Here is a 55,449-nt window from a genome sequence, read left to right as displayed (position 1 = left end):
GCCGAGAACAAGGTCCTCACCCTTGTCGACGTCGTCGTGTTCCTGGTCCTCAACGGTGTCCTCGACCGGGGCTGCGTCGCCGTCCGGCGACGCTCCTGGGGAGTCCTTGGGCTCCTTCACCAGGGACAGCCCGGGCTGCGCAGTCGGCGCAGGGTCGGGCGTCACGGGGATGGGTTCGGGCTGTGCGGTCACCGGTGTCACCTCAGCCCGCCTTCGCCAGGACCTTGTCGGTGACCATGCCGATGATGTCCCAGAGGGAACCGCGGCCCGCTCCCGCGCAGGTGATGTAGAGGAAGAACGCCCAGAAGGCGATGGCACCGGGCTTGGGGCGGGTCAGGGCAAGGACGATGACCGCGAGGAGGGGCGGCACCGCGGGCCCCATGTCGCCCATGCCGAGGTCCTCTCGCATGATGTCCGCCGGGATGTTGGCCAGGCTGGTGAACAGGTCCCAGAACCCGCCGGCCTTGGCACATGCAGCGGCGAACAGGATGCCGATGATGATCACGGCACCGGGCTTCTTCTTCAGCTTGCCCGCGAGCTTGGTCTTCCCCTTCTCGCTGAGACCCAAGTAGAGGATGGCGCCGAGGAGGAAGGCGACGCCGCCGGCGCCGATGCGGCCGACAACGTCGGTGATCGCGGAAGAACCGGCGGCGAGTGTGGTGGTGTTGCTGATCAAGGTGGGCGTCCTTACACGATGGGGGCGGTGTAGAAGATCAAGGCGAGGCCGATGGCGGCGGTCGGGGTGCGCATCGCGCACGCGAGCGGCGGGAACCAGTGAGCCGTGCGCCGGTCGATGAACCACCAGGTCAGTGCACCGGTCAGGAGCGCCGAACCCATCGGGGTGGCGATGGCCGGGTCCCATCCGTGGGCGGTCATGTAGTCGACGACGTGGGTGCCGCCCTCGGCATAGCCGACCCCGGCCACGACGAACGCCGCGGCGGCCAGGAGCGGGCTCTTCTTCCTGACGGCAAGCCAGAGACCGCCGCCGAGCGCGGTCAAGCCGATCAGGGAGCCGATCAGCTGCCCGGGGGCGACGTAGCCGGCTTCCATGAACGCGATGACGCGCCGGTGCCAGCCCAGCCCCCAGGCGAGGGCCGTACCAGGCAAGTACAGGAGAGCTGCGCGCCGGCGCCCCTCCACCCGAGCAAGGGACTGCAGCGCCTTGGCCTGCCGCCACGCGCGGGCGATCGCGCCTTCGTCGTCCGGCGCCTGATCGGCATCGACGACGCCCTGGTCGCCCTCGTGGTCGCCGTCGTCGTAGTTGTCGTCGTCGACCTTCTCGACGTCGCTGTCGGCGGCGGGAGTCGGGGCGAGCACCGGCTCCGGGGGGACTTGCGATACCGGCCCGGCCGACGGCGGATCATCGCTGATGTTGCCGGTGTTGGTGTCCCAGTGGGCCTTGTCGTCGTAGTAGACGCTGTCCCACCAGTCATCCTCACGGGGCTTGCGCGGAGCGGGCGTTGGGGCCGTCTGCGGGGCTGCTGGGGCCAGCGGAGCGTCCTCTGGTCCCTCAGGGCCTGACGGCACCTCATCGGCCGCTACAGGGCTCTCAAGGGCCTCCTCAGGCTCCCAAGGAACCGCCTCGGAGGGCTCATCCGCCTTGCTGGCCCGGCTGTCGGCTTCTTCGAGCGTCTTGTCGATGCCGGCGAGGACGTCATCGACGGTCTTGGTCGCCTCTGCCTGGTTCGGGGTCATGTGGCGGGTTCCTTCTTCCACCCGTGGCGGGCGATCGCGTCGACCATGCGCCGGCGTGCCTGGAGCTCGTCCTGTCCGAGATCCGACAGGTCCACGTGCTCCGGACCGGGTCGGACCGGGCCGCTGGCGTGGTCCGGGTTGCTGGTCGGGGTGGTTTCTGCTTCCTCATCAAGGGCGTGCGGGCCGCCGCGCGGCAGGCGCCGGGGCGGGAGCCGGACCTGCACCTCGTCGGGATGGGCCGCGGGCTCATGCCGACGCATCAGGGCAGCAAGACGCGTCCGGAGGGTCCAGAGCATGGGAACTCCACTCGAAAGTCAGTGAGGGAAAGGCGGTTGGAGCCGGAGATCGAGCCGCGAAGAGGCGTCGCCGCGGACGCTGGCAGCGACGGCGTACGCCCTCTCCCCCGCGGCGGCCGTGGGGGGCACAGTGGGCCAACTACCGCCTCTACCTGCCCCTACCAGGCGATCTACCTGCGGTTTCGTCCGGCTCGAAGGATGCGGTCCCGCCGAGGCGCAAGAGAGGTGGAGCCGCCGGCGAAACGGTGGCTCCACCCCTGTGCGACCGACGGACGCGGCTAGACGCCGGCGGGAACGCGGTCCTCGGCGACCAGGGCCTTGGGCTTGGCTCCAGCCGCCAGCTGGACAGCGATGTACGCGGCTCGGTCGTTCGCGATCGTGCCCTCGAGCTCGTGGCGAACAACCCGGCCGATGTTGGCCTTGCTCACGTTCTCCTTGCGCTCAAGGAGCAGTTCGACGGCCCGGTACTCGACAGCCTTGAGCTCCAGCTCGGCCCGGTCCGCCTTCTCGGCCCGGTCCGCCTTCTCGGCCCGGTCCGCCTTCTCGGCCCGGTCCGCCTTCTCGGCCCGGTCCGGCTCCTCGGCCCGGTCCGGCTCCTCGGCCCGGTCCGGCTCCTCGGCCCGGTCCGGCTCCTCGGCCCGGTCCGGCTCCTCGGCCCGGTCCGGCTGCGATTCCTTGGGGTCGTCGGTGCTGTGGCCCGTCGGCCCGTGGGCCGGATCGGGCTTCGGCCCGGGCCGCGCTCCCTCCTCGGCCTGGGCCGGATCGAGGTGGGAGAGGTCCGGCCCGGACTGGGCCGGATCCGGCCCAGTTGTGGCCCGGTCCGGCTCGGCAGCCTCGGCCCGGGCCGCGAGCTGGTCCGAGTGCGCGGCCCAGTCGACGGCCCGGGCCGTCGAGGTGATCGGACGGAGCATCGGGATCGCGGCCGGGCCGAAGTCGGCGATGCCGACTCGGGGGACGACGATCCGGTGGCGGAGCAGACCGGCCCGGCGGTCGGCCCGGTCCGCGGCCCGGGCGGTCCGCTCGGTGGCCCGGGCCGCCTTGCGGACGGCCTGAGCCGCAGCCCGCACCTTCATCTCCTCGGCCGCGGCGTCCCAGGCCTTGTCCAGCGTGGTGAGCTCGCTGTTCGTGATCATCAGCGACCACGCGGTCCAGGACTGCACCGGGTAACGGGCCCAGCGGATCAGTCCGACCCGCGGGCGCGCCAACGCCAGCTTGCCCTGCTCACGCAGGTACTGACGGTGCATGAGCAGCGCGTACAACTCCCACAGGACCATGCCGACGAGGCTCATCGTGGCGAAGGCGACGGCCGGCTGCGTGGGCTGGCCGTCCGGCCCGCAGTGGTGGGCGTAGTTCATGGCGGCAGCGCCAGCGGCGAACACCCAGGTCATGACCCGGTACAGCAGGCCCGAGTCGCCCATGCGGCGGGCCTGGTGGTACATCCAGCCGACGAAGGCCGTGGTCAGCTCCCAGGCCGCGGCGAACCCGAGGGCGAAGATGGTCCACCAGCCGAACGCGGTTCGGGCGTAGTCCGTCTGCGACCACCAGGCGACGGCCATCGGGGCCAGGATCGGGCCGCCGACCAGGACCCGTCGGGCCTGGTTGCGGATCAGGGTCCTGCTCCACTCGCCGAGCCTGGCCATCCGGGAGCCCAGAGTGACACGGTCAGCGCGGAGTTCCCGGCGCCGGCGGCGCCGTTCCTGGCGGCGCTCGAAGCGGGACATCGCCTTGTTCCATGCCTCGTTGGCTTCCTTGAGGGTCGCCTCGGCCTGGGTGGCCGCATCCTTGAGCATGGTCTCGGCCCGTCCGGTGGCCTCCTTGAGGGCGACCTCGGCCTCGAGCAGCTTCTCCTCCGCGGCCTTCTCGCGGGCCTCGGCGCGGACGAGCGCCTCGGCCAGCCGCTCTTCGCTCTCTTGAGCGTCGTGCTGGGCCTTGGCGGTGATGCGGTCGGCTTCTTCCCGTGCGCGGGTTGCCGTGCGGGTGCTGTCCTCGTCGGCCTGACGGCGTACCTGCGCGGCGTCGTCCTGGGCCTGCTGCAGCAGCCGCTCGGCGGCATCGCGCTTGCTCTGGACATCACGCTCGGCCGTGTCACGCAGTTCCTTGGCCCGCTCAGTGATCCGGGTGGCCTCGGCCTCGGCGTCACGGCGCAGACGATTGCCCGCAGCAACCGCGTCGTTCTTCACCCGCTCGGCCTCGGCCCGAAGTTCCTCGGCCCGGTTCTTGGCGTTCGCGAGGAGGGACTGGGCGCGCTTGTTGGCGTCGGCGAGCACCCGTTCGGCGCGGGCCTCGGCCTGCTGGCATACCTCGGCTGCCTTGCCTTCGGCCTCGGTGCGCAGTTCCTCGGCGTACGCGCGGGCCCGCTCAAGGATGCGGTCGGCGTCCTGCTCCGCGGCGGCGAGGAGCGCGGCGGTCTTCTCCTCCGCCTCGGCGGTCGCCCGCGCCACCAGGTCCTGGGCGGAGGTCTCCGCCGTGTGGAGGAGCTCGGCGGCCTGCCGGTCGACTTCAGCGACCCGCACGTCGGCCTGGGCCTTCGCCTGGCCGGTCTGCTCTTCCGACACCGTGTGGCCGGCCAGCTCGTTTTCCGCCGCCCGAGCTGCCACGGTGGCCGTCACCCGGGATCGGCGGGGCTGCCGCTTCTTGTTGTTCTTGCGGCTTGTCACGCCGCGACTCCTTCCTACATGCAAAGGCGGGCCGGGCCCCGGTGAGGGGCCCGGCCCGTTGCCGGCCTGGCTCGACGGCCTTCCGATCAGCTCCCGGTCCGCGGCCCGGCGGCCGCCGTGGGAGTTACCTCTTCCGCCGGGGCGGTGTGGCCCAGGAGCAGGGCGAGCCGGGTCGGGGCCGGTGGCGTGCTGAACGGGCGCCGGCGGCGCGCGCGGGCCTGCTCGACCAGTGCGTCGACCTCGTCCGGTGTCAGCGGAACGGTCGAGCCGTCCTCGCACGTGCGGTAGAGGCTCAGGCGGCCGCCGGAGATCCTCCCGGCCGCCACATGGCGGGGCAGCGGAGATCCGGTCATGTCCGCCTCCGGCCGCGCAGGATGCCGCGCCGGGGAGCCGGGTAGTAGAAGCCGCCGGTCTCGTCCGTCTTCTCCCAGCCCGCGCGGTCCGCGTCGGCCGCGCTCTTGTGGGGCTTGCCCATCTTGTGCGGGCCGCTGCCGTGCCTGGAGGGGTCGGCGAACATGAACGCCAGAGGGTTCTTCATACCGTGCCTCCCTTGGCGGGAGTCCGCTCGGCGCCCCTGCTGCTGCGAGCGGTGTTCAGGTGCTCGGCCTTGGCGCGGGCCTGGTCGGCGGCGGCTCCGGCCTTGAGGGCCTCACGGGCGTGGTACCTCCACGCGGGCTGGCGTGTCATCAGGCCGCCTCCCCGATGAGGGCGTGCGCGCGCCGGCGGCCCGCCAGGGCCTCGGGCTCCTCCTCGTAGCCGACCCCGTCGTCCTCGGCGGCGATGTCGTCGATGGCGGAGCCGTGCGCCGGCACGGTGATGCTGTGGAAGCCGGTGGGGCTGGTGGTGCGAAGAAGGGGCAGCGAGGGGGTGGTGTTGGCGGGGTCAGTGTCCGGCTGCGGTCGGACATGGGGCATGGTGGTACGCACGCGATCAACTCCGTTGCGAGATCTGTGTCGAGATCGGTGAGTTGGTTGGCCAGTGGCCCCGTCGGCGCCTGGACCGCGCCACGGGGCCGCGCCTATGAACTGGGCGCAGGCGAAGTGCTGTTGGCCGCCCCTGTGAGGGCGGGAAGGAAGCCGCGTCGTACGGCGGCGCACGGGGTGCGCCGGAACCTCCGGCGGGCAGGGGTCGTTCAGCGAGAGGCGGCACGGGCCCGGTTGCGGGCGGCCCGGCGCTTCATCGCACGGCGCTCGTCCTCGCTGAGTCCGCCCCAGACGCCAGAGTCCTGACCGGACTCAAGCGCCCACTGGAGACAGATCTCGATGACGGGGCACCTGCGGCAGACGGCCTTGGCCTCCTCCGCCTGGATCAGGTAAGGGCCGGTATTGCCGATGGGGAAAAAGAGCTCGGGGTCTTCCTCCCGGCAAACCGCTTGATGGCGCCAATCCACGGCAAAACTCCACAAGTTGGTGAGGGCGATGGCGAGCCGTTTGATCAGGCTCTCCGGGGGCGGGAGCGACGCGGTGCGAGCGCCTCACGGGGGGAAACGGGCCGGCCGGGCCCTTGGAGGGCCCGGCCGGATTCCGTGGCGACTGCTCGCCCCGACGTGTCAGACCGGCACGGTGGTCCGTGCCGCCCTGGCAAGGGTCGTGATCGTCAGCAGGGGAGCTGGCTGGGCCCCATGGTCGCCGCGGCGGTGACGTAGCCCTGGTACGCACCCCAGCCGCCGTGGCCGTGGGTGATCTGGCGGACCAGGACGTAGCGGTTGTTGCTGGGGTGGCAGCCGAGGAACTGCGCCTGGTCACCCTCGCCCATCAGGCCCTTGATCGAGCCGTCGGCGTTGCGCAGGTACAGGCCGCCCGTGCCGGGCGCCGGCGCGACAGTGACCGAGGTCGCCGGGGTGACGGTGACGTCCTCGTACTCGGTCACCTTGGCCGTCTCCAGCTTGCCGGTGACCGGGTCGTGCCGCTGCTCGGTGTAGGAGCGGGTCGGCTGCGGGTCCGTCGGGGACGCCTGCGCCGGGACGGCGGTGGAGGCCAGCATCCCGATCGCGCCGGCGGTCGCGGCGGCAGCGGCTATACCAGCGGAGCACTTCATGGCTTCTCCTGATTCATGCTGAGAAATGTTCTGTCGGGCGACAGGGGATGGTTGAACGTTCCTGTGTGATCGGTTGGAGCACCCGGAGGGTGCGGGCCGGCTTGGCGGCAGTGGCCACCAGTGGCCGAGGCCGTCGGCGCTCGCCGTGGTGAGTGAGCGCCGACGACTGCGGTTACTGGTGCGTGCGCGGCGCCACCGCGCAGGGATCTCATCTAGACGCGGGCCGCTTAGTGTCCGGTCGGGCAGTTCCTTCCGGACCACCCCGGGGGGATCTATCCCGGGACGTCATCGCGAGCTGAAGGTGTAAGCCGCGTCGGTCTTAGAGCCGGTTGCGCGATACGTCGTGGGCGGCAGCCCTTTCTCGGCCGGCTGGTCTCCACTCGCTCCGGCCGATTCATCCAGGCCGGCCTTCTGTACTTCTGCGGTGGATCACTCTCTGAAGTTCTCGAGGTTCAGCCGCTTCCTTCGGTCTCCAGATGTGTGCGGAGACGTCCGGGCGGTTGACCGCCCCATCGGGGCGGTGCCGGTCCTTGCCGGCTGCTTCGCACCGGCGGTGTTTGCCGTCAGTACGCCGGCAGCACATGCCGACTTGCGGGGAACCATGCGCTACCTTGTGCACAAGGTTGATCCATGTGCACAAGGTTGTCAAGGAGGGATCTTCAATGGCGGAAGGAGTGGTTCGCCTGGTAGCGACCCGCGAGCTGTGCTGGACTATGTGCGGCATGCACATCAAGGTGCACATAGACGCACAAGGAAGGCGCGGAGTGGGCGGAAGCAGCGGCCGGACCGAATACGGCCGGGTCATGGCGGCCTTGGAACAGAGAATCGCCGACCCCGACGACCTCAAGGTCGGAGACAAGATCCCCTCGACGCAGGGCCTCATGGATCAGTACGGCGCGTCGTCAACCGCGGTGCGCCGCGCCGTAAAGGAACTGGTCGCGAAGGGGCTTCTGGAGGGGATCGCCGGCAAGGGTGTCTTTGTCACCTCCAAGCCCGAGAATCTGGGGGAGGAAGACGAAGCTCCCTGGAGCCGACTCGATCAGCGGCTCGCCGCGATGGAAGACAGGGTCGAGGAGTTGGACAAGGCAGACAGGGAACAGCTGCAAGAGCTTCGGAAGGAACTGCGTGCTGTGCGACGGTCCGTCGGGGCCTTGCACACTCACCTGATCGAACTGTACGGACGCCTCGGACAGCCCTTCCCCGACGAGCTTCTTGCAGCGGGCGTATCGGCTTCTGACGAGTCCGACGACGTGCGGCGGGCGGCGGGCGCGTGACCAACAGTCCTCGTCATCTCAGCAGTGCCGCCGAGGCAGTTCAGGGCGCGGTCGTGTCCTTGCAGGACCGGCGGTCCTACAAGCCGAACCTGCGCGCTCTGGCACAGGGACAGCTGCGGGCCGCCCGCGAGGCGAAAGGCCAGAGCCGGGAAGAGTTCGCGGACCTGCTCTCCACCATGCTCGGGTGGCCGGTCAACGCCGAAGCGGTCGAGGGGTGGGAGTCAACAGCGACTCCACCAGGAGATGTGCTGGTCGCCGCGGAGCTGATCACGCGCCAGGCGCGTCCCGGGTTGGTCGATGGTGATCCGGGGGACGCACTGAGCCAGATCGTGGGCGACCAGTTCGCGGATCTCGTAGGCGTCTTCGGCAGCCGATCGGAGTTCCACTCGAAAATGCCGATCTCTGAGCTCCTGGACAATGCCAAGGAAATCCAGGCGTGTGGGCTGAGCCTGAACTTCTTGTGCCAGACCTACTCCGAGGCCCGCCTCCGAGAGCTCATCGAGAATGGAACGACGCTGCACGCCCTCTTCCTCAAACCGTACGGGCGCAGCATCGCCGAGCGAGAGCGAGAAGAGGGGCACCCTCCCCAGTTCCTCTCCGCCCTGACAGCGATGAACCTGACGATCGTCCAGGAGCGAGTGGCCGACCGGCTCTCGCCCGAGGCCAGGCAACGGTTGAAGTTTGCTGTGTACGACGAGCCGATCCGCTTCAACGTGCTCATTGTCGACAAGCAGGTGTGTGTGGCCCAGCCCTATCTCCCCGACGTCCGAGGAGTCGACTCTCCCACCTTCCTCGTTCGCAAGCGCCGCGTATCAGGTGGCCTCTATGCCACCTTCGAGCAGATCTTCACAACTTTGTGGGACAGGCGTGAGGAACAGTGACTGACCTCCGCCTGCTCCAGCAGATCGCCGGCCATGCCGTCGACCGTGCCGCAGCGTTGTTCACGGCGAAGGCCGTTGGGACCGTCACATCCAAGGGCGACCGCGACATGGTCTCGGAACTCGACGTTGCCGTCGAGGAACAGGTCCGCGCCTTCCTGCAGAGGGAGACACCGGAGGTCGGTTTCTTCGGCGAGGAACAAGGTGGCCACAGCCTCGAAGGAGACCTCACCTGGTCGCTCGACCCCGTGGACGGCACAGCAAACCTGGTCAGCGGGCTGCCCCTGTGCGGGATCTCCCTTGGGTTGTTCCGCGGCAGTCGATCGGTCCTCGGAGTGATCGATCTGCCCTTTCTCAGCGAACGCTTCCAGGCTGCCGAAGGCCACGGAGCGTATTGCAATGGTGAGCGCCTGCGTGTCCGAGGCACATCAGCCCTGCGCGAAGCCATCGTCGCCATCGGCGACTACGCGGTGGGTGAGGGCTCGGCCAAGCGGAACCAACGGCGGCTGAAGATCACGCAACTGCTCACCGAACGTGCCCTACGGGTGCGCATGTTCGGCTCGGCCGCGATCGACCTCGCATGGGTGGCAGCTGGCAGACTCGACGCGACCATCACCCTGAGCAATCACCCCTGGGACATGGCCGCCGGAGTAGCAATCGTGCGCGAGGCTGGCGGTTGCGTCATGGACGCCGATGGGAGATCACACCAGATCACCTCGCGGGCCACGATCGCCGCCGGCCCTGGTCTCCGCGACGAGGTTCTCTCCCTGCTGGAGGCCGCGAACGAGGACTAGTTCCGCTTGCGCCTGCCGCTCTCCGCAGCTTTCTGGTGACAAACCTTTGCGTCTAGAAGGGCCCGCACGCGACATCGAACCAATGGGCTACCTCTCGTTAAAGCGAGGGGTAGCCATCCCTCTCAAGTATCAGGTATCCGTTGCTCGGTTGTGTGAGACTAGTCAGCTTCGTGAACAGGTCCAGCCTCTAGGTAAACGCTGTAAAGAACTCGCCACCGATATTCACCGGGCTCGCGCCACATCTCGACCAAGTCGGCCCGGTCAATGGTCAGAGTGGCGGGCGGTAGGGCTCGGAGTGGTAGGACGGCGTTACGGGCGAGCGCTGCTGGCAGGGTTCGGTTCGCATACCCGATCCCTATGTGGGGCCGGAGTCGCGCGGTGGGAGCCATGGGCGGAAGGCCGCATGTGTTGGAGGCTGCGACCAGGAGCTGATGGAGTTCGAGGATCGGTGTCCATGGGGCCACGCTATAGCGAAGCGCACCGCGAGATCCGGTCAGTGGGACGGCGGTTAAGGCGAAAGACGGCGGCGCCTGTGCCTGGACCGTCGCCGCGACTTTCTCTAGCTGTCCCCTGTCGTTCAACATGTCGATGAGCCCGACGCGCCCCAGGGTGAGGTGAAAGCCATCAGGGGCTATCTCGTCGAATTGAAGGTGCCGAATGAAGCTCTGACAGCGGCGGGCGTGGGCGATGAACGCCGAATCGGAGATGGTCAGCAGCCAGTAGACAGCCCTCGTCCTATCAGACCAGCCGGATCTGTCCCAGTGATTGTGCATTGCAGAGACAGCGTTGAAGGCGGCCCAGTCGTGTGCGGCGACCGTCGCAGGATTGTCGATGTCGATGGGCGGGACGCTGGGGAACGAATCAGGGTGCGACCCGGAGAGAGGCATGCTCAACTCCCGTATTCGTCCGGATCAAGTGTGTGGCCACCCAGTCGGCGCCTCTGAGGAGTTCCATGCGGGGACGCCGTCTCGGAGGTACCGGGGGATTCCGTCACCGAGGGCAATGAGTGCTTGGGTCGCTCGTGCGCGTTGCCGATTGGGGAGCAGGCGGAGCGCTTCGTCGGGCGGAAAGAACCGGAAGCCACTGAGCTCGTCGTCCTTGATGGACAGCTTCTCGACTCGGGCATTCGGTAGGACACCGCCGTCGAAGACGAAAGCGAGGAGGTCATCCCACGGGCCGTGAGGGCCCACCCAGTCCACGCAGAGCAGGCCGCGCATCTGGACGCAGTCGGCGTCGAGCCCGAGTTCCTCGCGGAGCTCCCTCGCGACAGTGTCGAGGGGTTCCTCGTTGGCCTCAGCCATGCCGCCAGGCAGATCCCACCCCGCCTTGTAGGCCGGGTCGACCAGGAGCACGTGTCCTTGGTCGTTTCGGATCAGGGCGTCCGCGACCACGCGTTTCCGGGCCTGCTTGGCGTTGCCCTCGGCAAGGTACACATCACGACCGGGATCTCCCGGTTGAGGTGCGTTGCTCACACCTGGGACCCTTCCGTGACGGTGAGGCTGGCCAGCAGCAATCTACGGTGCCGGGCCACGACAGTCATATGGTCAAGGACTTCTTTGACCTGTCTGGAGCTGGCGTATGGCTCGAGTGCGGTCCGAAGATCCGCAAGGTCCCGGCTGATGCGGATGGACCCCAGCGATTGGCAGGTTTGCAGTAGGTCGTGGGTGACGGCGCAGGCCGCGTCCACCTGGTCTTGCGCGATCAGTGACTGGGCGAGCGTGATCTGCCCGAGGCTACGGCTACGGGCCCGGCTCGCGTCGCGGAGCTTGAGGGCGCGGTTCGCCTCGTCGGTGGCCGCCGGAAGGATTCGTAGGTCGAGCAGGATGGATGCGGCTTCGCTCGCTAGTGCCGCGGCGTCGAAGGGGGCCACCCAGTCCGGCACGAGCGCCGTGTCGGCAGCGGCCAGTTCCTCGCGTGCGGAGTCCAAGCACTGCTGTGCCTGCTTGGCGTAGCCGCCGCGCGCGAGGGCCCGGGCCTTGATGGCGTGGAGTCGGGCTGCCAGCACCGGCACAGGCTCGGCGGCACGGAGCCGGTCCAGCCCACTGCGTGCAAGTTCGACCGCTTGGTCGGCGTGGCCTCCTTGGAGGGCCAGGTGGCTCATGCCGGCTTCCACATTGGCGGCGACAGACGGGTCGCCGGCTGCTTGGCCGAAGCGCAGGGCACTGAGGAAGTGTCCCTGGGCAACGGTGTCGCGCCCCGAGTCGTGTGCCATCCAGCCAGCCATCTCCGTCAGCACTGCCGCGTCGCGGAACGCCTCTGCGCCTTGGACAGCGCCGAGGCCGATGAGGCTGGTGGTGACTTCGGTGCGGAGGTAGAGCAGAAGGGAGTTATAGACGTGGCCGCCGCCGAGTTGGCGGTCGGCGAGTCGGAAGGACGCCATCGCGTCGAGGTGAGGCGACAGCGCCTTTTCCTGCTCCTCGCGTGGTGGAGCGGGGCGCGGCGGGCCGAACAGGACCTCTGCGGGTTCGCCCAGGAGGTGCTCCAGGACTCTGCAGGTGTCGGCCCGCGGAGTGCCCTGGATGTCTCCGTCCATCCATCGGTCCCAGGCGCTCCGCGAGACCATCGCCGTCGCGAGACGGGGGTTCTCGTCCAGTTGGGCCACTTCATGGGCGGCGCGTACAAAGTGGGAGCAGAACGACTCGAAGAGGTGCAGGCGTCGTTGGTGGACCACCTGACGAAATCGAGTAGCTCTGCGCATGGCCGTCGCTGCCGTTAGTGGTGAGGGCCGAAGCCGAGGATGGGTACTTCCCCACCGAACAGTTGTGGGTCCCGGCTTCGCGTCAGTGCCGGCCGATCTGCGGCTCCGATCACTTCCACCACGGGGATCTCGCAGATGAACTGGACGGTGGCGCCGAGAAGGTGGGAGACGCGCCCATCGGCGGAGGCGTCCTTGATGCCTGCTGCGACATGGATGTGCGGCGCCAGCTGGCCCTTTTCGGCGTCCCAGGCGAGCGTGCCACCACCGAGGGCTTCTAGATGCTCTACCTCGACCTCTTCCCACAGGGGAGCGTCCGGGTTCTCGAGGGGCTTGCAGTCCCCGACGAGTCGCGCAGTGCGGAAGCCCCCGACGAAGGAGGGGATGTAGCCAGACCGGATGTCGTGCTTGGCACAGGCTTCGGCCAGGCCGGTGTAGAAGTCCTCTCCGTGCTCGAGGACGACCATGATCTGGCGGCGGACGGTGAGCTCAGTGGAGCGCATGACGGAATCTCCGAGGGGTGCGGTCGTGGGTCACCGGCAGGCGGCGAAGGCGGCTTCGATCTCAGCGCGGGAGCTGTTCGCAGCAAGGTGGGCGCTGAGCAGCAGCCGGGCCTTGAAGGGGTCGAGAGTGCCGGCACCGATCAGTCCCCTGGCGAGCAGGTCGCTTTCCGATCCAGCAAACCCGTAGGTGCTCGTGAGCACGGAACCGGTGCCGATCCGGGAAGCAAGGACTACCGGAATCGTATCGGCGAGCTCTTCGAGCCTGTCGCACCAGGAGGCCGGGACGTGGCCTACACCGAAGGCGGCGATCACGAGACCGTGGACTGTGTCCTTGAGTGCGTCAAGGAGAGCGCCGTCGCTTCCGAGCGCGGCGGTGACCACCTCGACACGGGGCTGCGGGCCGCCGGGCCAAGGAATGGATGGGGTGCGCTTTCCGCGGTTGTGGATGCGAGGGGTGCCCTCCACAACGTGTCCGATGGGTCCGGCGTTCGGAGACGCGAAGGCGGTGATGCTGGTCGTGTGCATCTTGCGCACGTGCCGGGCGGCGTGGATCTCATCGCCGAAGACGACCAGGACTCCGAGGCCGCGTGCCTCTGCTGAGGCGGCAGTTTGTACTGCGGCGAGGATGTTGGCCGGCCCGTCGGCGCCGGGGAGACTCGCATGGCGCATGGCGCCGGTGAAGACCACGGGGATGTCCCCTCGGTAGTACAGGTCTGCCAGGAAGGCGGTTTCCTCGATCGTGTCGGTGCCCTGCGTCACCACGACGCCTCGGACGCCCTCTGCCTCGGTCTTTGCGATGTGCTCCACCAGCGCAACGATGTCTGCGGGAGTCAGTGAGGCGCCTGGGAGCTGCCGGAAGTCCTCGACGATGATCCGCGAAGCGCTCCGCAGCTCAGGAACGGCGTCGACCAGGTCGGCTCCGGTTAGGCTCGGCGTTGCGCCCCCCGCCTGGGAGCTGCGTGTCATGGCGACGGTCCCGCCGAGAGTGATCACTTCGACGGGGTCGTTCGTGCTGGAGGAGGCTGGCACAGGAGCCCTTTCCGGGTCGCAGGGGCGGGAGAGCGTAGATCGTTTCAGATTCTGGGGGCGAAGGTGCCGAGGAACGACAGGGCATCGTCGAGGCCGTCGCTCGTCAGCAGACGGCTCCGCGTGCGGACGAGGCCGGCGACACCGTGCTCGGCCACCTCTCGGCATCGTGTGGTGATCCACCCCCAGTCGATGTCCAAGTAGCGAGCGAGCTCTTCCAGGCGCCCCTTCGGGTCGGGGCTGATGAGGATGTTGATCTCCTCGGCATCGCCGAAGGCGGTGCGATACGAGCGGAGATCCCCGCGGCTGCTGGTGGTGCTGGCGGCCCACAACGCCTCTCCGGTACGGACCCAGTTGGCGACGACGGCCTTCTGGCCAGGGATGAATGCGACACCGTCCATGTCGGCGTACGCGGGGTTTGTCACGAGGCGGACGCGGATGCCGTGGCGTTCCATGAGGGCAATAGCGAGCAGCAGCAGGATGCGTTCGTAGCGCTCGGTGCGGGCGACAGCAGCCTCAGGGACGCAGAAGACACGGGAGGTCGTCTGGCCGCCCTCGACGAAGCGGCCCATGCGCCGCAGATAGTCGATCTTGTGGGAAAAGATCATCCACGGTGCTGCCTCGGCGCCGCGTTGTTCGCGCGTCCAAAATGCGGGAATCTCTCCGGCGCTTTGGAGTTCCCGCTGGATGTAGTGGGCGCAGAATGCTGACCCCCACCAGCTGGACCCCGCAGAGGTCAGTTCCAGCAGCTGTCGGTTGGGTGCGGAGCGCGGGAGCGCGAGGTAGGTGTCCAGGTTGTGGCTCTCGGCGTCGAGGGCCTGGTCGTCGGCGAGGAGACCGTCGTCCAGTTGTGTGAGGGACCAGAGAATTCCGTAGGTAAGGTCGTCGAGGAGGTACGCCTTGGGGATGGAAATGGGATTGCTGCGGGGGGAGGCGACAGCCTGGGCACGTCTTGCCGATGCGGCGTCAAGTACGTACAACCCGTAGTCCTCGGCATGCTCGGCCACGCCGAGGAGGAAGCCGCGGCGGGCGGCGGGCCGTAAGAACTGTTTCAGGCCTTCGTCGGAGTCGAGGACGCGTACCTCGTCGCCGTCCTCCTCGTGTACGGCGGTCATGACCTGGACAGCGGCGGCGGTACCGGCCAGGGAGTCCCGGCCGGTGAGCTCCCACATCCCAGCGGCTCCGGTAGCCGGCACGATGAGGCGCGATGTGGAGGGCCAGCGGTCGTCAATCACCGCCGCCGCTTCGGTGGTCGGCTGGCGAAGCTCGGCAGGTGTACGGGCCGGGCTGAACAGTTCGTCCGTGGAGTGGCCGAAGATGTGTTCCAGGATTTGCGCCGCTTCTGACCGCGGCCGGCCACAATAGGTGGGCTGCGCCCAGCGTTCGAACGTGGTGCGTCCGACGCTTGCGGTGGCAAGGCGACGCTGGCCCGTAAGCTCCGCCAAAGCCCGCCCGCCAGCCGTGAAGTGGATGCAGAACTCTTCCCAGCTGTCCCAGCCACGTCGCTTCAGCTCAACGTGGAACAACGTGGGGCGGCCCATGGTGCGGCCCTCCTCGGACGAAGGCGGGGGACGAGCTGAGACCGGCACAGCCAGCGGCACATGCCACAAGCCGCGACGGATCTCGTACGCATCGTGACCCTCGCTAGGATGCGCCTGTCGACCGGGAGTTAGCAACATGAGTGAGCAAATTGCTGAAGAGATTTGTTGTCGGGAGCCCGGCGAGAAGGCACACTAACCGGCATGTCGCCCGGTAACGAGGCACCGTCGTCACTGACGCTCCGTGAAGTAGGCGCGCGCATCGAGGAGTTGCGCGAGCGTCATGGCTTCACGCTGGCCAAGGTCTCCGCGCTGCTCCTGGAACAAGAACCGCCGCGCAGGCTGGGGCCCAGTCAGCTGAGCCGTATCGAGCACGGCCAGCGCAAGCGCTTCGCCCAGGAGGCAGCCCTGGCGCAGGCGATCCTTGATTGCATCGGAGCGGAGCCCGCCGAGCGGGACGAGATCCTCGCGCTGCTGAGCTCCGACAGCCCCTCCACCCGTCCGCGGCCGGCTCTTTGGCGACGCAATGCCGGAGTCCTCGGGCCGATGAACTTCGAGGGGTTCCTCGCCCTGGAGCAGAAGGCGACCCTGTTTCGCACCTACCAGCCGCGGATCGTCCCCGGCCGGCTTCAGACCCGGCAATACGCGCTTCACGTCATCGGGCGCATGCGTCCCGATCTGCGCCCGGCCGACGTGAAGGCACTCGTCGACATCCGCATGGACCGCCAGAGGCGAAACGCCGGGAGCGCACTCAGCGACTTCCAGGCCCTGATCGACGAGGACTGTCTGCGGCGCACCCTCATGGACAAGGCCGTCCTGGAGGAGCAGATGGAACGGCTGGTCGACGAGTCCGAGCAGCCCGGATGCATGATCAGGATCCTGCCCGCTGTGGACGCCATCGGTGTCCACCCCGGCGTCGCGGGCGGATTCGTACTGATGGATTTCCCCGGGCCTGCGCGGTCCGTCGTATGGCTCGAGAACATGGTCAGCTCGGGGTATATCGACGAGGAGCTGTACACGGACCGCTACGCCGCGGTGTTCACCGACCTCTGGAACCAAGCACTGGAGCCAGACGAGACCCGCGTGCGCCTCAAGAAAATCATGAAGGAGTTGTAGTGACCGTGCAGTCGCAGAGGCCCGACCTCTCCAAGCTCGATTTGTCCCGTCTGGAGGGGACGGTGTCGTCCTACAGCGGCGGGGGTGGAGACTGCGTGAGGGTTGGCCGGATGGGCGACTGGATCCTCGTCAGCGACACCAAGTGCACCGACCGTCCGCCCCTGCTGTATCCCCTGGATGGAGCTCGGGCCTGGATTCAGAGCCTGAAGGACGGCGCGTTCGACCCGATCGCTGGCTCGGACTGACCTACGAAGTGCTCCCCTGGGGCTGGCCGCCTGCGCCAGTTGAGGCCGGCCCCATCGGATCTGTGCTCTTCTCAACGGCAGGAAGACCGACCCTTTCAGGCCGACGGTCGATCGAACACCGTGTCCGGCTCAGCTGAGCCCTCCAACTCGCTCATGCATGGCGGGTCGGCCCGCCATCATCTGCAGGCTGAGCCTCATGCGGGCGAAGACGGCATCGATCTGATCAACCTCGACTTGAGAGAGCGAGCCGGGCAGGGCGTCGAAGCACTGCTCGATCAGGTGTTCTTCCGCGACACCGACGGCGACGAGCGCATGGGGGGACTGCTGGAGGCTCGACCGCAGCACGAGCGGGGCCAAGCTACCGTGCCCGCTCCCAAACTGCCCGGCTAGCTCCCGCAGTCCGCCCTCCACGACGGCGGCAGCCGCCTCGGGACAAACACCTTGCCCGCAAAGTGCCTCCAGAGCCCTGCGGTTGCGCTGGCCGGCGAGCATTCCGTGCCCGAGCGGCGAAGCAACGACCAGACCCAGGCCCTTTCGCGCGGTGAACTCGCTCAGGCTCTCGCCCTCCTCCAGGACGGCGGCGGGCAGGAGGCCACTTGCCTGGGCCCACACCACGTCGGGCTGGATCTCCTCGACCAGCCAGAGGAAGCGCCGTATCTGGTGGGCACTGTCAGCGCTGGTGGGGCCTCGCAGGCCGATTGCCCGGATCTGCTCAAGGTCGCGCATGGCGTGCATCTGCGCGATGACGGGGCCAAGGTACATATCTCCGGGGCCGAAGTCGTATGAGTCCAGCACGTAGACGGCCAGATCGTCCCGGTACAGATTCTCCAGCGTCTGCTCCAGCTGGTGGCGGACCCTCGGGCCGGCGTACGGGTGTGGGGCGGAACCGCGGAGCCGCCCGACCTTGCTGATGGCGTGAACCCCATAGTGCCGGTACTCCCGAAATACCTTCCCGACCAGCCGTTCAGCATGTCCGTTGCCGTGGGCATCGGAGGTGTCGACGAACGACGCTCCCAGTTCAATCGCCCTGCGTAGCCCTCTGAGGATCTGCCCGTCATCGGCGATCTGCTCAGGGAAGTCCCAGCGCGTGGTCCCTGTGCTGACGCCCAGCGGGGCGAGACTCAGTCCGGGGGTGAGGGCTCTGGGGCGCAGGTCGCAGCCCTTCATCGCCCTCCTCCGGCCGGCTGGTGAAGAAACAGGGCCACGACGCTCTTGCCCGTGTCAGTCGGCCGCACGCCCCACGAGCTGGCCAGAGTGTCAATCAGGAAGAGGCCGCGCCCTCCCTCGTCCTCAAGTGCCGGCTCCTTGGGCTCACACGAAATGGCGGTGATGTCGCGTCCGCTGTCTTCGACTTGGACAACTGCCCCCCATTCGTACAGGTCCACCGCCATCCCTATCGGCTTGCCGGCCTCGACGTGCTGGTGAGCATTTCCCACCAGCTCGTCGGCGACGAGGACGATGACGTCCCTCCACGAGTCGTCCTCGTCGGCGAGTACCTCGTGGACGAGGTGGCGGGCGAATCCCTGGGGGGCCGATAGACCAGTGAGGTCGGCATCGGCGTGTGCGAGGGGCTCGCCACGCAGGCCGGCAGCGCTCGCCGAGGTTGTAGCGGGGATGGGCATGCCCTCGTCTCCTGGTTGCTCTGAGACGCCCGGGGGCGTGGACCGGGGTAGTCCTCTGGACCACGTTGGCTCATGACAGATCGGCGCGGTACACGAGAAGGCACCCCACTTCACCCCACTTGGATGAGTGCGCTGGGCCGCCGCCTGGCCACCAGGCAGACGAATTGGCCCAATTGCCTGGTTTTCTCGCGGTCGGCGCACATGCGGCGGCGTGACCGGAGGTCGACACCCTTGGGCACGTCGCCACTCAGCCGCAGAGCTCACCCACCTGCAGCGCCAGGCCCCCTCAGGCGGGATCTGACCAGCCACAACGCCACGCCTGCACACCGCATCCCGGACCCGCTCCGCCGCATCCAGAAGGCCAGGAACACACAACGACCCATGCTGTCAAGCCACTTCAGCGAAGTGGGGTGAAGTGGGGTGCCGGACTCATCAGGTGGCCGGGTGCCCGATCCAAACGGGGAACGCTCGACAGAGTGTCCCCCTAAGGGCATAAATGTCCCCACGTCCGCCGTGCATACACGAGCAGTCGAACGCTCTGATCGCTCGCCCCAAGTGGGGTGAAGTGGGGTGCGGATTCATCTACCGACGGCGCTGGTGACCGGGAAGGCTTTGGTGCACGACCTCGGCTCATCCGAAGCGGCCGCCTGCTGCCCTTCGTGCACAGGACTCGGTTTCCCCTCAAGGATCTCGACTAAGGAACCACCACCGTGGCGACTCACCCCTCGCAGATCGGCGTCCTCGGCGCGCTCCCGTCCGGCATCACCACGCTGGTGTGCTGTCGCGAGGCCGTCCTGAAATCGGGCTCGGCGGCATGAAGAACAACGCACTCGGCTTCCTCGGCTCCCGGGCTCCATAAGCCGCCGCTGGGGTACGTGAGCGGCGGCCTCGTCCGTCGACCTCGCACTCATCGACCTGGGCACCCGTTTCGGCACTCCCCCGTATGCCGCTCGGGCTGCCCGACCTGGGCTCCGACTTCCGTCGCCTGGGGATCGCCAGGGCCCTCGATCCCCGGAAGTTGAGAGCGAGACCCAGCGCAGCCTCGCGCTCGGTCTCCCGGCTGCCGCCGGCGCGGGGATCCACTCCGCCCAGCGGCAGCCGGCCCACCTGCTGTCCCGCGACCGGCGGGCATGAGAGCGCAGGCACAGCTGCACGCGGCTCGTCGCCGCTCACCGTGGTCCCTGCCGCGAAGGTTCCGCACTGACCGACGACGGGCTTCCCGTCCTGACCGGAGAGCTGATGACTCCCCTGATCACGCGCCATGCCTGGCGGATTCAATTCGGCGAGGCCCCCCTCCCACCGAGGCTCCCGCGCGACTTCGACATCGTCCGCGTCGGCGTGGGTCTCGGTATGGCTTCGGTCGACTTGATGGTTGACCAGAGCCGCGAGGTCGGACCACTGCTGTGCTGCCTCACCCACCAGATCCTGCTCATCCCCGTCGGATCCGGTTCCGCTGACCGGTGGGGGGCACCGCATTCCGTTTGCAGTAGCGGCCGGAGCCTCCAGTGCCTCTCCAAGGGCTATCAGCTGCAATGTCGGGCGCGGTTCTGGGCCAGTGTGCCTGAGTCAACAGCGGCCGCGGTCACGGATTCGGCAGCGCTTCATGAGGCGCTCAGCCAGACGCGGGCCGGGATGCGACGGGTATGCGGGGCTCGCCGGCGCGAGGTGTGCCATGTCTGATCTCTTTGCCCGCGAGCAGGCCGCGAATCGTGGCAGCCGTCGCAGAGCGCACGCCGATGACAGCCTTCGCCTGCCCCCGGCCGTCCTCTCCAGCACGCTCTCGGCTCTGGTAGTGGGTGGGGCATGGTTCCTCGACCGTCTCGACGCCGTGCCCACCGAAGCCGGCGTCTTCGGTGCGGTCGCCGCAGCTGGGGGCCTGTTGTGGTGGACAGTGACTCGCTCTCGACGCACCCGCAACGCTGTTGCGCACATCTCGCAGCTCCACGCCGAGCATGAGGGAGCGCTCAGGCAGCTCCGCGCCCAGCGCGACGAAGCGCTGGGCGCCTTGGCCAGTGTCATGGCTGCGATCGACAAGGGCCGGGAACAGGTGCGCTGGGCGCTCGGGCAGGCCCAGCAAGGCGCGGCACGGACCAACTTCGCCGAACCCGCTGTCCACCCACGCACAGGCGACGTGCGCCTCGATGTGATCCCCGCTCTGGAAGCAGGGTTCACCGAGGCCTGGCAGGCCGTGATGCGGGCGGCGGCGCACACGCACGGTGTGTTGAACCCGCAGGCGGAACTGGCTGAGATTTTCAAGTCGGTCGCTCCCCGGCTTCAGAGCCTGGTCAACCGAAGCATCAGCGTCATCTCCGAGGTCGAGAACGGCGTTGAGGATCCGGACCTGATGCATCAGATCTTCGGCATCGACCACCTGCTGACGCAGATTCGGCGCGCCGTGGAAAGCCTGGCGGTCATAGGCGGGAGTCTGCCGTCCCGCAACAGCCCGCCCATCCTCGTCGCGACGACAATCCGGCGAGCTATCGCCGAAATCCCCGAGTACGCGCGGGTGCGTCGTGCACTGACACCGGTGACGGCGTCGGTCCCCGGATACGTCAGCCCCAACCTGGTGCATCTCCTGGCCGCGCTGATGGAGAACGCCACAGACTTCTCCACCGAGAAGGTTGAGGTTCACACCACCCAGACCGGCGACGGCATCGCAATCGAGGTGATTGACCGCGGTACGGGGATGTCGCAGGAAAAGCGTGATGCCCTCAACCGGCTCCTGGCCAACCCCGAAAGTGACGATCCACGCGACCGTCTGCGCATGGGGCAGCTCGGGCTCCTGGTAGCCGCGCTCCTTGCGAGGCGCCACAAGATCACCATTCAGCTTCGGCCCAACATCGTGGGCGGCACCCACGCCATCGTCCTTCTGCCGAACGAACTACTCGTCGAAGCCCACGAGATGTCGACGGCATCCGCCCCTGTCACGAGCGCATCAGCCTCGCCTCCAGGCCGAAGCGGCGCGCCGCACTCCGGCAGCGCCGAGTCGCCCAGGACGGGCCCGACACACGAACTTCCGCTTGCGCCCGCCCGGCCGCACCCTCCAGCAGACGCCGGCCGCGACAGGCCGCCGTTGCCGGTCCGGGACGTCAGCCAGCCGAAGGGCCAGGCGCCGCGACCACGGCAGCAGGAACCTGCCGGCCGTCCCACCGGCGGTCTGATGGCCAGCTTCCAGTCTCGTGAGCCCCTCGATGAGGGGCAGCGGCAGTCGGAAGGCTCCAACGCGCTGACCGCCCCGGACGGCCCTTCGCCCACCAATCCCCACATGCAGAGCAGGAGTTGACAATGGACGTGGACAGCCAGGCCATCACCAGCGACCAGGCGGCGTCGGCGCGAGCCCAGTTGGACGGGCTTCTCACCAGCTTCGTGAGCCGGATCCCTGGTGCGCAGCATGCTCTGCTGGGCACTGGTGACGGCCTCAAACTCGCCTATACGGAACAGACGGTTGACGAGGCGGACACCACGGCCGCGGCCATCACCGGGATCTGGGCGCTGGCCCGACAGCAGTTCAAGAACGCCAAGGGCGGTGTGCGTCAGGTCGTCGTGGAGCACGACGCCGGATACCTGTTCCTGATGAGCGCCGGAATGGTGAACGAGGCAGTCCTCGGCACGGTCCTGGCCGTCGTGACCGACCCCCAGGCCGACGTGGGGCAGGTCGGGCACGAGATGGAGAAGCTCATCAAGGGTCTCGACGAGCACCTGATCATCCAGGCGCGGCGCAACAACGGCTACAACCCGGGGCTTTGACGTGGAATCGCGTGGTGGGTGGTCCGACAGCACGTTAGGCGATGTGCGTCCTTACACGATCACCGGAGGACGCACCCGCCCTACCCACCCGCTGCACCTGACCACCTGCCTCATCACCGAGGCCACAGCTCTACCCGCGCAGATGAGCCACGAGCACGAGTCGCTGCTGTTGCACTGCAGCGGCGCTCCGTGCTCCGTCGCTGAGCTCGCGGCCCGGCTGCACCAGCCGGTCCAAGTGGTCAAGGTCCTGATCAGCGATCTCCTCGACGCTCAGGCACTCGCTCTCGTCAACCCCGCTGGCACGTCCAAGCCCGACGTGCACCTTCTGGAGAGACTGCTCAATGCTCTACAAACCTCCCTCTGAAGGCGACCGCCACGGGCGCGCCAGCGCACCTGCGGAAGAACTCAAGATCGTCGTGGCGGGCGGCTTCGGCGTCGGCAAGACCACGATGATCACGACCCTCAGTGAGATCGAACCGCTGACGACCGAGGAAACTCTGACCGTCGCCAGCGCGGGGGTAGACGACCTCGAAGGAATAGCCGACAAATCCGTCACCACCGTGGCCATGGACTTCGGCCGGATCACCTTCGACTCGCTGATCCTGTTTCTGTTCGGCACCCCCGGACAAGAGCGGTTCTGGTTCTTCTGGGACGACCTCTCCTACGGTGCCGTAGGCGCCGTGGTGCTCGTCGACACACGGCGTCTGACGGATTCCTTCGCAGCCGTCAGCTGGTGCGAGGAACGTGGCCTGCCGTTCGTCATCGCAATCAACGAGTTTGACGGCGCCATCCGATACACCCCCGACGAAGTCCGCCAGGCCCTCCGTCTCGCCTCGTACATCCCCGTCATGACCTGCGACGTGCGGCAGCGCTCCTCAGCCAAGCACGTCTTGATCACTCTCGTGCGCCGCAGCCTCGAACTGCACGGCGTCTCCTCCTCTGGAGCTCTCACATGACCCGCCCGAACCCCACCACGCCGCCAGCCCAGACCGCCGAACAGCTCGCGCGTGCCGACCTGCAGCATGCTCTAGGCCTCACCGGTCCCGACGCGGAGCTCGACGCCTTCGCCATCCGGCTGGCACAAGCCGCCCGGGTGCCTTACGCCATGGTCAACATCTTTGGCGCTGAGCAGCAGTTCTTCGGTCTGGCGACCCCCGGCGACGACAGCGAGCTGCCCACGGTAGGCCGCAGCATGTCCCTCGACCACGGCTTCTGTCCCGAGGTCGTGGACAAGAAAAAGGCACTCATCCTGCCTGACGTGTTCGCCTCCCCCCGTTTCGCGGGCAACGACGTGGTGGACCTGATCGGCATCCGCACCTATGGGGGCGCACCCCTGATGCATGAGGGCATTGCGCTCGGGACCGTCTGCTTCGTCGGTCCCGTCGAAAAGCCCCTCGCCACGGGTCAGGGATCGCTCCAACTGATCAAGCAGTGCCGCGACGAGGTCATGGCCTTCCTCTATCGCCGCGCCGGCTTCCAGCCGCCGCACTAGAACACACCCCGCGCCGCGCCCGACAGCGCTCTCTCAGGGAGGGAACCCCACCATGTCCGCCTCGTATCTCGCTGCAGAGCACCACCAACTCCGGGAAGTCGTACGGGGCTTCGCCGAGTCCCAGGTCGCACCGCGTGTGGATCAGATGGAGCAGACCGGGGAGATCGAGACCGACCTCGCGGACGTGATCGCCCGCCAGGGATGGATCGGCGCCACGATCGGCGAGGAATACGGCGGCATGGCCGCCGGCCACTTGGCCAAAACGATCATCATCGAGGAACTCTCGCGCGTCAGCGCGGCCATGGGAGCCATGGTGCAGGCGTCCCAGCTCGGAGTCGCCAAGATCATCCATTTCGGAACTGAAGACCAGAAGCGTCGTTATCTGCCGAAGGTTGCCGCAGGGGACTGCCTGCCCACCATCGGGGTCACCGAGGAAAAGTCCGGCGGCCACGTTCTCGGCATGGAGACCACTGCCGTACGCGACGGCGACGAATACGTCCTCAATGGCGCGAAGGTCTACGTCGGCAACTCCCACATCGGACACCTCCACGGCGTGGTCGCCCGCACCGGCACCGGATCCGGAGGCTTGAGCGCGTTCCTGGTCGAACGGGGCACCCCCGGACTGAGCCTTACCTCGCACCCGGGGACCCTGGGCTTGCACGGATTTAGCTTCGGCGAGCTGATCTTCAACGACTGCCGCATCCCGGCGAGCAACCGACTGGGCGCCGAGGGCGATGGCAGGGACGTGGCCTACTCCTCCAGCATCCTGTACGGGCGCCTCAACCTGGCCGCCGTGGCCCTCGGCCTGCACCAGGCCATCCTGGAGACAACCACCGCCCTGTGCCACGAACGCAAGCGCTACGGCAATCCGCTTCACCATCTGCCAACGGTGAAGGACAAGCTCGGCCGGATGCAGTCACGGCTGATGACCGCACGGCTCTCCGCCTACCACGCGGCAAGCCTCCTCGACCAGGGTCTTCCCTGCGACCCAGAGTTGATGAACGCCAAGCTGGTCGCGGAAACCGTGCTGGACTCGGCGCGCGCCGCAATGGAGATCCACGGGGCTGCGGGCCTGGTCAGCAACCGGCCGATAGGGCGCTACGTGCGCGATGCCTTCCACATATACGCGCCCGCCGGCACTTCCGACATCCAGGCGCTGCGGCTGGCCGAGTTCGCCCTGGGCATCGACAAGGGCCACTACTCCGAACGTCTCGCCAGCCAGCCGGACAGCCCCACCACGCAGGTCGTGCCGGCCTGACACAGCATCTCGGGCGGCCGAGCCGCACCGCCGTCAGCGGCCACGCCGCATGCCCCGACACCGTTTACTCGCCTGGAGACACCGCATGGCCACCGTCACCGCCCCGCTCGCGCCGCCGCACCACGGCACGGCGGACAGGCCGGCCGCCGCAGACGTCGAACCGTGCCCGACCTCGCCGGCCCTCGACGATCCTGAACAGGAGGCATTCGGACTTCTGGGCCAAGCGTGGCGCAGTTCCACCGCCACAGCATTACCGACGGGGCGTGCCTTCGACGTCGTCCAGGCCCCCGCACACCATGCTGCTCCAGTCCTCCTGCAGCTCAAGCGTCTTGGCCTGCCCCAAGGAGCCGTCTTCGCCGACGGCAATGTGTGGCACTTCTTCGTCCCGCTCGGATCCGGCTACGTACCTCCGCGACTTGGTGGTCCGGGCTGGCCACCTCCAGCCAACTACTTGAGCGGAGAGTGGATCACGATCCCTCCGCGCGGAGCCCGCACCGCCGATGTGTCCCTTCGGTGGGTGACCCGATCGCCGGCCGGCCGGCTGCTCACCGCCCCGATCTGGCTCTTTGTCGCGCTCTCAGTCCAGAGGCAGCCGTCTGCACCCCCCAGCGAGCCGGCGGCCTCCGACGAAGACGCGCTGGCGCCGCCAGGCCACGGCAGATGTGCGCCCACGGCGGTACCCGGCCCGGTGCGGGGGTGGCAGTGATGCCCGCTCCCAAGATCGCCCTCTTTGACCTGGACGACACCCTCACCGACCACGCCGCCGCGTTCACTCTGTGGGCCGCCGAGTTTTCCCAGGCCACCGGCATCCCACGTCCGTGGATCACGGAGGCCGACGCACGTCACGCCGGCGCCAGGTACGCCTTCTTCGCCGATCTCAAGGAGACCTTCGGGATCCAAAAGTCCATCGCCGCGCAGCATGCCGCCTACCAGGCACGCACGGCCGAACTCGTGCCGCACCGGCCGGACGTATGTGCCGCCCTCGAAGCGCTGACTGCCGACGGATGGTCGCTCGGTGTCGTGACCAACGGATCACCGGCCGCGCAGCGCATCAAGCTGGAGGTCAGCCGACTCGATCGGTTCTTCACGACAGTCGTCATCTCCGGTGACTACGGCGTGCGTAAGCCGCACGAGGCCTTGTTCCAGCTCGCGCTGGACGACCTCCATGCCGACGAGGGCACTTGGACGGCCATGATCGGCGACTGCCTGGCCACGGACATCGCGGGCGGACTCCGGGCGGGGCTGCACACCGTCTGGGTCTCACGCGGGCGATCGCGCCGCCGCGGTGATCCCGTTCCCCACCACACCGTGCACACCACGGTTGACGCCTGCAAGTGGCTGAGCGCTGCAGTCGACATTCCCCCGCCACTGCCGGCGCTCACCCATTAGAGCGAAGCAACCTGCACAGCGCCCCCGAGCAGGTGAAACCGCCCCACCCAAGGCCGTCGGGCCCAAACGACATAACCACCAGGGTGCCTCCATCCGACTGGACCGGCGCCACACCACAGGACGGAATTTGCATGGCTGGGCGTATCGAGGACTACGCACTGATCGGCGATCTGCAGACAGCGGCGATGGTCGGGCTGGACGGGAGCGTCGAATGGCTGTGTCTGCCCCGGTTCGACTCCGACGCGGTCTGCGCAGCGCTTCTCGGCAACGCCGACAACGGCACCTGGCGCATCGGCCCGGCCACCAGCTCCGGGCAGGCACCGCCGACGGCCGCGCGGCGCGTCTACCGGGGAGATTCGCTGGTCCTGGAGTCGGAATGGGACACACCCACCGGGACACTCCGGGTCACCGACTTCATGCCGCCACGTGAGGGCGCGCCCCGTCTGGTCCGCATCGTCGAAGCTGTCACCGGCACCGTTGTGGTGGCATCCGCGCTGTGCCTGCGCTTCGGCTACGGGCAGATCGTTCCTTGGACGGAAACCGTGAACGGTCGCACCCGTCTGGTCGCCGGGCCCGACGCAGTGTGGCTGGACACGGAGAGCGAGATCAGCGGCGAACTGCCTGACCCTTTTTCGCAGTTCACCCTCGACGCGGGCCAGCGTGTCGCGTTCACCATGAGCTGGCAGCCTTCCCACGCATGCGCCCCGGAACGGATCAAGACCGGGGAGGCCCTGGAGACGACGGAGACGTTCTGGACCGACTGGGCGGCCCACTGCACCTACGCCGGCCCCTACCGCGACGCAGTCGTCCGGTCGCTGATCACGCTGAAGGCCCTGACGTACGCTCCGACCGGCGGGATCGTGGCCGCGCCAACCACCTCGCTGCCCGAGGACATCGGCGGCACCCGCAACTGGGACTACCGCTACACCTGGCTGCGGGACGCCGCGATCGTCATGTCCTCCCTGCTGCGCGCCGGCTACCGCGAAGAGGCACGCGACTGGCGTAACTGGCTGCTGCGCGCGGTCGCCGGCGACCCAGAGAACCTGCAGATCATGTACGGCATCGCCGGGGAGCGCCAACTCCCGGAATCCGAGCTGGAATGGCTGTGCGGATACGAGGGATCCGCACCCGTCCGGATCGGCAACGCCGCCGCTGGCCAAAGACAGTTGGATGTCTACGGCGAGGTGGTCGAGGCCCTCCACGTGGCCGCCCTGCACGGCCTCGAATGCGACGAGAACATCAACCGCCTCCTGGCCGCGCTCATCGAATCTGTCGAGGCGCAGTGGACTCTGCCCGATGAGGGCATCTGGGAAGTCCGCGACCGACGGCGGCACTTCGTGCACTCGAAGGTCATGGCGTGGGTGGCCGTCGACCGCGCCGTCCAAATGGTCGAGGCCCGGCGCGCCGATGGCCCCGTGGAACGTTGGCGGCGGCTGCGTGCGGCGATCCACCGCGACGTGTGCGAGAGGGGCTTCGACACCGGGCGCAACACCTTCACCCAGTCCTACGGATCCGTCGAGCTCGATGCCGCGCTCCTGCTGATCCCGCAGGTTGGGTTCCTGCCGCCGGACGACAAGCGGGTCATCGGCACGGTCGAGGCCATCCAGCGAGAACTGTCAACCGCGGACGGCTTCCTTCTGCGCTACCCCACCGCCGGTGCGCATGCCGGCGTGGACGGACTGACCGGAGACGAGGGAGCATTCCTGATCTGTTGCTTCTGGCTCGTCGACGCACTCGCGGAGATCGGCCGCACCGGCGAGGCGTACGAGCTGTTCGAGCGACTCCTCGCCTTGCGCAACGACGTCGGTCTGCTGGCCGAGGAGTGGGACTCCCGCCGCCAGCGCATGGTGGGCAACTTCCCGCAGGCCTTCTCCCACTCCGGCCTCGTCGGAGCGGCCCAGACCCTGATCAGGTACAGCCGCCCTGCCGAACCGCCGGACGAAGCCCTCGTCGAGGAAGCAGCCGCCTGACTCACAGCCCTGCCGCGCCCGCCCGGGCACAGCCCCGCTCCGCTGACCCACGAACAGGACCCCGACCCCGTGTCCACCCGACCGCCGTACGTCATGACGCCTGTCCCTGCCCGGCAGGAGGACCGCGACCGGCTCGCCGCCGATCTGACCTCCTGGTCCCAGGCACGCCCCGCCCTGCGCCCTCACACAGAAGCTGTGGTCAACCTCCTCCAGCACGGCGGCGGCGCCGAGATCGTCACGCTCGCTGGCGACGGCCAGCTCCTGGCGGCACTGCACCTCGTGCGCGAACCCCGCCTCAGTACCTGGGACATACCCGCAGGCGCCGAGCCCAGCCTGCTGCTGTGCCACCTCGCCAAGTCCCCTGATGCTCCTGCGGGAGAGCCGATCCTGCGGCTGGTCACCCTGTGGGCCACCGACTTCGCCGCCCGCACAGGCAAACGGTGGGTACGCGGCGAAGTCCTGCTGCCGACCGGTAGTCCTCCCAACAGGCTGTTGTCCTTGGCTCAAGACACCGGTTGGGGACACGAGAAGACCACCAGCACACCTGGCGGTCACCTGGCCCTGATGCAGTGCAGGGCCGAACTGCACCCGAACCAGGACCTGTTCCTGCACTGCCAGGTCCCCACCGTCACTGATCCAGCGGATCCCACGGTGGCACGCCCATGACCGGCGCACTCGCTTCCCCGCCGTGCGCACCGCAGTGCGACATACCCTCCCTGCCTCCTGTCCTGGTCGGCGCCCTGATGCGCCGCTTCCGGAGGCTCGCCGGGCTGAGCGTCCAGCAGGCCGCGAACATCATCGGAGCATCGGCCACGAGGATTCGCGCGCTGGAGGAGGCGCGGGCTCCGATGTCTGCCGCGACTGCGAGCGCTCTGCTGGGCGCCTACGAAGCACCCGACCACGAGGCGCAGGAGGCACGTTCGCTCCTCACGCATCCTGGCCATCAGCACCGCCTGGACGGTTTCTCCCTGTCCAAGGTGTGGGTGGACGCGCTGAAGGCCAGCGCCCGAGCCGCCCTCGTCTACAGCGCCGGCCCCCTCCCGGCATCCCTTCTTCCGCTGCCGGACCGACCTGCCCCCGCCAGCCCCGGCCGGCGAACAGCATCCTCGCACCGGTGCCGGACGGTGCTGCTGCTGCACGAGACCATACTTGACCGGATATCTGACGGAATGCCCCACCTCTTCCGCTTGGCCGAGGACGGGGTCATCACCATGCACCTCGTGCCGGAATCACTCGCCAAGCCCACATCGCTGCTCACCGAGTACACGTGCACGGCATGGGGCTGGGATGGAAGCAACGCCCAGCGGCTCCGTCGTCAGGTGTACGTCGACCACCATCCCTGCCAGACGCAGAGCGGCGTACGCAACGGCCCCACGGCTACGGGAGAACGCCAGCTGCTGGAGGAGGCCCTCCGCAGGGCGCTGCCGTCCGAATGGAGCTTGGGCCAGCTCCGGCAAGCCGCCCGCGCCCAGCCACAGCCATCCACTGGGTCCGCAGGTAGCCGCGCTGCCCTGGCAGCGGCGGCACAGGCCTCGACGTCGGACCGCCGTCCCAGGAGGTCGGCGTGAACGTCCCCGTGCCCCTCGTCTCCGCCGCCCGGATGTCGGGGCCTGATCTGCCTTGCGTCAGCCTCCGCCCCGGCGGCTTCGAGACCTCCGACCGGTGGACGGCTCCTGCCGGAAGTCGACCGGCAACGGAACCGGTGAGCACTGCGCACACCGCACGGGGAACGGTCGTGCCGGTGTCCGGCAGCCGGAGCGTCACCGACGGCGCCGTCACCGCGGTGGTGGGCCTGTGAACATGTCGCCTTCGCCCGATGGGAGTCTCGTGCCCCGCGAGTCTGTGGGACCGGACGGCGTCAGCAACCGCATTGCGGACAGCGTGCTGTACGGGCCCAGCATCCAGGCCCAGTCCATCACCGGGGGCATCCACCTGCACGAGGCTCCACTCCCCCCGCCCACGCCGCGGCAGCTTCCGCCGCTGCCCGCGGCGTTCACCGACCGGTTGGAGGACCTGGACCGGCTGACAACCCGACTGCAGCGCCTGCCCGACAGCACCGTCCGGATCGTGGTGATCAGCGGGCCGAGCGGTATCGGGAAGAGCGCGCTGGCCTCGCGGCTCCTGCACGAGCTCAGCGACCGTTTCCCGGGCGGCCAGCTGTATGCGGATCTACGCTCCTATACTCCCGACGGCCCCGCCCGCCCGGCGGAAATCGTGGGACGGCTTCTGCGCTCAATGCGGCCCGGGGCACGGCCGGTTGCCGTCGATGAGATGACCGCGTGGTGGCGTTCAGTAACCGCCGAGCGGCCGGACACGCCGGTGAGCGTCCTGCTCGACAACGTCGTGCACGCCGACCAGGTCCGCGCGCTGTTGCCCGGCGGGCGCGGCCACATCGTCGTGGCCACCAGCCGGGAGCATCTGGCCAGCCTCGCTGGCGACGGAGCGGTCCTGCACCGCCTCGGCCCCCTTGCCCTAGACGCGGCCCAGGCCTACCTCAGCTTCTGCCTGGGCGACGACCGCGTTAGCCCCGAGCCGGAGGCCGCGGCTCAGATCGCCGGCCTGTGCGCCGGCCTGCCGATGGCGCTGGCCCTGGCCGTCACCCAGCTCGCGCAGCATCCCGATCGGCCGCTCGCCGCAATGACCACGTCACTCGACGGCTTCCACGCAGATCTGCACCACGTCCGCCCGTCGCTCACCCGTCAGGAGACAGCCGTGACTGCGGCCCTCGACCACGCCTACGCGGCACTGCCGCCCACCACCCCGGCCGCCATGGTCTACCGGCGCCTGGGCTCCCTGTTCGTTGTGGACGTCGATGCGGCGCTGACCGCGGCTGTGTGCGACCTGAGCAAGAGCGAGGCCGCAGAGCAGCTCCGTGTCCTGCGCGCCGCCCAACTCCTCGAGCCCGCCTCCGGCGAAGAGCGCCCTGAGCGCGGGCCCGTCTACCGCTTCCATGACGCAGCCCGCGTCCACGCCCGCCAGCGGGCGGTCGAGGCCGCCGACGGTGACGGCGAGGAGGTCCTGCGCAGGGGGCTGGACTTCTATCTCGCTGGTGCCACGGCGGCCGAGCTGGTCCTGACACCCACCCACCGGCGGATCGGCCGGGATTACGCCTTCCCGGTCATCGAGGGATTCGCGTTCGACGAGAAGGGTGCGCTGGCCTGGCTGGTGGCGCAGCGAGACAACCTGGCCGCGGCGATCCGGGCGGCGAACACCGCGGGGATGGACACGTCGCTCTACCAGCTGGCGCATGCCCTGTGGCCCCTGCTGCGAGCCACACACGACTACCCCCTGTGGTTCGAGTCCCACTCCCTGGGGCTCGATGCGGCCCGACGCTGCCAGGACCGCGTTGCCGAGCGGGAACTGCTGAGCACCTCGGCAGTGGGCCTGCGCGGAGCACGACGCTTCGACCAGGCCACAGCCGCCTTCACAGAGGTCCTCTCCCTCGCCCGAGCCGACGGTGACCAGCGGGCCGAGGCACAGGCCCTGCACGAACTCGGCTCGGTCTCCCTCGAAGTCGAACATCTCCAGGACGCCGAGGACTTCCTCGTCCAGGCGCGTACCCTGCGCGAGTTGCTCAGCCGCACCAGCGAGGACGAACACGACCGGCACACCTTCCAGCGCAGTGTGGCCATCACCGACATCTGCCTGGGACAGGTCCACCTCCAGACCGGACGGCTCACTGAGGCGATCGACACCCTCAACTCCGCCCGCACCGCCCTGTCCACCGTCCCCGAGATCCGCGATCCTCTCGACGCCGCCAGGGCGCTGGCGTGGCTCGGCCGCGCCTACGCCCTGGCGGGCGACCTCAGAGCAGGCGAGGCCTACGGCAGGCAAGCCGTGCACGAATTCGATCAGCTCGGCAGCACGCGCTGGCGTGCCCGCAGCCGGGAGCTGCTGGCCCAGAACCTGTACGCAGTTTCCGGCATCGAGGAGGCACGCGCCCTCTACCGGCAGGCCCTGCGGTACTACGAGCAGGTGAGCCGGCATGACGCGCGCCGGGTGCGGCAGGCCATGGCCCAGCTCGCGTGAGTACCCCGCCGCTAAGGCGCGCCGGCATCAAGAGCACGCCGACGGCAGGAACCATCCCCCACTTCGACCGGCTTCCCGCAGTCGCGGAGCTGTATTGGAGACCTCGATGCCCGCTGTATCCGAGCTCGCTGTCATCCCGTCACGCAGAGACGGCCTGTGTCCGTCAGCCGACAGCCACGCGGCGTGCCCGGACGCGGGGTCGCAGCTCGCGAGCCTCATCACAGAAGGCGTCATTGGCCCGGAAGCGGTGATGGCGGAGTTCGCATATCGCCCCCTCATAGCGTTTCCCGGAAGGTTCAGAGATCCGTGGCCGGCCCAGTGCACTGTCTGCGGCCGCGTGCGCCGCCCTCGCCTGACCGACGTCATCCACGACCGACCGGGGGCGCGATGCGCGCACAACTCCCGGGGTGTATTTCTCCCTGAGGCGCTGGCTGTCGCGGACATGCGTCTCTGCGCGGGCGAGCCCTTGGACCCTTTCCCTGGTGTTTCGTACCGATGGCGTACCCGGTGCCACTGGTGCGGCCAGGTCGTGTACCCCAGGCTCCTGCACGCGCGGCGCAGACCCAACCCGAAGGCTCCATGCCGGCACGGTCGGCGCCCCTCGACCGGGCAAGGGACGTCCGCTCCCTCCCGCGTAGATCCGATGGCCGACGATGCATCGCCGGGGGCGGCCGGTGGCGCCGGACTCATCCGCCGTAGACAGGAAAGCCCTGGGGCGCGTCCGCGCGCAGGAGAAATGGCCAGCGCGCCCTGGCAGGAAGTCGCGGGTGCCGCACGGCGACCACGGTCGCTGGCCGCGCGTCCACCACCCTCTGGCTGCCTCGGTGGCCCCGCCAGCCGCTGATCGTCTTGGCCGAGCACCCGGCGCCCGCCCGATGGTCGCGCTGGGCCGGCACCCATCTCAATTCGCGACGGAGGGTGGTGTGATGGCGCGGGCCGGATCGGCGATCAGCAGCAGCCAGAATGAGGCGCTGATCAAATATCTAGATCAACTCGGTTGGTCGCGGCGGGGTTTCGCTCACCGGGTGGGCGCGCGCTGCGAGGCCATTCGCTTGCCGCAAACGGTCAGTCCGAGCACGGTGTCGCGGTGGTGCAGGAACGAGACGACGCCGAGTGCGCCGCTCGCGGCTGCTGCCTGCCATGTGCTCTCTGAGCATCTGCGCCAGATAGTGACTCCGGAGAGCCTCGGCTGGCCGGCTGCCACCACGGACATTGCCACTGACTCCCTCGAATACAGGGATCTCGCTCACGCGGTCCGGGTGCTGTCGAGGCTGTGGGAGCTCGACTCTGCACGCGACCGGAGCTTGATCAAGAACACCTTCTTCCCGGGTGTGTTCGGGCCCGCGTCCCGCGAAGCGCTTGTCATGCCGCCCGATGCGGAGATCTCCGGTCGTGGCACCTACAAGGTCACGCTGGCCGACATCAAGCTGCTCGAGGACCAGACTCGGCTCTACGGGACACTGGATGCGCAGCACGGCGGAGGAAAGTTCCGAAGTGTCTTTGCGGCCTTCCTGGCCATGCACACCATCCCGCTCCTCAATGGCTCCTTCTCGGCGAAGGTGGGCCGGCGCCTTTACGGCAGTGTGGCGGATGCGGTGCTGGCGATGGCGAGCATGGCGTATGACGATCATCTTCCCGGGATCGCGCAGCGGTACGACCTGCAGGCGATGCGCCTGGCGCAGGCGATCGGCGACCGTGCCCGAATCGCGCGGGTGCACATCCACCAAGCCCGGCTGGCCGCGTCCCAGGGCGACCGCAAAGAGGTGCTCACTCACGCACGCAGCGCTGTTCTCGCCTGCGACGGGGCGCCCCCGCTGGTGAGGGCGTACGCGGCTATAACCGAGGCGCGGGCCTGGGCGTTCAACAAGAGCCCGGACCAGACGATGAGGGCAGTGGGGCGTGCCCGGGATGGATTTGCCCGGGTCAGGGCGACCTCGGCCGTGGACTGGCTGGCTTGGTTCGACCGATACGAACTCGAAGGGCAGGCCGCGTGGGCCTTCGCGGTGGCCGGCTTGACCGAGGCTGGCATGCAGGCGTGGAAGGAGGCCCAGGGCATGCCCACGGAACGGAAGCGCGACAGAGTTGAGTTACTGATCACCGGCGCTGTGCTGGCCCGTCTTCGCGGCGACGACGAGGAACACGCGGAGTTGGCGAAGCGTGCCGCGGAGCAGGCGCGTCATCTGATCAGCAGGAGGCTTACCTCGCGTATCGAACGGCTGACCTCGGGCGAACCGCTCGACGACTTCTGAACGTAAGGCCCGCCGATCCCGGCAGGGAGCAGGTGCACCAGGCCCATCTTGTACGTGCCGTGGAACGAGGCGCCCGTTCAGGGGCCCACGGGCGGCGCATAAGCCCAATTGATCTTGGTGCTGACGTCGAGGGGACGTCGTTCTCGGACCGTCTCGGTCGACGGGCGGGTGCCGGTGTACAGCCAGCCAAGCAGCTTCTCCTCATCGCCAATGCCGAGGTGCTTGCGGACCTGCGGCGCCTCGACGGCCGGTCCGGTGCGCCAGATCGAGCTCCATCCGCGGCTGTCCAGCAGCAGCGTCAGGGTGGTGACCATGGCGGCGGTGGCAGCGAGTTGTTCCCATTCGGGCACCGTCGGGTGGTCGGGCACCGGGCAGAGCACTATCGACAGGAGCATCGGCGCCCGCAGCACGTTCACAGCGGCGCGCTGGGCCTGCTGAGGGGTCGCTGCCGCTTCACCAAGCACGTCGCCCAGGCGGCCCCGTTCGTGGCCGGTCACCGGGATCAGCCGCCAGGGCCGCAACCGGCCGTGATCGGGAGCGGTGGCCGCAGCCTGCACCAATGCCTCCAACTCCACGCGTGTGGGCCCCGGTTCGGTAAGCCGGACGCAGCTGCGCCGCGCAAGGACCGCCTTCAAGACCATCTCCGGGGTGACCGAGCTGGGCATCATCCGGCGGCCTCCGGCGCTGCCCTGTGCGCTGGACCGGCCGCCGACGGCGATGGGGGGATCATTCTGGGGTCGCGGCCGGCCAAGCGGCGCAGCAGCGGGGCGGTGGCCGCGGTGGTGACGACGGTCATCAGGACCAGGAGGCTGAACAGCGCGCCGCTGATGACGCCGATCTCGCGCCCGATTCCGAGGACGACGAGTTCGGTGACGCCCCGGCAGTTCATCAGCGTGCCGACTGCAGCCGCCCACCTCCAGTCGGAGCCGGTGAGCCGGGCACCGCCCGCTGCACCAGCCCATTTCCCGGCGGCTGCGACGATCAGGATCGCCGGTCCCCAGCCCCACTGTCCTGCGGGGAGTCCGGAGAGGTCGGTGTGCAGGCCGGTGTCGACGAAGTACAGCGGGAGCAGGGTGGGCAGGAACACGGCGCGGATGCGGGCGGCGCTGCGCTCGACGGCCGGCAGACCGCAGGGCGCAGCGGCGCCGATCAGGAAGGCACCGAACGCGGGGTGGACGCCGATCTGATCGGTGGCGTAGGCGGTCAGGCACAGCCCGGCGAACAGCACCACCAGCACGAGGTCGTCGGAGGTGCGCCCTGCGCGCTTGAGCAGCGTGAGCAGCACGGGGCGCAGGAGGATGACGGCGGTCACGAGGGCGGCCGCCCAGGCGAGGGTGGTCAGGGCGGACAGTGCGGTCCCGGCGGTGGACACGGCGACGACGGCGGTGAGCAGGCACCAGGCGAGGGCATCGTCTACGGCAGCGCATGCCATAACGAACGTGCCCAGGCGTGTGGCTTCCAGGCCGCGGTCGGCCAGGATGCGCGCCAGGACGGGGAAAGCGGTGATGGCCATGGCGACGGCGACGAACAGCACGAACGGCAGCCGTCCCACGCCGGGAGGCGCCAGATGCCGATACATCACCGAGGCGAGCGCCGAGCCGAGGGCCACGGGCAGCAGGAGACTGCCGAGGCTGACGGCGATGACCGCGTTGCGGGCGGTGCGCAGAGAGCTCAGGTCGAGTTCGAGGCCGATAAGGAAGACGAAGGCGAGGAGGGCGAGCGTGCCCAACGCCGAGGTGACGGGGAGGACCGAGGGCGGAAGGAGGTGGCGCTGGACGCCGGGGGCGAGCGAGCCCAGCAGGGAGGGGCCCAGAAGGATTCCGACGAGGATCTCCCCAATGACGGGTGGCTGGCCGACCATCCGGACGACGCGCCCGCCAGCCTGGCAGGCCAGCACCACGACCGGAACAGCAAGGAGCAGGGACGACTGGGCGGGCACGGGCGCTCCAGGGTGCGGGGACAGGGGCAGATGCGCCGGTCGGGTGCGGCCGTCGGCACAGCAAATGCGGGCCGCACGGCGGCCGTGGGATCGCGCGGGGAGCTGATCAAGCCCGGTTGAGGGGCAGGGTGGTGCAGCGCAGGGAGCCAGGGACCTTGGTGACCTCGGAGTAGTCGACAGCAAGGACCTCGAGGCCGCGCGCAGTCAGCTGGCCGGCAATACGGTCGCTGCCAGCGGCGACGATGACGGTGTCGGGGGCAATGGCGAGAACGTTGGCCTGGACGGCGAGTGCCTCGTCGTCGGTCACCTCGATCAGGTCGAAGCGTTCCTCGAACCATCGGACTTGGGCGGGTGGAAAGACGGTGCGGTGGATGAGCGCCGTGTCGGGGGCGACGATGGTGAAGTGGTCGTCCAAGTGGACGATGCCGTCCACGCTGAAGGGGATCGGGGTGACCTCGCGGTCGAGGCCGCGGCCGGTCAGCGCGGCCTGCAGGGCCTTGATGCCAGCGGGCGACGTTTCTTCGCTGAGGCCGACCAGGAGCGAGTCGCGGTGGAGCATGACGTCGCCGCCTTCGATCGTTCCTTCGTCCAACTGGACCACGTTCGGCGCTTCGGCGAAGAGGTGGGCGAGCGCGTCGGCCTCGGGCCGGCGGTGGTCGGAGTTGAGTCGCGCCATGACGAGAACATCGTCGATGACGAAGCCGATGTCGCGGGGAAAGTGCTGGGCGGAACAGCCTGGGGCCTCGTCGAGGAGAATCACCTCGGTGCCGCGGCTGCGGAGCAGGCCGATCAGGTTGTCTTGCTGGGCGCGGACCGTCGAGGTGTCGTACGGCGCCCACATGCTGGTGGCGCGCTGACGGGCGAGGACGGGATGCACGTCGGGGCCGTCGAGGTCCCGCGTGAAGTCGCCGGCGTAACGCATGGCCACCTGCCGCAGGGTGCCGAATTCGCTGGTGGCGTGCGGCGTGTGCACGGTGTACCTCCTGGGGATGGGCGGGGCTCGCTCGGTGCAAAGCCGGAAGCGGCGCAGGGGTCCCCAGGCTGAGCCCGGGTGGCCGGGCAGGTCAGGTCTGCCGGCCACCCGGGGGTTTCGCGGATTTCAGCCGACGGGGCTGTGCTGGGTGTCCGGCACGGTGGGCAGCCAGGGCACGGCGTTGGGCCGGAAACTCTGGCTGACCGGGACGAGGTCCTCGCCGCTGGTGTCATCCAGCGCCGGGACGTTGATGCCGATCTCCGGGATGTCAGAGTCGATCGCCGCGACGCGGGTGCCGCACTTGGGGCAGCATCCGCGCTTGGCCTCGTCCGGGAACGTCTCGATCCACATGGGTTCGCCACCCTCGCCGGTCCAGATCACCGTGGCGAAGCCGACCCACCACATCACCGGGCCGCCGCCGAACTTCTGGCAGTCCTTGCAACTGCACAAGTGGGGGAAGACCGGCTTGCCCCGGGTGATGAAGCGGATCCAACCGCAGTAGCATCCGCCGCTGCGTTCTTCGGATCCTTCGGCGGGGGCGGCGTTCATCAAACCATCTCCTGTGAGCGGTGGGCCAGTTGGACCCACCACTGTGCCATTCCCCTGAGGATCTCCAGGAAGCCGGTGAGCGCTTGGGGAAGGTCGAGGTGGAACAGTTCACTCTTCCGAATGAAGGCGGCCAGGCCCTCGATGTGGGCTGCCTCGACGCTGAGTCCGGCGACCTGGGCGGCGTCGTGGCCGTCGTCGAGGTGGAGCCGGTAGTAGTTGTCGAGGCTCTCCAGCTGGCTGCCGGTCCTGCCGATGGTGACCTCGCCGTACCGGTCGGTGATGTCCCGCAGGAGCACGGTCTCAGCGATGGCGACGCCCTCGGTGGCGTAGTAGCCGCCGGCGATGGCGCTGGGCTGGTGGGAGTTGACCATCCGCTCGTGCAAGGCGAGGAGCATCAGCGTCTCGGGTGCGGGGACGTGGCCGGTGACGAGGAGGTCGAGGTCGCTGAGCAGCGCGGTGGAGTAGAGGACGTAGTGCGCGGGGACCTTGCCGGGCTCTCCGCCCTCCTCCAGGAAGTTGCGGTAGAGCTCGTGGGCGAGAGCGGGGCAGTAACTCTCGACGGAGGCCGCGGCCTGCCGGAGGTAGGCGGCGTTGTAGCGGGCGAAGACGGATAGCTCCGCGATGAACATGGCCGCCTGTGCCGCGGTGAGCTTCTCCGGCTCGACGCGGTCCCGGATCTGCGCGTACACCGTGTCGATCATGGGTTTGAGATGCCTGTCGACCAGCACGGTGCCGTCGGTGAGGTCGCCCTGCAGGGTGCGTGCGACCGCGATGCGAGTCTCGGGGTTGGCCTTGAGGTAGGCCTGGACGAGGCAGTTTGCGGTGCTCACGCGGCGGCCTCCGACAGGTTGGAGTCGGTGATAATGCGGATCCCGCCGGTGGAGCCGAGGGCCGCGATGGTGGTGCACAGTGCGTCGTCGTGGGGCAGCGTGACGGGGGCTCCGGAGTTCAGCTGCCCGACCAGGTCGGCGGTCAAGGGCCCGGTATCGCAAGCGACATCGATGCCGCGCAGGAACGCCTGCTCCGCGCCGGTGATCCGCAGCTGGTAGGGGGCGGGGATGGACACCGTGGCTCCGGGCCGGACGCGGTCGGCCTCGAAGGCGGCTACCGCTTGCGTACGTCCAAGGTCGTTGTCCACCAGCTCCCAGCCGCCGTTGCTCCACACGGAGTTCCATCGGCGCTCCACCTGACGGGCGACGCCGGCTTGCAGCCGCTCGCCCACGATGGCCAGCGCGGTGCGGGCCCGCTCGGTGAGCCGCTGGATGGCCTCGGCGCCGCCGTCGGCAGCCGCGTGCATGGGCGACTGGGTGCCCAGCGGGTCGTGAGGGTCCTCGCCCAGGACGTCGTCGAGCAGCTCGGGCAGCACCGCAAGCCGCAGGAGCCGGTCGTCGGGGAAGGTGTACAGGGGCATAGCCACCGAGATCGAGAAGGTGTCCTGCCGGCCGACGTGGAACACTCGCTTGGGCAGGAAGAGGGCGTCGCCCGGCTCCATGACGAAGCACTCGCCGTGCTTCAGCAGCCACTGGTAGTCCCCGAAGACGGGCTCCTTGCCGCCGGTGTGCTTCTCGAACACCTCCGGCGCCCAGCAGTAGAAATGCTTCGTGCCCGGACCGAGGTGGCACAGGAAGGCGTCCTCGGCACCCTCGTGAACGCCGAAGGCGGTGCCGCTGTAGTTCCCGCAGAACGCCGCCTGCTCCGCACCGCCGATGGGCACCCCCCAGCCCTCGAACAGCGAGCGCAGGAAGGGGCCGAACCCGGCTGCCAGTGAGGGGCTGACGGTTTCGAGGTTGTTGATGACCAGGCTGAAGCGGTCGGCGCCGACGAGGGACTGCATCCACTCGACGAAGGCCCCGTCGTCCCATCCGTCCTTGGTCAGCACACTCTCGACGAGCTCGTCGTGCCGCTCCTCACCGACGTACACGCGGGCCTTCGCCGCGTACGGCGTGCCCGCGGCGTGCGCCCGGCGCATCGCCTCCAGGCCAGCCAGGACGTCGTCGGGGCCCGCGGCAGTGGCTGGGATGATGCCCTTGAACAGATACGGGGCGGTCCTGTTGCTCGTCTGTCCGGGGAATTCGCCGGTCCAGAAGTCCCGGTTGGGGGGCCAGGCGTCGTTCACGTGATCTCCTGACGTTCGGGCTGCGGTCGGCAGCAGGCGTGCTCGTGGGTGGTTGGGGGTTGGCCGTGGCCTAGCTCAGGTAGTCCTCGCAGCCGCCGGCGCGCTCCGTGTCGAGGGTGAAGCAGTGGAATCCGCCTCCGGCGAGCCTCCGGTGGCGGTGGCGCACGGGGACAACGGTGAAGCCTCGGTCGTCCAGGACGCGGATCAGCTGCGGGTAGAGGGAGTTGACGACGACCGTGTTCTCGTCGATGGAGAGCACGTTCATGTCGATGTGGCGGCTGGCGATGTTGAAGCCGAAGGCGCTGTAGTCAGGGAAGGCAGACTCATCCATCGGCGGCGGATAGATGACGTCCCACGACCGCATGGGCTTCGGAAGGTAGTCGAGGTACTTCGGCTCGCGCAGGAGCATCAGGCCGGGGCGCAGGGGCACCACGATGCTGTCGATGTGGCTGTCGGCGATGCCGTCGAGGAGGTGGAAGCGCAGGTCGGGGAGGGTCTCTCGCAGCCAGCGCAGGGCCATGGCGTGGTTGCGGTTGGCGGCGTTGACCAGAACGTCGCGGCCCAGGCGCATGCACTGGGCGCCGTCGAAGATGAGCTCCAGGCCGAGCCCGTCGATGGACAGCGCTGTGTCAGCGTCGGTGACGTGCGAGACGTCGATGCCTTGCCGGTCGAAGTAGGCGGTGTCGAGAGATCCGCGGGCCAGGGCGGGGCGTGGCATGGTCAGCCATCGGGACCCTGCTTCGAAGTAGCGGTAGAACAGCGGCTTGAGCTGGTCGTTCTCGAAGATTCGGGCGCGGACGTGCGGGGCGGTCTCCACGATCGTCTTGCCGAAGATGATCGTGTTGTCGCGCACGTTGAGGGCCGGGGTGGCCCGAGCGTCCCAGGAGGGCGATTGGATGTCGACGTCCTTGCCCAAGGCCGATGGGCGGTGGACGGTGATGCCGCCTGAGGAGAGGGCGTCGGTCAGGCCGGCGACGTCCTCGGTGAGTTCGTCGACCAGCTGCTGCGGGATCGGCAGGAGCGGCTGGCCGGCCGTGGCGTCGACGTCGGGCTGGACGTTGTCGAAGTAGAACAGCTGGAAGGACGCGTCGACGTAGTGCGCGGTGTAGTTGTCGGCACGCCCGACGATGACCTCCTTCAGCGGGGTCCACTCGTCGAAGCTGTTCACGGGGGCGTAGGTCATGGTGGGCCGCCCTCCTTGGCGGCGTCTGCCGACATGGTCGGCACGGCGTACTGGCCGGCGCCCGGCAGCACGCCTAGCGCGGGTGTGATCCGAATGCGCGGGGATCTGGGCTAGGCAGTGGCGTCGGCGGTGGTCGCCGACTCGGCTGCCTGCGAGGGGGGCGCACCGAGGCGGGCGATGATGTCCTCGATCACGCACGGCTGACGGGGGGTGGACCGGCGGCGGAAGAAGAAGCCGCTGCACCAGGGCACTTCCGGCCAGCGCACCAGCTGCTGACGGATTATGGCCGCGGCCTCAGGGAGACGGCGGAAGGGGATCTGTGGGCACCAGTGGTGTACGGGGTGGTGCATGTCGTCGAGGTGTCCGCCGAGGAGGTGGCGGGTGAGCCAATGCGAGGACCATCCTCGCGTCTGCACCAGCACGTCGCGGTTCTCGATCAGGCCCGCGTGGTTACCGAGGTCGGTGATCCAGGTGACGACGGGACGTACGAGGATCAGCGGCACGAGCCAGTAGAGAAGGAAGGGCAGCACCGCGTCGAAGGGCCAGCACACGACGATGGCGGCGCTCCACAAGGCGGCCCGCGAGGCGAGCGCCCCCCAGGTCTCCTCGGGTGCCTTCGTCAGGAGGGTGAGGGTCGCATTCTTCGGCAGGCGGAAGAGAGCGTTGCGCACGATGACCTTGAGGACGAAGGCGCGGCGTGTCGGTGCGGGCCCGGCCCGGTGAATGTCGCCGGCGCGGTACGACTGGAACATGGGGTCCCGGGCGGAGCCAAGTTGTGCGTGGTGGATGCCGTGAGTGACCTTGTAGGGCAGGAAACCTTCGCCGAGCAGGGCGGTGAGGGCGTATCCGATGAGGCGGTTGCTCTTGCGTGTGGCCAACAGCTTGGAGTGGACGCACTCGTGGGCGAGATTCGACAAGTGCCGCTGCCGCACGCCGATGTAGCAGATCGCCAGCAGGGGCCCGATGCCGTGGCCGACGAGGGAACCGACCACCGCGGCCGCGGCGATGGACACGATGTCGACGACGACGTCGAGCAGCCCGATCGTCGGGCGGCCACACAGTCTTTCCAGGTCGGCGATCAGCTCGCGGCCCAGCGCCTGGCGCACGCGTGGCGAAGCGCCGGTGCCGTGACGCCTGCGGCTTGGTGATTCCGACTGCCGGGAAGCGTCCGCAGCTCGGCTGCTCATCCGGATCCTCCTGCCTGACTCGTCGCTTGACTGTCCGTCACGCAGGGGTTCGGTGACGTCGGGACGCCACCGAACCCCCGCCGGCCGCCCCGCTACGGCACCGTGCGGCTGCGCACTCAGGTACGCACGCGCGGATCAACACCGGAGCGGGAGAAGCCAGGGTTGGGCCTGATCAGGCCGCCGTGGCACCCGGGCGGACGCCGGTCTTGAGCACGGCGTCGGGGCGGACACCGGTCTTCAGGGAGGCGTCCGGGCGGACACCGGTCTTCAGAACGCTGTTCATGGCTCTCCCTTCGGGCACGGGTGTGCCCTGGTTAGTGATGGGTCGGAGATCGGCGTGCCGGGGACCGCGGGCAAGGTGCCCCGGGACCCTTCAGCACGCGGCAGCGCGCGGTTCGTGCGTGCGTGCGTCCACGCAGACAGCTGGCGGACCTGGTCCTGGCCCTCTGGTGCGGGCCGCGCCCTTCGTCAGAAACGGTCCGCGTGACCGCCGTGTGTACCGGGCGCTGGGCATTCAAGCTAGGAGCGCGTCGAGGGCTGGGCAACGACTGGCGCTGTTGCACCGGAGGCGCGGCCGTTGCACCGCGCGCATGAGGGTGTTGCACGGGTGTTGCACGGCCGACAGCGGTGAGCAGGGAAAACACCTCAGCACGAGCCCGGAGGGGATGCGGATGAGGGTGAAATCGCGCCTGGGGGCCGGCTGCGCGGGGTTCTCCTCACTGAGACGGCCGACTAGCGTGCCGCTGCCGACGAGGCGCCGCAGGCCGATCCCGGCGCAACGCGTGCAACATCCACCACGCCCCCTGGACCAAGGAGTGCTGCGTGTCCGGTGATCCGATCGCCCTCAAGTCGGATGTCCTCTTCGCCCTCCGTGCCACCCTCCGCGCCGAAGGTTTCCGTGAGGTCATCACGCCGGTCGCCCGCCGTGCCGATCTCGGAGCCGGCCGACGGGCGCCGGTCGACCTGGACGGCGGCCGGTACCTGCGAGCCATGATCGGCCCGGCGCTGCGGGTGAACCTGGAACACCACCCGCGCGTCTTCGAGATCGGCCCCTGCTTCAGGCCGGAGAAGGCAGACAGCCTCCACGGGTGCGAGTTCACGATGCTCGACCTCTACGCGGCCGGCCAAGACTTCGCGTTCCTCATGGACCTGGCCACGCGGCTGGTTGTGCCCCACATCGCCTACACGCCCGTGCAGATCTCCGTCGTCGACCACATCCGCGACGTCTTCGGTGTCGACCTGCGGCGCGAGACCATCGGTGACCTGCCAGCACGCATGGCCGCCCGCCTGGGCCTGGCCACCGAGACACCGTTCAAGGAGACCCTCGGCCACTTCATCGAGCGGGAGCTGGAGACCCGCAGCGCGAACTCGGCCGTCTTCCTGACCGACTACCCGCTCGGTGGAGACGAGCCGTGCGCCCGCCTCACACCAGGCACCACGGCCCAGCTCAACCGGTTCGAACTCATCGTCGACGGCATCGAGGTGGTCCACGGCTACGAGGACGAGCCCGACGGCGCAGCATTCGCCCAGCGGGCCAAGGAGGTTGACCTCTACGACCAGGAACAGCGCCTTGCCTGGGAAGCGATCGATGCCGGCCGCGTTCCGGCGGCCAGCGTCGGTCTGGGCATCGGTATCGAACGGCTGTGCATGGCAGCGTCCGGCGTGAAGGACATCAGCCAGTTCCAGCAGTCGTCGCAGTTCTGAACATCCCCGCTGGCAGCGAACCGAACTGGAGGATCCGGCGATGCCTCTGCCGCTCCACCCACTTCCCGGTGTCTTCGGCGCCGAAGCCACCGTCGATCTCACCGCTCCGGGGAACCGGGGCCTCTCCGCTGACCTGCTGCAGGCCCTGCACGATCACCGGCTGCTCGTCATCCCCGGCCAGCACCTCAACCACGCCGATCTCCTCGCGGCCGCCGCGCACTTCGGCCCGGTGGACACCCACGTCGACCGCCGCTACGCCGTCGGCGGCTTCCCCGGCCTCACCACGATCAGCAACATCACTGAAGACGGAACTCACGTCGGCGTCTACGACGGAGACAACGAGGAGGAGTGGCATGCGGACAACAGCTTCAAGCCCGAGCTGACCCGGGCAACCCTGCTGTACTCGGTCATCACCCCCGCCCAGGGCGGCGAGACGCGGTTCGCCGACGCCACCCGCGCCTACGCGGACCTGCCCGCAGAGTTGAAGGAGAGGATCGCGCACCTACGCGCGGTCCACTCGATCCAGCAACTCGCACAACTGCAGAGCCGGGCCAGCGGCGGCCAGTCCTCCACTGCGGCCGGCAGCCTGGCAACTCATCCGGAAGTCGAGCACCCGCTCGTTCTGGCTCATCCCGTCACCGGCGCCGGATCACTTCTGCTCGGCAGCATGGTCGTCAAGTACATCGTCGGCATGGACCCGGACGAGAGCAGGGCACTGCTCGCCGACCTGCTGGCCCATACGACCAGCTCCCCCTACGTCTACACCCACCGCTGGAGGCCGGGCGACCTCGTCGTCTGGGACAACCTCGCCACCCTCCACACCGCCTCACCCTGCGACAGCTCCCGCCACCGCCGGCTTCTCTACCGCGCCTCGGTCCGCTAACCGCGTCAACCGCCCACCCCGGCGGTCGGCGCGATCCAGCCGCTGTGTCGTACGCCGCCGCTATGGTGCGGACATGGCCGAGACGGAGCATGCGCTCAGCGAGACCCGAATCCGACGGATCGGCGGGGAGGTGCGCGCGGTCTGCCCCAGCTTCGACGCCGAGGCTTTCGCCAGCGAGGTCCTGGCCGACCTGCCCCGCCTCAAGCTCAAGGAGCGGATCGCCCGCACGAGCCAGGCTCTGGCAACCCACCTTCCCGCCACCGGCCTGCAGGCGGTCGAGATCCTGCTGCGGTCGCTGCCCGCCAGCCCGGAGGAAGCCGGAGCGGACTCAGACTTCGGCCTCTACATCTACGCGCCGCACTCCGACTACGTCGCCCGTCACTGCCGGACGCGCGAAGACCTTGAGCCCGCGCTCGACGCGCTGAGGCGCATGACCGCGTACTTTTCGGCCGAAGACGCCATGCGGTACTTCCTCCGTGATTTCCCCGACGCGACGCTCAAGGTCATCGAGTCGTGGACGGAGGATCCCGACCACCGGGTGCGCCGCCTGGCGAGCGAATGCACCCGCCCGCGGCTGCCGTGGTCCATCAAGGTCCCTCTCGCCGTCGACGCTGGCCTCCCGCTGCTCGACCGGCTCTGCGATGACACCAGCCGGTTCGTGCGGCAGTCGGTGGCCAATCACCTTCACGACATCGCCGAGGAGGACCTCGGCCTGGTCCTCGACACACTCGGCCGCTGGAAGACGGCCGGCCGCCTCAAGGACAGGGAGTTCGACTTCGTTGCCCGTGAGGCGCTGCGCACTCGGCTGAAGGCGGGTGATGACGCCGCCTACGAGTTCCTCGGCTACCCGAGCAACCCACCGGTGGAGGTCTCCCCCATCCGTCTTGAGCGCACCCAAGTGGCCATCGGTGACAGCCTGGTGTTCTCCGCAGACCTGACGGCAGTGGCGTCGGCGAAGCTCCGGGTGAACTACGTGATCTCCTCACCCACCAAGACGAACAAGCGCAGGGAGAAGGTCTACGTCCTGAAGACGACGGCCGTCCAGACCGGGCAGACCACCACTCTCAGCAAACAGCACTCCCTGCGCTCCACGGCCACCGTGCCGCTCGTGCCCGGCAGCTATACCCTCAAGCTCCAGGTCAACGGCCGCGGGTTCGGTGAGACGGAGTTCCAGGTCCTCGCGGGATGACAGCGCCCACAGCTCCTCCCCGGCCGCCATTCCCGTGGTCCATCGCTCCGGCGTCCTATGGCTCCCCGGCCGTGCAGCGGATGCTCAGGGACTTCCGCGCATCACAGGTCGCCCTCTACGGGTACGCCGACGACCGGTCCGATACGCCGCCTGACGAATTCGTGCCGCCCCGCGGACTGTTTCTCCTGGCCTGTGCTCCCGCTGGCCGACCGCTGGGCTGCGGAGGATGGCATCTCCTAGGCCCAGGCGTCGGTGAGATCAAACGGATGTACGTCCAGCCGGAGGCCCGCGGCCGCACTCTCGGCCGACAGATCCTCCGCTCCCTGGAGGACGACGCCCGCGCCCACGGCCTTGACCACATCCAGCTCGAGACGGGCGCTCTCAATCGGGCGGCCCTCGCACTGTATGGAGCGCACGGATACGTGACGATCCCTCCCTACCGAGCCGGCCGCAACCCGAAGATCAACCGTGCGCTGCGCAAGGCCCTGTGACTTCGAGAACTACACCGCAGCCACCGAGCCCGCCGCGCCCCCAGCCAGCTACGCCGACCACCAGGTCCACGGAGTACCCCGCATGCACACCACGTGCCCCGCCCCTCCCATCGCTCTACTCGCCGAGCTGCGCGACGCCCGCACCGGCAGCGAAGACCGCCTCACGGAAGCACTGGAGCACCACGGCCTGCGCCCACTCACTGGCGGCTTCCAAAACCACGTCTACGCCTGGGACGACCCGCGTCACGGGCCGATCTGCCTCAAGCTCTACGCCAAGGGCAACCAGCGCCGCCGCGTTGACCGCGAGTGGGCAGCCCTGACCCTGCTCGCCAAGCACGACGTCAGCGACGTCCCCCGCCCGCTGTGGCTCGACACCAGCGACAGCGTCCCCGCCATCGGCATGACGCTGCTGAAGGGCACACCCCTCCTGGAGAGTACCGACCGCGAAGCCGCGCTCACGAGCCTGGCTCCCACCACACACCGTCTGCAGAGGGTGCCCCTGACGGGTCTGCTCGCCGAACTCGAGCGCATCGACTCCGGCGCCCACTACATGAAGCGGCTCACGGCCAGCTGGCCGCAGCTCCTCGCATGCCACGAAGACGACCCCCTGACCGCCGCGATGCGCACCCTGCTCACCGCCTGGCACGACGCTGGCGACGCCGAACTCCTGAACAAGAACACGGCCCCACCCGTGTTCTCCCGCGGCGACTCCAACCTCCTCAACTGGCTACACCACGGCGCCACGAGTCCCTGCGTCGATTTCGAGTACAGCGGGTACAGCACGGCCTTTTTCGACGCCGCCGACCTGATCGAGCACATCAGCGCCCGCGATATCCCCGACGCCACCTGGATGGCGCTCCTGCCCGACCTCGGCATCACGCCCGCCAACCGGCACCTGTTCCTCGCCGCCCAGCGCACCTGCGCCCTGCGCTGGCTGGCCGTGCTGTGGAAGCAACGCCACGCCCGGGCGCCAGAGTTCGAAACTCAGCACGCCCGCGTACGGCTCCTGCAGCGCTCCGACAACCCCTGGCACGGCTGAGCACGCCCCGCCACGCCGCGGCGGTCCCAGTCTTCGGCGAGAGACGACCGCCTGCCCCTGGCGCCGTCCTGCCTGCGCCCGTAGGCCGTGAAAGCCGCGCGATTGCTCGTCTAGATCGTTGATCGTGTTCATGCGCTCACCTGCGGGAGACACCGAGGACCAGGTCCCGATCACTGGGCGGGCACGCTGGTCGCGCCGCTGATGGTGGACGACCAGCCCTTTCGGGAGAAAGTGACCGCTCCGTCGGGGGAGATGGTCACCTTGGCGCCGCGGATGGGAAGGTCGCCGTCGACGACGAGCCATGTGCGGATGCGGTCCAGCTCGTCCCAAAGCCGCCGGGACCCGCCCTGGTGCACGGTCGGGGATTCCCTGCGGCCGGCAGCCGTGGCGCGTGCCCAGGAGCCGTCCGCGTGGAGCATGTAGATAGTCCGGGTGCCGTCTTCCGCTGTGTGCTGGCGGTGGTCGATGCCGGGCACGAGGAGTTCGAGGGTGGAGCGCACGTCCCAGGTGTCCGGCACGTACATCAGCGGGTAGCGGCTTGTCGTGATGCTCTCGCCCTCAGCGTGCTGGGCGGTCTGCCACAACGGCGGGTTCTCCGGGAAGGTGTCGTCGTAGTCCTCGCCGTGCCGCGCGGACATGAATCCAGCCGCCTCCGGCGCGACGCGCCCGACGGCGCCGCCATCGGAGGTCTTGTCCGCGACGATGACCAGCCCGGTGTCGGCGATGGTGGTCACCAGTCGTCCGCCGGGGGCGAGCGACTCCAGCCACGAGGTGGGCACGGCCGGCACGGAGACGGTGGAGATGATCCGGTCGTAGCTGCCCCCGGGCAGGTCACCGGTCAGGTCACAGACCTCGACGCGCGGATGGTGGCCAGCCTCGGCCAGCCGCTTGCGTGCCGCCTGCACCAGATACGGATCGACGTCCACGCTCGTGACCTGGTCCTCGCCGAGACGAGCGCAGGCCAGAGCGGTGCCGTATCCACTGCCGCAGGTCACCAGCAGGCGGGAGGTGTCGCTGATCCACGCGGCCCGGTACATCATCAGCAGCAGGGCGGGCAGCGTGGAGGACGAGGTGGAACGGCCCGCTCGCCCACGGGGGAGAATCTGGCTCATCTCGGCGTGGTCGGCGTGCCGAGGCCCGACGCGAGTGACGAGAGTGGTGTCGGCGTACACGTCCCGCAGCCACGCCTCGGAGTCGCCCGGGCCGTCGCGCAGCTTCCACACCTCGCCCTCGCTGCTGGTGGCCCTGGCCCACCACCGCGGCACGAACACGTGCCGCGGCGTGGTGGCCAGCGGCTGATACCAGCGTGACTCGGGTCGGTTCACTGTGCTGGCGGCCAGCCGCTGTGCTGCTGATTCCCAGTCCATCAGGAAGGTCCTGCCTTTCAGCCCGCAGAGCTCGGGATCGCGCTGTCGTCGGCGGGGGAACATGTCCCGCCGCCCCCACTGCTGTCGTCGTTGGGACCGCAGTCTGGGCCGCACGGGTCGTGGCGGCCGGCCGGGATATTCGCGGCGACCTGCTGCCACTGCGGCGAGCTGAAGACCCGCTCTAGCGGTGCGTCCTTGATATGCCCGGCCGGGAGGAAACGGCCGAGTACGCAGGGGGTGACGGTGCCGTCCGACAGGATCGCGGCGATGCCGGTGGCGCATCGGCCGCACAGCTCGGACGTGGACGGCAGGCCGGCGCCCTTGGCCGCGTTGCCGACGCCTCGGACCCGGTCGATGTGCACGTCCGTGATGCCCAGCTCTTCCAGTTCCGCGCGGGCTTCCTCGACGCGCTGTCCGTCACGCACGTCAACGATGCCTACCCGTACGCGGATGCCGCGGCGGTGCGCCTCGATGATGTTCGCGCGAGTCGCGGCGTGGGAGCCTGTGCGCCCGGTCACCTCGTCGTGTCCATCGTCGGTGTCGGCGTAGTAGGACGTCGCCAGGGTGATTCCGGACCGGGTGAAAAGCGCCCAGTGCTCCGGGCGGACGCGGTACAGGTTGGAGTAGACCTCAACCCCGAGCCGTTTGGCGAGGGCATGTTCCACGAGTTCGACGAAGTCGGGGTGAAGCGTGGGTTCTCCGCCGATGAGCTGGATCTTCTTGACGCCGAGTGCCGCGGCCTCGCTGATGACCCGCTTCCAGTCCTCGCCCGTCATGACGCCGTGCCCCTGGGTCGGGCCCGCTTGGGCGTAGCAGTGCGTCTGGCACATGAGCTGACAGCGGCGGGTGATCTCCAGCTCAAGGAAGCCGGGGATAAGGGGAGTTGTCGTCGGGGCTTCGGGTGTGATCGTCACGGGCCGTTCCCTTCGGTCGTGTTCCACGGTGGACCGGCCGCCCCCTTCGCAGGAAGGAGTCCGGCCAATCCTGCGGTGTTTCTACTCGGAGAGGAGGTCCTCGACGGTCTTGGCGAGCAGCTCGGCCGACGCAGCGCTGTCGTGAGTCAGGACGAGGGCGCGGCGCGGTAGCGGGGCGAGCCGGTCGGCGATTGCGGGGGTAGAGGTCTCCGTGGATGAGGGTGTCGGGCTGCTCGTGGCCCAGTTCGTGACACCCCCGTGCGCCACGTCGCCGTCCGGCACGCAATCCCAGCGCATGAGCAGCTCGTCCACAATGGTCGGCAGTCCGGCGAGTCACGCAGCGCCGGACTCGCTCTCGCGGGCGATGGTGCTGCATGCGAACTGCTCTGGCAGGTGATCACAGTGGCCCCGGGTTCAGGATCACGGATTTCGGTCCGCGCGCGTGCGGGGTGGTGCCGTGTACCTCATGACAGCGGATCGTGCGAGTCCAGGAAGGCTTTCAGCTCGGGGTTGGTGGACGGCAGCTCACTGGTGTCACCAACCCACTGATGGCGCTTGTGCTCGCTCAGGGCGATCGGCCCGGGCTTGTCGACGGTGACCGTGAACAGGAACTTCCGGCCAATGCGGCCGCGGCCGTCGGTGTAGTCGAAGTAGCCCAGGTACCGGTCGACACTCTGGAGGGCCAGGCCGGTGTCCTCGGCGACCGTACGGATAAGGCAGTCCAGGATGGACTCGTTCTTCTCGCGCAGCCCGCTGGGGATCTCCCACACGCCTCCGGGGTCGTTGCTCGGGTTACGCCCCACGATGAGGAATCGCCCGTCGTGGACGATGACACCTGCGGCGCCCAGGTCGCAGATTCCGTCCGCGCGGGCCTGGGCTTCAAGGTCGGCGGATAGTCCGCTGAGGGCCGCGTGCCGGGCAAGTGGGCTCATCGGCAGTCCGCGCATGTCTTTGGGGTCGATGAAGGCGAGCGCGGTGCCCTCGGTCAGCACCAGCGTCTCCGGGTCACCGTCCCACCGGCCACGGAAAACGTAGGTGAGGTGCCCGTCGTCGGCGGTGTGGGTCAGCAGGTGCTCGAGCGGCACGTCCAGACCGATCTCTTCACGGATTTCTCGGCGAATCGTGCCGAGGGGGCCGACGTCTTCGGCTTCCGGCTTGCCGCCGTTGGGTGACCAGGTGCGGGGCCAGCAGGTCTGTGGCCTGTTGTCCCGCAGGTGCATGAGCAGGTGTCCGGCCGTGTTGCTGATCAGTGCGAGGGTTCCGTAGCCGTACGGAGCCGGCTTGGGAGTGATGAGGTCCAGCACGCGCCGGGTGTCGGCCTTCACGGAGGCGTTCATCGGGAGCCAGTCGAAGTCCTCCGGCCCGATGAAGGCGAGCGCGGTGCCCTCGGTCAGCACCAGCGTGTCCGGGTCACCGTCCCACCGGCCGTGGAAGACGTGGACGGGATAGCCGTCGGAGTCGACGGTGAACATGGGAGTCAGCTCGACGCCGCGGAGGCCGACTTCCTCGTACAGCTCGCGGACGCCGGTTGCGTGCGGTCCGGTGTCTTGCGGCTCGGCTCCGCCGCCCATGGGTGTCCAGGTGCCGGGCGCCCAGATTCCTTCGATGTCGTCGCGTAGATGCATGAGCACCTTGCCGGCCTGGTTCGTGATGACCACGAGGGTGCCGTACGGGTCCTCCTCGGCGGGCCGGTCTGGCTGCGGCCGGCCCAGGGCGGTGAGGACGCGGGCCCGCAGCACCGGGTCGCCCAGCTGCGAGGGACCGCACCACTGAGCGCCCGCCACCTCTTCGGCCTGCAAGGTCACCTCCGCCGTTCCCCGGGTCCGGAAGAGGTAGCGGATGTCGAAGTGCGTGTGCGCGGGTTCCCCTTTGTCGGGGCGGGCCTCGATCGTGTGGACGTCGATGTGGATCGGTTCGCCGCCGCTGTACGGCTCCAGTGCGGTGACGCCTGTCTCCTCGCCGATCTCACGCCGCACGGCGTCCAGCACCGTGCGGTCGCTCGGCTCACAGTGTCCGCCGGGCTGGATTCGCCGCCCCGAGGCGCGGTGGTGGATCAGCAGGACTTCGTCCGCCTCGTCGACCACGACGCCCGATGTGGTCACGTGCCCCGCGTAGTCGGTGCGCCGGGTGACGTCATGGCCGGCGGCGACGCGGTCGAGCAGCGGCTGCAGCAGCGCCTGCTCGTCGGGGTACCGGCGCAGGTAGCCGGTCACGACGTCGTGAATGTGCGCCGCGGGAATGCCCATGCTGCTCGTCAACTCCTCGGAAATTGCGGCCTGCTCGCGGCCCTGGTAGCGCGGAGTGCGAAGGCGCTTCGGACCGCAGCGCCGAACCTGTCGGCGCGTCGCCTCCGTGAGTGCGCACCGCGCTTAGAGCACGGGCTCCAGCGGTGGATTGCGAGGTGCTGATGCTAGCCGCCGACCTGCCGTGTCAGGGGTCGGCCATCCCGGTCAGGACGCCGGCCGGCGCCACGGTTCGGGCAGATCCAGCCATCTTGGCAGCCGCTCAACTTCGCGGTTCGGCGGCCTGGTTCATGAATCCTTTCTTCGTGCGTTTGCGCAGGTCATCGGGCCGGGCCGCGGCAGTCGGTCCGTCGTCGAACGGTCGCTCGGATTGTCCGGATCGCAGCCTGGGGCCCCGCCGATTGTCAGTGCCGTGCCCGAGGGTTCCTCCCGCACTCCACATCCAGGGCTCGATGTCGCCTGCCACGGATGTGGCGGCGCTGCCACGAGACCGCAGATCCGGAGGAACGCGTTGACAGCCAGCAGAGCGGAGCAGCGTCCGCTGTCTCCCCGTGCTCCGGACGGCCGCCACTGCGCCTGCAGAGCGTGCCGAGCGCCGCCGCGCCCCGCCCGACAGGCCGGGCCAGCGGCTCAGGCACGGCCGACGCCGCGCACACGTGATCCATCCGGCGCGCGTGCCGGAGGCGAGCTTGGTCGCTTGCCGCAATCGCTCAATCAGGTGACGACCCCCTGTGCGAGTGATCGAACAGCACGTCACGGCCGCATCACCCAGTCCCCGCACGGGTCGCCCAACATGCTCGAACTTTTGACCGACACTTCGCCTCCGCTTGCCCGTAACGGCCTTCCCAGCAGCCGAGTTGTTGTGTCGCCCATGCCACCCGCTCTTCCCAGGAGGTAGTCATGAATCCCGTCCCCGCCCACACCCCCGTCCCTCCTGCCTTCGAACAGCGGGTCCACCTCGCGCACGCCATGGCCGCCGGCCGTGCCTTCGCCGCGGATCCGTCACGCCCGGAACCGAGGTGGGGGGCATGAGCGTCACAAAGCCGATTCCACCCGCCCTCCTGCAGTGGGCCCAGACTGTCGTCGGCCCGGTGCACCTGGTGCGCGATGTCTCCCGCGACCGCGCCAACTCCCGTGTGTGGATGCTGACCTGTGCCACCTCGATCGTTTTCGTGAAGCTGGCACCGAATGCGACGTCCTTCGGCCGCGACACCCGCGCCCTGCGGGAAGTGGCGCCAGGCATGGAGCCGGGCACCGCACCTCTGCTGCTGGCTGCCGAACCGCAGCAGCTGGCCCTGCTGCTGTCGGTAGTACCCGGCCGCATGGTGACGTCGCTCCGCGTCCGCCCCGCCGAGCAGCGCATGCTGCACCGGTGGGCTGGCGTCTGGCTGCGGCGCTTTCACGGCGGCCTCGGAGAGCTGTCGGCCCAGGACCACGCGGACGCCGCTGCCGAAGTCGCACGTACCGCCGACGGGTGCGAGAGGCATCTGGACCGGGCCCGGGACCTGATCAGCCCGCAGGACCGGCGGACCGTCCGCTGGTATGCGGCCGCGCTTGGCCGGCTCGGGCCGCTGGCCGCCGGCTACATCCACGGCGACTTCCAGGAGCGCAACTGGCTGCTCGACCGCGGCCCCGCGGCCTCCGTCTTCGGCGCGGTGGACCTGGAACGTGCCCGTCCGCACGCTGCGGTCGCTGACCTCGTCCCCCTCGCCTGCGGATCCTGGGTCGGCCGTCCCGACCTTCAGCGAGCGTTCTTGGACGGCTACGGCCGCGCGCTCACCGCCGAGGAGCGATGGGCATTGCGCTGCCTGTGCGTGCTGGACGCGGCAAGCGACATCGCCTGGGGTGTGCCCAACCACGACCTGGAGATCGTCGAACGCGGGCGGGCCACCCTGGCCCGGCTGGAGGTGCAGGCCGCATGAGTAAGGAGCACTTGAGCCCGGCGAATGTCATGGTGCTGGTCCAGCGTGACGACGGGCGGATTCTGGCGGTACGGCACAGCAGCACGTCCAAGACCTCTCCGAACCAGGTCACTGTGATCGGCGGGAAGTTGGAGAGAGACGAGTTCCTCGATGAAGGCGCGCTCCGCGAACTGCACGAGGAGGCCGGTGTCCGAGTCGCCCATGAGGACCTGGAGTTCTGCCAGACGGTCCACTATCGAGGTCCCGACGGGCTGCGCGTGATCGGTGTGGTGTTCACCGCGCAGCGGTGGCAGGGCGAACCACGCAACGCCGAGCCGCACAAGCACAAGTCGATCTTGTGGATCGATCCCGGAAATCCGCCCGCCGACTGCCACCCCTACACACGGCAGGTCCTGGCGAACTTCATGGCGGGGCGTCTCTACGGGAACATCACCGTCCCGGCCAGCGGGGGTGGGCATGACGGCCTCTCCTGAGCCCGCCCCGCGCCCGGCTCTCGGCTCCACACCGCCACAGGTGGACCCTCAGGTCCTGTGGCGTCACCGCTCGTACGTGCTCTACGTGGCGGGCCAGGCGACCAGCGTCGCCGGATCGTCGGTGAGCAGCGTGGCCGTGCCCTACCTGGCCGTGGTCGAGCTGAACGCGTCCACGCTCGAGGTGTCCCTGCTCGCGTTCCTGACCCAGCTGCCCAGCCTGCTGGTCGCCCTGCACGCCGGGGCCCTGGCCGACCGGCATCCCAAACGGCCCCTCATGATCGGCGGGGACCTGGCCTGCCTGGTCCTGCTGCTCACCCTGCCGCTCGCTGCCGCGTTCGACCGGCTCACCCTTGAGCAGCTCATGGCGGTGGCCTTCCTCCAGGCCACGGCGGCGGTCGTCCACGACGCCGCCGCCATCGCCTACCTGCCCACCCTGCTGGACCGCTCCTTGCTGCAGCGCGGCAACAGTCTCCTCGGCGGCCTGTTCTCCCTCTCCGCGACGGCCGGCAACAGCCTCGGCGCGGCCCTGGTCTCCCTCCTGGGGGCGGCCCGCGCCCTCCTCGCGGATGCTCTCTCGTACGCCGCCAGCGCCTGGTGCACGACCCGCATCCGCATTCCCGAGCCCCCGCCGCCGACTCGGACCGGGAGAGAAAGGCTGCGTTCGGAGATCGCCGAGGGCGTGCGCTACGTCTTCGCCGACACGACCCTGCGCACCCTCACCCTCACCAACTCGACCATGAGCTTCGCCCTGGGCGTGCTCAACACCG

General features: G+C 68.8%; 56 protein-coding genes (2 of these 56 running past the window's edge). 25 read left to right on the top strand and 31 right to left on the bottom strand.

Going from position 1 to position 55,449, the window contains the following annotated elements; translation table 11 throughout:
- The 11 genes from ACFYZ8_RS34035 to ACFYZ8_RS33985 all read right to left on the bottom strand — a co-directional run.
- A protein-coding gene (locus tag ACFYZ8_RS34035) for a hypothetical protein (protein ID WP_389050549.1) crosses the window boundary here: on the bottom strand, window positions 1-192 show its 5' portion. 939 nt of this gene lie to the left of the window's left edge; 192 of the gene's 1,131 nt are visible here — the first part of the coding sequence; its start codon is at window positions 190-192; its stop codon lies off the left edge, out of view.
- A 10-nt stretch (window positions 193-202) separates the two neighbouring features.
- On the bottom strand, window positions 203-676 hold the full coding sequence (locus ACFYZ8_RS34030; RefSeq protein ID WP_389050546.1) for a hypothetical protein: 474 nt from the start codon (window positions 674-676) through the stop codon (window positions 203-205).
- Window positions 677-687: 11 nt separating this feature from the next.
- Complete coding sequence (locus tag ACFYZ8_RS34025) at window positions 688-1,695, bottom strand: hypothetical protein (protein WP_389050544.1); 1,008 nt, start codon at window positions 1,693-1,695, stop codon at window positions 688-690.
- Window positions 1,692-1,991 carry a hypothetical protein gene (locus ACFYZ8_RS34020; RefSeq protein WP_389050541.1) on the bottom strand — a complete coding sequence of 100 codons (300 nt, stop codon included), beginning with the start codon at window positions 1,989-1,991 and terminating at the stop codon, window positions 1,692-1,694. Before ACFYZ8_RS34020 ends, ACFYZ8_RS34025 begins: the two co-directional genes overlap by 4 nt.
- 278 nt (window positions 1,992-2,269) lie before the next feature.
- The gene (locus ACFYZ8_RS34015) at window positions 2,270-4,648 is read right to left on the bottom strand and encodes a hypothetical protein (protein ID WP_389050539.1); all 2,379 of its coding nucleotides are present in this window, start codon (window positions 4,646-4,648) and stop codon (window positions 2,270-2,272) included.
- 86 nt (window positions 4,649-4,734) lie between these two features.
- Complete coding sequence (locus ACFYZ8_RS34010; RefSeq protein WP_389050536.1) at window positions 4,735-5,001, bottom strand: hypothetical protein; 267 nt, start codon at window positions 4,999-5,001, stop codon at window positions 4,735-4,737.
- The gene (locus ACFYZ8_RS34005; RefSeq protein ID WP_389050534.1) at window positions 4,998-5,186 is read right to left on the bottom strand and encodes a hypothetical protein; all 189 of its coding nucleotides are present in this window, start codon (window positions 5,184-5,186) and stop codon (window positions 4,998-5,000) included. The genes ACFYZ8_RS34010 and ACFYZ8_RS34005 overlap by 4 nt, the downstream gene beginning before the upstream one ends.
- On the bottom strand, window positions 5,183-5,335 hold the full coding sequence (locus ACFYZ8_RS34000) for a hypothetical protein (protein WP_389050532.1): 153 nt from the start codon (window positions 5,333-5,335) through the stop codon (window positions 5,183-5,185). The genes ACFYZ8_RS34005 and ACFYZ8_RS34000 overlap by 4 nt, the downstream gene beginning before the upstream one ends.
- A complete protein-coding gene (locus tag ACFYZ8_RS33995) occupies window positions 5,335-5,574 on the bottom strand; it encodes a hypothetical protein (protein ID WP_389050530.1) in 240 nt (79 codons plus the stop codon). The genes ACFYZ8_RS34000 and ACFYZ8_RS33995 overlap by 1 nt, the downstream gene beginning before the upstream one ends.
- A 206-nt stretch (window positions 5,575-5,780) precedes the next feature.
- A complete protein-coding gene (locus ACFYZ8_RS33990) occupies window positions 5,781-6,038 on the bottom strand; it encodes a WhiB family transcriptional regulator (RefSeq protein WP_389050527.1) in 258 nt (85 codons plus the stop codon).
- 206 nt (window positions 6,039-6,244) lie between these two features.
- Entirely contained in the window at window positions 6,245-6,685 is a 441-nt protein-coding gene (locus ACFYZ8_RS33985) for a hypothetical protein (RefSeq protein ID WP_389050525.1), read from the bottom strand.
- Between the two features lie 722 nt (window positions 6,686-7,407).
- Here ACFYZ8_RS33985 and ACFYZ8_RS33980 point away from each other — a divergent pair.
- The 3 genes from ACFYZ8_RS33980 to ACFYZ8_RS33970 are packed head-to-tail and all read left to right on the top strand — an operon-like array spanning window position 7,408 to window position 9,631.
- Window positions 7,408-7,959: a GntR family transcriptional regulator gene (locus ACFYZ8_RS33980; protein ID WP_389050522.1), complete on the top strand. Its 552-nt coding sequence runs from the start codon at window positions 7,408-7,410 to the stop codon at window positions 7,957-7,959.
- Window positions 7,956-8,840: a DUF5919 domain-containing protein gene (locus ACFYZ8_RS33975; protein WP_389050519.1), complete on the top strand. Its 885-nt coding sequence runs from the start codon at window positions 7,956-7,958 to the stop codon at window positions 8,838-8,840. Before ACFYZ8_RS33980 ends, ACFYZ8_RS33975 begins: the two co-directional genes overlap by 4 nt.
- Window positions 8,837-9,631: an inositol monophosphatase family protein gene (locus tag ACFYZ8_RS33970; RefSeq protein ID WP_389050517.1), complete on the top strand. Its 795-nt coding sequence runs from the start codon at window positions 8,837-8,839 to the stop codon at window positions 9,629-9,631. The genes ACFYZ8_RS33975 and ACFYZ8_RS33970 overlap by 4 nt, the downstream gene beginning before the upstream one ends.
- 158 nt (window positions 9,632-9,789) lie before the next feature.
- Here the strand turns inward: ACFYZ8_RS33970 and ACFYZ8_RS33965 are convergent, their stop codons facing one another.
- From ACFYZ8_RS33965 to ACFYZ8_RS33940, 6 genes are all read right to left on the bottom strand, one after another.
- Complete coding sequence (locus tag ACFYZ8_RS33965; RefSeq protein ID WP_389050515.1) at window positions 9,790-10,518, bottom strand: 2'-5' RNA ligase family protein; 729 nt, start codon at window positions 10,516-10,518, stop codon at window positions 9,790-9,792.
- Between the two features lie 24 nt (window positions 10,519-10,542).
- On the bottom strand, window positions 10,543-11,103 hold the full coding sequence (locus tag ACFYZ8_RS33960) for an NUDIX domain-containing protein (RefSeq protein ID WP_389050513.1): 561 nt from the start codon (window positions 11,101-11,103) through the stop codon (window positions 10,543-10,545).
- Window positions 11,100-12,164 (bottom strand): hypothetical protein, encoded by a 1,065-nt coding sequence (locus ACFYZ8_RS33955; RefSeq protein WP_389050510.1) that lies wholly within the window; start codon window positions 12,162-12,164, stop codon window positions 11,100-11,102. The genes ACFYZ8_RS33960 and ACFYZ8_RS33955 overlap by 4 nt, the downstream gene beginning before the upstream one ends.
- 179 nt (window positions 12,165-12,343) lie before the next feature.
- Window positions 12,344-12,829, bottom strand: coding sequence for a PPC domain-containing DNA-binding protein (locus ACFYZ8_RS33950; protein ID WP_389050507.1), 486 nt, complete (start codon window positions 12,827-12,829; stop codon window positions 12,344-12,346).
- 30 nt (window positions 12,830-12,859) lie between these two features.
- The gene (locus ACFYZ8_RS33945; protein WP_389050505.1) at window positions 12,860-13,858 is read right to left on the bottom strand and encodes an asparaginase; all 999 of its coding nucleotides are present in this window, start codon (window positions 13,856-13,858) and stop codon (window positions 12,860-12,862) included.
- Window positions 13,859-13,902: 44 nt separating this feature from the next.
- Complete coding sequence (locus tag ACFYZ8_RS33940) at window positions 13,903-15,396, bottom strand: hypothetical protein (protein ID WP_389050502.1); 1,494 nt, start codon at window positions 15,394-15,396, stop codon at window positions 13,903-13,905.
- A gap of 201 nt (window positions 15,397-15,597) precedes the next feature.
- Here ACFYZ8_RS33940 and ACFYZ8_RS33935 point away from each other — a divergent pair, with 201 nt between their 5' ends.
- Both ACFYZ8_RS33935 and ACFYZ8_RS33930 read left to right on the top strand, forming a co-directional pair.
- Window positions 15,598-16,509, top strand: a complete 912-nt coding sequence (locus ACFYZ8_RS33935) for a helix-turn-helix domain-containing protein (RefSeq protein WP_389050500.1) — start codon at window positions 15,598-15,600, stop codon at window positions 16,507-16,509.
- Window positions 16,509-16,754 carry a DUF397 domain-containing protein gene (locus ACFYZ8_RS33930; RefSeq protein WP_389050498.1) on the top strand — a complete coding sequence of 82 codons (246 nt, stop codon included), beginning with the start codon at window positions 16,509-16,511 and terminating at the stop codon, window positions 16,752-16,754. Before ACFYZ8_RS33935 ends, ACFYZ8_RS33930 begins: the two co-directional genes overlap by 1 nt.
- A gap of 129 nt (window positions 16,755-16,883) precedes the next feature.
- Here ACFYZ8_RS33930 and ACFYZ8_RS33925 read toward each other — a convergent pair whose 3' ends face one another.
- Both ACFYZ8_RS33925 and ACFYZ8_RS33920 read right to left on the bottom strand, forming a co-directional pair.
- Window positions 16,884-17,921 (bottom strand): aldo/keto reductase, encoded by a 1,038-nt coding sequence (locus tag ACFYZ8_RS33925; RefSeq protein WP_389050496.1) that lies wholly within the window; start codon window positions 17,919-17,921, stop codon window positions 16,884-16,886.
- Window positions 17,918-18,376, bottom strand: a complete 459-nt coding sequence (locus ACFYZ8_RS33920; RefSeq protein ID WP_389050494.1) for an ATP-binding protein — start codon at window positions 18,374-18,376, stop codon at window positions 17,918-17,920. The genes ACFYZ8_RS33925 and ACFYZ8_RS33920 overlap by 4 nt, the downstream gene beginning before the upstream one ends.
- A 1,672-nt stretch (window positions 18,377-20,048) precedes the next feature.
- On the opposite strand from ACFYZ8_RS33920, the gene ACFYZ8_RS33915 reads away from it, so the two are divergent.
- The 12 genes from ACFYZ8_RS33915 (at window position 20,049) to ACFYZ8_RS33860 (ending at window position 34,510) form a co-directional block, all read left to right on the top strand.
- Window positions 20,049-21,659, top strand: a complete 1,611-nt coding sequence (locus tag ACFYZ8_RS33915) for an ATP-binding protein (protein ID WP_389050493.1) — start codon at window positions 20,049-20,051, stop codon at window positions 21,657-21,659.
- Between the two features lie 2 nt (window positions 21,660-21,661).
- Window positions 21,662-22,123 carry a roadblock/LC7 domain-containing protein gene (locus tag ACFYZ8_RS33910; protein ID WP_389050491.1) on the top strand — a complete coding sequence of 154 codons (462 nt, stop codon included), beginning with the start codon at window positions 21,662-21,664 and terminating at the stop codon, window positions 22,121-22,123.
- 43 nt (window positions 22,124-22,166) lie between these two features.
- Window positions 22,167-22,487, top strand: a complete 321-nt coding sequence (locus ACFYZ8_RS33905) for a DUF742 domain-containing protein (protein WP_389050489.1) — start codon at window positions 22,167-22,169, stop codon at window positions 22,485-22,487.
- Window positions 22,465-23,079 (top strand): ATP/GTP-binding protein, encoded by a 615-nt coding sequence (locus tag ACFYZ8_RS33900; RefSeq protein ID WP_389050487.1) that lies wholly within the window; start codon window positions 22,465-22,467, stop codon window positions 23,077-23,079. The genes ACFYZ8_RS33905 and ACFYZ8_RS33900 overlap by 23 nt, the downstream gene beginning before the upstream one ends.
- On the top strand, window positions 23,076-23,615 hold the full coding sequence (locus ACFYZ8_RS33895; protein ID WP_389050485.1) for a GAF domain-containing protein: 540 nt from the start codon (window positions 23,076-23,078) through the stop codon (window positions 23,613-23,615). Before ACFYZ8_RS33900 ends, ACFYZ8_RS33895 begins: the two co-directional genes overlap by 4 nt.
- Before the next feature lie 52 nt (window positions 23,616-23,667).
- Window positions 23,668-24,873 (top strand): acyl-CoA dehydrogenase family protein, encoded by a 1,206-nt coding sequence (locus ACFYZ8_RS33890; protein ID WP_389050482.1) that lies wholly within the window; start codon window positions 23,668-23,670, stop codon window positions 24,871-24,873.
- 705 nt (window positions 24,874-25,578) lie between these two features.
- Complete coding sequence (locus tag ACFYZ8_RS33885) at window positions 25,579-26,262, top strand: HAD family hydrolase (RefSeq protein ID WP_389050480.1); 684 nt, start codon at window positions 25,579-25,581, stop codon at window positions 26,260-26,262.
- Between the two features lie 131 nt (window positions 26,263-26,393).
- Window positions 26,394-28,232 (top strand): glycoside hydrolase family 15 protein, encoded by a 1,839-nt coding sequence (locus ACFYZ8_RS33880; protein WP_389050477.1) that lies wholly within the window; start codon window positions 26,394-26,396, stop codon window positions 28,230-28,232.
- A 69-nt stretch (window positions 28,233-28,301) separates the two neighbouring features.
- Complete coding sequence (locus tag ACFYZ8_RS33875; protein WP_389050476.1) at window positions 28,302-28,898, top strand: hypothetical protein; 597 nt, start codon at window positions 28,302-28,304, stop codon at window positions 28,896-28,898.
- Window positions 28,895-29,800 (top strand): helix-turn-helix domain-containing protein, encoded by a 906-nt coding sequence (locus ACFYZ8_RS33870; RefSeq protein WP_389050474.1) that lies wholly within the window; start codon window positions 28,895-28,897, stop codon window positions 29,798-29,800. The genes ACFYZ8_RS33875 and ACFYZ8_RS33870 overlap by 4 nt, the downstream gene beginning before the upstream one ends.
- 259 nt (window positions 29,801-30,059) lie before the next feature.
- On the top strand, window positions 30,060-32,261 hold the full coding sequence (locus ACFYZ8_RS33865; RefSeq protein ID WP_389050472.1) for a hypothetical protein: 2,202 nt from the start codon (window positions 30,060-30,062) through the stop codon (window positions 32,259-32,261).
- A 926-nt stretch (window positions 32,262-33,187) separates the two neighbouring features.
- A complete protein-coding gene (locus tag ACFYZ8_RS33860) occupies window positions 33,188-34,510 on the top strand; it encodes a helix-turn-helix transcriptional regulator (protein ID WP_389050470.1) in 1,323 nt (440 codons plus the stop codon).
- A 77-nt stretch (window positions 34,511-34,587) separates the two neighbouring features.
- Here ACFYZ8_RS33860 and ACFYZ8_RS33855 read toward each other — a convergent pair whose 3' ends face one another.
- The 8 genes from ACFYZ8_RS33855 to ACFYZ8_RS33820 form a co-directional block, all read right to left on the bottom strand.
- Window positions 34,588-35,178 (bottom strand): nitroreductase, encoded by a 591-nt coding sequence (locus ACFYZ8_RS33855; protein WP_389050468.1) that lies wholly within the window; start codon window positions 35,176-35,178, stop codon window positions 34,588-34,590.
- The gene (locus ACFYZ8_RS33850; protein ID WP_389050467.1) at window positions 35,175-36,449 is read right to left on the bottom strand and encodes a cation:proton antiporter; all 1,275 of its coding nucleotides are present in this window, start codon (window positions 36,447-36,449) and stop codon (window positions 35,175-35,177) included. The genes ACFYZ8_RS33855 and ACFYZ8_RS33850 overlap by 4 nt, the downstream gene beginning before the upstream one ends.
- A 106-nt stretch (window positions 36,450-36,555) precedes the next feature.
- On the bottom strand, window positions 36,556-37,422 hold the full coding sequence (locus ACFYZ8_RS33845) for a dimethylarginine dimethylaminohydrolase family protein (protein WP_389050465.1): 867 nt from the start codon (window positions 37,420-37,422) through the stop codon (window positions 36,556-36,558).
- Window positions 37,423-37,548: 126 nt separating this feature from the next.
- A complete protein-coding gene (locus ACFYZ8_RS33840) occupies window positions 37,549-37,971 on the bottom strand; it encodes a GFA family protein (protein ID WP_389050463.1) in 423 nt (140 codons plus the stop codon).
- Window positions 37,971-38,801 (bottom strand): DUF3865 domain-containing protein, encoded by an 831-nt coding sequence (locus tag ACFYZ8_RS33835; protein ID WP_389050461.1) that lies wholly within the window; start codon window positions 38,799-38,801, stop codon window positions 37,971-37,973. The genes ACFYZ8_RS33840 and ACFYZ8_RS33835 overlap by 1 nt, the downstream gene beginning before the upstream one ends.
- Window positions 38,798-40,087 (bottom strand): JmjC domain-containing protein, encoded by a 1,290-nt coding sequence (locus ACFYZ8_RS33830; protein ID WP_389050460.1) that lies wholly within the window; start codon window positions 40,085-40,087, stop codon window positions 38,798-38,800. The genes ACFYZ8_RS33835 and ACFYZ8_RS33830 overlap by 4 nt, the downstream gene beginning before the upstream one ends.
- A 70-nt stretch (window positions 40,088-40,157) precedes the next feature.
- Window positions 40,158-41,270 (bottom strand): inosamine-phosphate amidinotransferase 1, encoded by a 1,113-nt coding sequence (locus tag ACFYZ8_RS33825; RefSeq protein ID WP_389050458.1) that lies wholly within the window; start codon window positions 41,268-41,270, stop codon window positions 40,158-40,160.
- 110 nt (window positions 41,271-41,380) lie between these two features.
- On the bottom strand, window positions 41,381-42,376 hold the full coding sequence (locus tag ACFYZ8_RS33820; protein ID WP_389050456.1) for a fatty acid desaturase family protein: 996 nt from the start codon (window positions 42,374-42,376) through the stop codon (window positions 41,381-41,383).
- 903 nt (window positions 42,377-43,279) lie between these two features.
- On the opposite strand from ACFYZ8_RS33820, the gene ACFYZ8_RS33815 reads away from it, so the two are divergent.
- The 5 genes from ACFYZ8_RS33815 (at window position 43,280) to ACFYZ8_RS33795 (ending at window position 47,763) form a co-directional block, all read left to right on the top strand.
- Window positions 43,280-44,161 carry an amino acid--tRNA ligase-related protein gene (locus tag ACFYZ8_RS33815; protein WP_389050454.1) on the top strand — a complete coding sequence of 294 codons (882 nt, stop codon included), beginning with the start codon at window positions 43,280-43,282 and terminating at the stop codon, window positions 44,159-44,161.
- A gap of 40 nt (window positions 44,162-44,201) precedes the next feature.
- Window positions 44,202-45,044 carry a TauD/TfdA dioxygenase family protein gene (locus ACFYZ8_RS33810; protein WP_389050452.1) on the top strand — a complete coding sequence of 281 codons (843 nt, stop codon included), beginning with the start codon at window positions 44,202-44,204 and terminating at the stop codon, window positions 45,042-45,044.
- A 73-nt stretch (window positions 45,045-45,117) separates the two neighbouring features.
- The gene (locus ACFYZ8_RS33805) at window positions 45,118-46,233 is read left to right on the top strand and encodes a hypothetical protein (protein WP_389050449.1); all 1,116 of its coding nucleotides are present in this window, start codon (window positions 45,118-45,120) and stop codon (window positions 46,231-46,233) included.
- Complete coding sequence (locus tag ACFYZ8_RS33800) at window positions 46,230-46,724, top strand: GNAT family N-acetyltransferase (protein WP_389050447.1); 495 nt, start codon at window positions 46,230-46,232, stop codon at window positions 46,722-46,724. Before ACFYZ8_RS33805 ends, ACFYZ8_RS33800 begins: the two co-directional genes overlap by 4 nt.
- A gap of 82 nt (window positions 46,725-46,806) precedes the next feature.
- A complete protein-coding gene (locus ACFYZ8_RS33795; protein ID WP_389050446.1) occupies window positions 46,807-47,763 on the top strand; it encodes a phosphotransferase family protein in 957 nt (318 codons plus the stop codon).
- 170 nt (window positions 47,764-47,933) lie between these two features.
- On the opposite strand, the gene ACFYZ8_RS33790 is transcribed toward ACFYZ8_RS33795, so the two are convergent.
- The 4 genes from ACFYZ8_RS33790 to ACFYZ8_RS33775 form a co-directional block, all read right to left on the bottom strand.
- Window positions 47,934-49,130 (bottom strand): methyltransferase domain-containing protein, encoded by a 1,197-nt coding sequence (locus ACFYZ8_RS33790; RefSeq protein ID WP_389050444.1) that lies wholly within the window; start codon window positions 49,128-49,130, stop codon window positions 47,934-47,936.
- A gap of 17 nt (window positions 49,131-49,147) precedes the next feature.
- The gene (locus ACFYZ8_RS33785) at window positions 49,148-50,044 is read right to left on the bottom strand and encodes a radical SAM protein (protein ID WP_389050441.1); all 897 of its coding nucleotides are present in this window, start codon (window positions 50,042-50,044) and stop codon (window positions 49,148-49,150) included.
- 81 nt (window positions 50,045-50,125) lie between these two features.
- Window positions 50,126-50,341: a hypothetical protein gene (locus tag ACFYZ8_RS33780; RefSeq protein WP_389050439.1), complete on the bottom strand. Its 216-nt coding sequence runs from the start codon at window positions 50,339-50,341 to the stop codon at window positions 50,126-50,128.
- Window positions 50,342-50,508: 167 nt separating this feature from the next.
- Complete coding sequence (locus ACFYZ8_RS33775) at window positions 50,509-52,290, bottom strand: NUDIX domain-containing protein (protein WP_389050437.1); 1,782 nt, start codon at window positions 52,288-52,290, stop codon at window positions 50,509-50,511.
- A 1,025-nt stretch (window positions 52,291-53,315) separates the two neighbouring features.
- On the opposite strand from ACFYZ8_RS33775, the gene ACFYZ8_RS33770 reads away from it, so the two are divergent.
- The 3 genes in view from ACFYZ8_RS33770 to ACFYZ8_RS33760 are tightly spaced (at most 40 nt apart) and all read left to right on the top strand, a layout consistent with a single transcriptional unit that may run on beyond the window.
- Complete coding sequence (locus ACFYZ8_RS33770) at window positions 53,316-54,209, top strand: phosphotransferase (protein WP_389050435.1); 894 nt, start codon at window positions 53,316-53,318, stop codon at window positions 54,207-54,209.
- Window positions 54,206-54,682, top strand: coding sequence for an NUDIX domain-containing protein (locus tag ACFYZ8_RS33765; protein ID WP_389050432.1), 477 nt, complete (start codon window positions 54,206-54,208; stop codon window positions 54,680-54,682). The genes ACFYZ8_RS33770 and ACFYZ8_RS33765 overlap by 4 nt, the downstream gene beginning before the upstream one ends.
- Before the next feature lie 40 nt (window positions 54,683-54,722).
- Window positions 54,723-55,449: the 5' portion of an MFS transporter gene (locus ACFYZ8_RS33760; protein WP_389050431.1), read on the top strand. Its footprint extends 599 nt past the window's final position; the window shows 727 of its 1,326 coding nt (coding positions 1-727); it begins with the start codon at window positions 54,723-54,725; its stop codon lies beyond the right edge, outside the window.

The sequence above is a fragment of the Streptomyces sp. NPDC001668 genome (assembly GCF_042893155.1).
Taxonomy (GTDB): Bacteria; Actinomycetota; Actinomycetes; order Streptomycetales; family Streptomycetaceae; genus Streptomyces.
This window is presented reverse-complemented; position numbering and strand designations above follow the sequence as displayed.

What these genes read in the sequence shown, in the direction of transcription:
- ACFYZ8_RS34025 (WP_389050544.1), bottom strand. Translation starts at nt 1,695, where the DNA reads ATGACCCCGAACCAGGCAGAGGCGACCAAGACCGTCGATGACGTCCTC.
- ACFYZ8_RS34020 (WP_389050541.1), bottom strand. Translation starts at nt 1,991, where the DNA reads ATGCTCTGGACCCTCCGGACGCGTCTTGCTGCCCTGATGCGTCGGCAT.
- ACFYZ8_RS34010 (WP_389050536.1), bottom strand. Translation starts at nt 5,001, where the DNA reads ATGACCGGATCTCCGCTGCCCCGCCATGTGGCGGCCGGGAGGATCTCC.
- ACFYZ8_RS34005 (WP_389050534.1), bottom strand. Translation starts at nt 5,186, where the DNA reads ATGAAGAACCCTCTGGCGTTCATGTTCGCCGACCCCTCCAGGCACGGC.
- ACFYZ8_RS34000 (WP_389050532.1), bottom strand. Translation starts at nt 5,335, where the DNA reads ATGACACGCCAGCCCGCGTGGAGGTACCACGCCCGTGAGGCCCTCAAG.
- ACFYZ8_RS33985 (WP_389050525.1), bottom strand. Translation starts at nt 6,685, where the DNA reads ATGAAGTGCTCCGCTGGTATAGCCGCTGCCGCCGCGACCGCCGGCGCG.
- ACFYZ8_RS33980 (WP_389050522.1), top strand. Translation starts at nt 7,408, where the DNA reads ATGCACATCAAGGTGCACATAGACGCACAAGGAAGGCGCGGAGTGGGC.
- ACFYZ8_RS33965 (WP_389050515.1), bottom strand. Translation starts at nt 10,518, where the DNA reads ATGCCTCTCTCCGGGTCGCACCCTGATTCGTTCCCCAGCGTCCCGCCC.
- ACFYZ8_RS33955 (WP_389050510.1), bottom strand. Translation starts at nt 12,164, where the DNA reads ATGGACGGAGACATCCAGGGCACTCCGCGGGCCGACACCTGCAGAGTC.
- ACFYZ8_RS33950 (WP_389050507.1), bottom strand. Translation starts at nt 12,829, where the DNA reads ATGCGCTCCACTGAGCTCACCGTCCGCCGCCAGATCATGGTCGTCCTC.
- ACFYZ8_RS33940 (WP_389050502.1), bottom strand. Translation starts at nt 15,396, where the DNA reads ATGGGCCGCCCCACGTTGTTCCACGTTGAGCTGAAGCGACGTGGCTGG.
- ACFYZ8_RS33935 (WP_389050500.1), top strand. Translation starts at nt 15,598, where the DNA reads ATGTCGCCCGGTAACGAGGCACCGTCGTCACTGACGCTCCGTGAAGTA.
- ACFYZ8_RS33925 (WP_389050496.1), bottom strand. Translation starts at nt 17,921, where the DNA reads ATGAAGGGCTGCGACCTGCGCCCCAGAGCCCTCACCCCCGGACTGAGT.
- ACFYZ8_RS33920 (WP_389050494.1), bottom strand. Translation starts at nt 18,376, where the DNA reads ATGCCCATCCCCGCTACAACCTCGGCGAGCGCTGCCGGCCTGCGTGGC.
- ACFYZ8_RS33915 (WP_389050493.1), top strand. Translation starts at nt 20,049, where the DNA reads ATGTCTGATCTCTTTGCCCGCGAGCAGGCCGCGAATCGTGGCAGCCGT.
- ACFYZ8_RS33910 (WP_389050491.1), top strand. Translation starts at nt 21,662, where the DNA reads ATGGACGTGGACAGCCAGGCCATCACCAGCGACCAGGCGGCGTCGGCG.
- ACFYZ8_RS33900 (WP_389050487.1), top strand. Translation starts at nt 22,465, where the DNA reads ATGCTCTACAAACCTCCCTCTGAAGGCGACCGCCACGGGCGCGCCAGC.
- ACFYZ8_RS33895 (WP_389050485.1), top strand. Translation starts at nt 23,076, where the DNA reads ATGACCCGCCCGAACCCCACCACGCCGCCAGCCCAGACCGCCGAACAG.
- ACFYZ8_RS33890 (WP_389050482.1), top strand. Translation starts at nt 23,668, where the DNA reads ATGTCCGCCTCGTATCTCGCTGCAGAGCACCACCAACTCCGGGAAGTC.
- ACFYZ8_RS33885 (WP_389050480.1), top strand. Translation starts at nt 25,579, where the DNA reads ATGCCCGCTCCCAAGATCGCCCTCTTTGACCTGGACGACACCCTCACC.
- ACFYZ8_RS33880 (WP_389050477.1), top strand. Translation starts at nt 26,394, where the DNA reads ATGGCTGGGCGTATCGAGGACTACGCACTGATCGGCGATCTGCAGACA.
- ACFYZ8_RS33870 (WP_389050474.1), top strand. Translation starts at nt 28,895, where the DNA reads ATGACCGGCGCACTCGCTTCCCCGCCGTGCGCACCGCAGTGCGACATA.
- ACFYZ8_RS33860 (WP_389050470.1), top strand. Translation starts at nt 33,188, where the DNA reads ATGGCGCGGGCCGGATCGGCGATCAGCAGCAGCCAGAATGAGGCGCTG.
- ACFYZ8_RS33855 (WP_389050468.1), bottom strand. Translation starts at nt 35,178, where the DNA reads ATGATGCCCAGCTCGGTCACCCCGGAGATGGTCTTGAAGGCGGTCCTT.
- ACFYZ8_RS33840 (WP_389050463.1), bottom strand. Translation starts at nt 37,971, where the DNA reads ATGAACGCCGCCCCCGCCGAAGGATCCGAAGAACGCAGCGGCGGATGC.
- ACFYZ8_RS33825 (WP_389050458.1), bottom strand. Translation starts at nt 41,270, where the DNA reads ATGACCTACGCCCCCGTGAACAGCTTCGACGAGTGGACCCCGCTGAAG.
- ACFYZ8_RS33810 (WP_389050452.1), top strand. Translation starts at nt 44,202, where the DNA reads ATGCCTCTGCCGCTCCACCCACTTCCCGGTGTCTTCGGCGCCGAAGCC.
- ACFYZ8_RS33805 (WP_389050449.1), top strand. Translation starts at nt 45,118, where the DNA reads ATGGCCGAGACGGAGCATGCGCTCAGCGAGACCCGAATCCGACGGATC.
- ACFYZ8_RS33800 (WP_389050447.1), top strand. Translation starts at nt 46,230, where the DNA reads ATGACAGCGCCCACAGCTCCTCCCCGGCCGCCATTCCCGTGGTCCATC.
- ACFYZ8_RS33795 (WP_389050446.1), top strand. Translation starts at nt 46,807, where the DNA reads ATGCACACCACGTGCCCCGCCCCTCCCATCGCTCTACTCGCCGAGCTG.
- ACFYZ8_RS33790 (WP_389050444.1), bottom strand. Translation starts at nt 49,130, where the DNA reads ATGGACTGGGAATCAGCAGCACAGCGGCTGGCCGCCAGCACAGTGAAC.
- ACFYZ8_RS33780 (WP_389050439.1), bottom strand. Translation starts at nt 50,341, where the DNA reads ATGCGCTGGGATTGCGTGCCGGACGGCGACGTGGCGCACGGGGGTGTC.
- ACFYZ8_RS33775 (WP_389050437.1), bottom strand. Translation starts at nt 52,290, where the DNA reads ATGGGCATTCCCGCGGCGCACATTCACGACGTCGTGACCGGCTACCTG.
- ACFYZ8_RS33770 (WP_389050435.1), top strand. Translation starts at nt 53,316, where the DNA reads ATGAGCGTCACAAAGCCGATTCCACCCGCCCTCCTGCAGTGGGCCCAG.
- ACFYZ8_RS33765 (WP_389050432.1), top strand. Translation starts at nt 54,206, where the DNA reads ATGAGTAAGGAGCACTTGAGCCCGGCGAATGTCATGGTGCTGGTCCAG.